50 protein-coding genes and 1 pseudogene (2 of these 51 cut by a window edge) are annotated in these 57,671 nt (G+C 57.1%); 23 read left to right on the plus strand and 28 right to left on the minus strand.

The window, feature by feature from the left end:
* The 6 genes from ACJTMZ_RS20700 to rhaB form a co-directional block, all read right to left on the minus strand.
* A protein-coding gene (locus tag ACJTMZ_RS20700) for an ABC transporter permease (protein WP_252011142.1) crosses the window boundary here: on the minus strand, positions 1–906 show its 5' portion. 99 nt of this gene lie to the left of the window's left edge; the window shows 906 of its 1,005 coding nt (coding positions 1–906); it begins with the start codon at positions 904–906; its stop codon lies beyond the left edge, outside the window.
* Positions 907–2,409 (minus strand): ATP-binding cassette domain-containing protein, encoded by a 1,503-nt coding sequence (locus ACJTMZ_RS20705; protein WP_252011140.1) that lies wholly within the window; start codon positions 2,407–2,409, stop codon positions 907–909.
* A gap of 99 nt (positions 2,410–2,508) precedes the next feature.
* Entirely contained in the window at positions 2,509–3,495 is a 987-nt protein-coding gene (gene rhaS, locus ACJTMZ_RS20710; RefSeq protein ID WP_252011138.1) for a rhamnose ABC transporter substrate-binding protein, read from the minus strand.
* 82 nt (positions 3,496–3,577) lie between these two features.
* Positions 3,578–4,408 carry a rhamnulose-1-phosphate aldolase gene (rhaD, locus tag ACJTMZ_RS20715; RefSeq protein WP_252011136.1) on the minus strand — a complete coding sequence of 277 codons (831 nt, stop codon included), beginning with the start codon at positions 4,406–4,408 and terminating at the stop codon, positions 3,578–3,580.
* A gap of 96 nt (positions 4,409–4,504) precedes the next feature.
* Positions 4,505–5,764, minus strand: coding sequence for an L-rhamnose isomerase (rhaA, locus tag ACJTMZ_RS20720; protein WP_126766215.1), 1,260 nt, complete (start codon positions 5,762–5,764; stop codon positions 4,505–4,507).
* Positions 5,761–7,230 (minus strand): rhamnulokinase, encoded by a 1,470-nt coding sequence (rhaB, locus tag ACJTMZ_RS20725; RefSeq protein WP_252011134.1) that lies wholly within the window; start codon positions 7,228–7,230, stop codon positions 5,761–5,763. Before rhaB ends, rhaA begins: the two co-directional genes overlap by 4 nt.
* A 301-nt stretch (positions 7,231–7,531) precedes the next feature.
* Here rhaB and rhaS (ACJTMZ_RS20730) point away from each other — a divergent pair, with 301 nt between their 5' ends.
* Positions 7,532–8,368, plus strand: coding sequence for an HTH-type transcriptional activator RhaS (gene rhaS / locus ACJTMZ_RS20730; RefSeq protein ID WP_015569934.1), 837 nt, complete (start codon positions 7,532–7,534; stop codon positions 8,366–8,368).
* Between the two features lie 73 nt (positions 8,369–8,441).
* The gene (rhaR, locus tag ACJTMZ_RS20735; RefSeq protein WP_017382695.1) at positions 8,442–9,290 is read left to right on the plus strand and encodes an HTH-type transcriptional activator RhaR; all 849 of its coding nucleotides are present in this window, start codon (positions 8,442–8,444) and stop codon (positions 9,288–9,290) included.
* On the opposite strand, the gene rhaT is transcribed toward rhaR, so the two are convergent.
* Entirely contained in the window at positions 9,291–10,325 is a 1,035-nt protein-coding gene (gene rhaT / locus ACJTMZ_RS20740) for an L-rhamnose/proton symporter RhaT (RefSeq protein ID WP_252011132.1), read from the minus strand.
* Between the two features lie 288 nt (positions 10,326–10,613).
* Here rhaT and sodA point away from each other — a divergent pair, with 288 nt between their 5' ends.
* On the plus strand, positions 10,614–11,234 hold the full coding sequence (sodA, locus tag ACJTMZ_RS20745; protein WP_003861999.1) for a superoxide dismutase [Mn]: 621 nt from the start codon (positions 10,614–10,616) through the stop codon (positions 11,232–11,234).
* Positions 11,235–11,300: 66 nt separating this feature from the next.
* Positions 11,301–11,984, plus strand: coding sequence for a 6-hydroxyaminopurine reductase (gene yiiM / locus ACJTMZ_RS20750; protein WP_017382697.1), 684 nt, complete (start codon positions 11,301–11,303; stop codon positions 11,982–11,984).
* A gap of 43 nt (positions 11,985–12,027) precedes the next feature.
* Here the strand turns inward: yiiM and cpxA are convergent, their stop codons facing one another.
* Together cpxA and cpxR are read right to left on the minus strand one after the other, a co-directional pair.
* A complete protein-coding gene (cpxA, locus tag ACJTMZ_RS20755) occupies positions 12,028–13,401 on the minus strand; it encodes an envelope stress sensor histidine kinase CpxA (RefSeq protein WP_015569937.1) in 1,374 nt (457 codons plus the stop codon).
* Positions 13,398–14,096, minus strand: coding sequence for an envelope stress response regulator transcription factor CpxR (gene cpxR, locus ACJTMZ_RS20760; protein ID WP_003862004.1), 699 nt, complete (start codon positions 14,094–14,096; stop codon positions 13,398–13,400). Before cpxR ends, cpxA begins: the two co-directional genes overlap by 4 nt.
* A gap of 150 nt (positions 14,097–14,246) precedes the next feature.
* On the opposite strand from cpxR, the gene cpxP reads away from it, so the two are divergent.
* From cpxP to ACJTMZ_RS20790, 6 genes are all read left to right on the plus strand, one after another.
* Positions 14,247–14,753 carry a cell-envelope stress modulator CpxP gene (cpxP, locus tag ACJTMZ_RS20765; protein WP_003862006.1) on the plus strand — a complete coding sequence of 169 codons (507 nt, stop codon included), beginning with the start codon at positions 14,247–14,249 and terminating at the stop codon, positions 14,751–14,753.
* Between the two features lie 153 nt (positions 14,754–14,906).
* Entirely contained in the window at positions 14,907–15,791 is an 885-nt protein-coding gene (fieF, locus tag ACJTMZ_RS20770; RefSeq protein ID WP_017382698.1) for a CDF family cation-efflux transporter FieF, read from the plus strand.
* 184 nt (positions 15,792–15,975) lie between these two features.
* Entirely contained in the window at positions 15,976–16,938 is a 963-nt protein-coding gene (gene pfkA, locus ACJTMZ_RS20775; RefSeq protein WP_003862009.1) for a 6-phosphofructokinase, read from the plus strand.
* A 232-nt stretch (positions 16,939–17,170) separates the two neighbouring features.
* A complete protein-coding gene (locus ACJTMZ_RS20780; protein ID WP_003862012.1) occupies positions 17,171–18,160 on the plus strand; it encodes a sulfate ABC transporter substrate-binding protein in 990 nt (329 codons plus the stop codon).
* 111 nt (positions 18,161–18,271) lie between these two features.
* Positions 18,272–19,015: a CDP-diacylglycerol diphosphatase gene (locus ACJTMZ_RS20785; RefSeq protein WP_023304637.1), complete on the plus strand. Its 744-nt coding sequence runs from the start codon at positions 18,272–18,274 to the stop codon at positions 19,013–19,015.
* Positions 19,016–19,088: 73 nt separating this feature from the next.
* Positions 19,089–20,393, plus strand: a complete 1,305-nt coding sequence (locus tag ACJTMZ_RS20790; protein ID WP_252011131.1) for an SLC13 family permease — start codon at positions 19,089–19,091, stop codon at positions 20,391–20,393.
* A 36-nt stretch (positions 20,394–20,429) separates the two neighbouring features.
* On the opposite strand, the gene tpiA is transcribed toward ACJTMZ_RS20790, so the two are convergent.
* Both tpiA and ACJTMZ_RS20800 read right to left on the minus strand, forming a co-directional pair.
* The gene (tpiA, locus tag ACJTMZ_RS20795; protein ID WP_003862019.1) at positions 20,430–21,197 is read right to left on the minus strand and encodes a triose-phosphate isomerase; all 768 of its coding nucleotides are present in this window, start codon (positions 21,195–21,197) and stop codon (positions 20,430–20,432) included.
* Positions 21,198–21,308: 111 nt separating this feature from the next.
* Positions 21,309–21,905, minus strand: a complete 597-nt coding sequence (locus tag ACJTMZ_RS20800) for a DUF1454 family protein (protein ID WP_017383094.1) — start codon at positions 21,903–21,905, stop codon at positions 21,309–21,311.
* Between the two features lie 112 nt (positions 21,906–22,017).
* Here ACJTMZ_RS20800 and ACJTMZ_RS20805 point away from each other — a divergent pair, with 112 nt between their 5' ends.
* Positions 22,018–22,437, plus strand: a complete 420-nt coding sequence (locus tag ACJTMZ_RS20805) for a DUF805 domain-containing protein (protein WP_006808672.1) — start codon at positions 22,018–22,020, stop codon at positions 22,435–22,437.
* Here the strand turns inward: ACJTMZ_RS20805 and fpr are convergent, their stop codons facing one another.
* From fpr to ACJTMZ_RS20825, 4 genes are all read right to left on the minus strand, one after another.
* Positions 22,438–23,184 (minus strand): ferredoxin--NADP(+) reductase, encoded by a 747-nt coding sequence (gene fpr / locus ACJTMZ_RS20810; protein ID WP_003862024.1) that lies wholly within the window; start codon positions 23,182–23,184, stop codon positions 22,438–22,440.
* Positions 23,185–23,280: 96 nt separating this feature from the next.
* A complete protein-coding gene (gene glpX, locus ACJTMZ_RS20815) occupies positions 23,281–24,291 on the minus strand; it encodes a class II fructose-bisphosphatase (RefSeq protein ID WP_015569942.1) in 1,011 nt (336 codons plus the stop codon).
* 122 nt (positions 24,292–24,413) lie between these two features.
* The gene (gene glpK, locus ACJTMZ_RS20820) at positions 24,414–25,922 is read right to left on the minus strand and encodes a glycerol kinase GlpK (protein WP_006808669.1); all 1,509 of its coding nucleotides are present in this window, start codon (positions 25,920–25,922) and stop codon (positions 24,414–24,416) included.
* Between the two features lie 21 nt (positions 25,923–25,943).
* Complete coding sequence (locus ACJTMZ_RS20825) at positions 25,944–26,789, minus strand: MIP/aquaporin family protein (protein WP_015569943.1); 846 nt, start codon at positions 26,787–26,789, stop codon at positions 25,944–25,946.
* 399 nt (positions 26,790–27,188) lie between these two features.
* Between ACJTMZ_RS20825 and zapB the strand changes: the two genes are divergently transcribed.
* Positions 27,189–27,428 (plus strand): septal ring assembly protein ZapB, encoded by a 240-nt coding sequence (zapB, locus tag ACJTMZ_RS20830; RefSeq protein WP_003862031.1) that lies wholly within the window; start codon positions 27,189–27,191, stop codon positions 27,426–27,428.
* A gap of 585 nt (positions 27,429–28,013) precedes the next feature.
* On the opposite strand, the gene rraA is transcribed toward zapB, so the two are convergent.
* From rraA to priA, 7 genes are all read right to left on the minus strand, one after another.
* Complete coding sequence (gene rraA / locus ACJTMZ_RS20835) at positions 28,014–28,499, minus strand: ribonuclease E activity regulator RraA (RefSeq protein WP_015569946.1); 486 nt, start codon at positions 28,497–28,499, stop codon at positions 28,014–28,016.
* A gap of 92 nt (positions 28,500–28,591) precedes the next feature.
* Positions 28,592–29,518, minus strand: coding sequence for a 1,4-dihydroxy-2-naphthoate polyprenyltransferase (gene menA, locus ACJTMZ_RS20840; RefSeq protein ID WP_087924327.1), 927 nt, complete (start codon positions 29,516–29,518; stop codon positions 28,592–28,594).
* Positions 29,519–29,580: 62 nt separating this feature from the next.
* Positions 29,581–30,912, minus strand: coding sequence for an HslU--HslV peptidase ATPase subunit (hslU, locus tag ACJTMZ_RS20845; RefSeq protein WP_015569947.1), 1,332 nt, complete (start codon positions 30,910–30,912; stop codon positions 29,581–29,583).
* 9 nt (positions 30,913–30,921) lie between these two features.
* Positions 30,922–31,452, minus strand: coding sequence for an ATP-dependent protease subunit HslV (hslV, locus tag ACJTMZ_RS20850; protein ID WP_003862036.1), 531 nt, complete (start codon positions 31,450–31,452; stop codon positions 30,922–30,924).
* 94 nt (positions 31,453–31,546) lie between these two features.
* A complete protein-coding gene (ftsN, locus tag ACJTMZ_RS20855) occupies positions 31,547–32,515 on the minus strand; it encodes a cell division protein FtsN (RefSeq protein ID WP_047055747.1) in 969 nt (322 codons plus the stop codon).
* A gap of 92 nt (positions 32,516–32,607) precedes the next feature.
* The gene (gene cytR / locus ACJTMZ_RS20860; protein ID WP_032651968.1) at positions 32,608–33,633 is read right to left on the minus strand and encodes a DNA-binding transcriptional regulator CytR; all 1,026 of its coding nucleotides are present in this window, start codon (positions 33,631–33,633) and stop codon (positions 32,608–32,610) included.
* Between the two features lie 119 nt (positions 33,634–33,752).
* A complete protein-coding gene (gene priA, locus ACJTMZ_RS20865) occupies positions 33,753–35,948 on the minus strand; it encodes a primosomal protein N' (protein WP_015569950.1) in 2,196 nt (731 codons plus the stop codon).
* Between the two features lie 200 nt (positions 35,949–36,148).
* On the opposite strand from priA, the gene rpmE reads away from it, so the two are divergent.
* Positions 36,149–36,361: a 50S ribosomal protein L31 gene (gene rpmE / locus ACJTMZ_RS20870; protein WP_003862040.1), complete on the plus strand. Its 213-nt coding sequence runs from the start codon at positions 36,149–36,151 to the stop codon at positions 36,359–36,361.
* A gap of 48 nt (positions 36,362–36,409) precedes the next feature.
* Here rpmE and metJ read toward each other — a convergent pair whose 3' ends face one another.
* Positions 36,410–36,727, minus strand: a complete 318-nt coding sequence (metJ, locus tag ACJTMZ_RS20875) for a met regulon transcriptional regulator MetJ (RefSeq protein WP_006179183.1) — start codon at positions 36,725–36,727, stop codon at positions 36,410–36,412.
* A gap of 275 nt (positions 36,728–37,002) precedes the next feature.
* Here metJ and metB point away from each other — a divergent pair, with 275 nt between their 5' ends.
* The 4 genes from metB (at position 37,003) to katG (ending at position 44,040) form a co-directional block, all read left to right on the plus strand.
* A complete protein-coding gene (metB, locus tag ACJTMZ_RS20880; RefSeq protein WP_015569951.1) occupies positions 37,003–38,163 on the plus strand; it encodes a cystathionine gamma-synthase in 1,161 nt (386 codons plus the stop codon).
* 2 nt (positions 38,164–38,165) lie between these two features.
* Positions 38,166–40,598 carry a bifunctional aspartate kinase/homoserine dehydrogenase II gene (locus ACJTMZ_RS20885; RefSeq protein WP_017383103.1) on the plus strand — a complete coding sequence of 811 codons (2,433 nt, stop codon included), beginning with the start codon at positions 38,166–38,168 and terminating at the stop codon, positions 40,596–40,598.
* A gap of 226 nt (positions 40,599–40,824) precedes the next feature.
* Entirely contained in the window at positions 40,825–41,715 is an 891-nt protein-coding gene (gene metF, locus ACJTMZ_RS20890; protein ID WP_003862045.1) for a methylenetetrahydrofolate reductase, read from the plus strand.
* 144 nt (positions 41,716–41,859) lie between these two features.
* Positions 41,860–44,040, plus strand: a complete 2,181-nt coding sequence (katG, locus tag ACJTMZ_RS20895) for a catalase/peroxidase HPI (RefSeq protein ID WP_015569953.1) — start codon at positions 41,860–41,862, stop codon at positions 44,038–44,040.
* Between the two features lie 191 nt (positions 44,041–44,231).
* Here katG and ACJTMZ_RS20900 read toward each other — a convergent pair.
* The 3 genes and pseudogenes from ACJTMZ_RS20900 to argE form a co-directional block, all read right to left on the minus strand.
* Positions 44,232–45,332, minus strand: a pseudogene (locus ACJTMZ_RS20900) (glycerol dehydrogenase); the annotation flags it as partial.
* A 206-nt stretch (positions 45,333–45,538) separates the two neighbouring features.
* The gene (ppc, locus tag ACJTMZ_RS20905; protein WP_032672225.1) at positions 45,539–48,190 is read right to left on the minus strand and encodes a phosphoenolpyruvate carboxylase; all 2,652 of its coding nucleotides are present in this window, start codon (positions 48,188–48,190) and stop codon (positions 45,539–45,541) included.
* 271 nt (positions 48,191–48,461) lie between these two features.
* Positions 48,462–49,613 (minus strand): acetylornithine deacetylase, encoded by a 1,152-nt coding sequence (gene argE, locus ACJTMZ_RS20910; RefSeq protein WP_015569956.1) that lies wholly within the window; start codon positions 49,611–49,613, stop codon positions 48,462–48,464.
* A gap of 88 nt (positions 49,614–49,701) precedes the next feature.
* Between argE and argC the strand changes: the two genes are divergently transcribed.
* From argC to oxyR, 4 genes are all read left to right on the plus strand, one after another.
* Positions 49,702–50,706: an N-acetyl-gamma-glutamyl-phosphate reductase gene (gene argC, locus ACJTMZ_RS20915; RefSeq protein ID WP_015569957.1), complete on the plus strand. Its 1,005-nt coding sequence runs from the start codon at positions 49,702–49,704 to the stop codon at positions 50,704–50,706.
* Positions 50,707–50,712: 6 nt separating this feature from the next.
* The gene (gene argB / locus ACJTMZ_RS20920) at positions 50,713–51,489 is read left to right on the plus strand and encodes an acetylglutamate kinase (RefSeq protein ID WP_015569958.1); all 777 of its coding nucleotides are present in this window, start codon (positions 50,713–50,715) and stop codon (positions 51,487–51,489) included.
* Positions 51,490–51,594: 105 nt separating this feature from the next.
* Positions 51,595–52,968 carry an argininosuccinate lyase gene (gene argH / locus ACJTMZ_RS20925; RefSeq protein WP_015569959.1) on the plus strand — a complete coding sequence of 458 codons (1,374 nt, stop codon included), beginning with the start codon at positions 51,595–51,597 and terminating at the stop codon, positions 52,966–52,968.
* 315 nt (positions 52,969–53,283) lie between these two features.
* Complete coding sequence (gene oxyR, locus ACJTMZ_RS20930) at positions 53,284–54,201, plus strand: DNA-binding transcriptional regulator OxyR (protein WP_003862055.1); 918 nt, start codon at positions 53,284–53,286, stop codon at positions 54,199–54,201.
* Here oxyR and sthA read toward each other — a convergent pair.
* A complete protein-coding gene (gene sthA, locus ACJTMZ_RS20935; protein ID WP_003862057.1) occupies positions 54,184–55,584 on the minus strand; it encodes a Si-specific NAD(P)(+) transhydrogenase in 1,401 nt (466 codons plus the stop codon). The genes oxyR and sthA overlap by 18 nt on opposite strands.
* A 196-nt stretch (positions 55,585–55,780) precedes the next feature.
* On the opposite strand from sthA, the gene fabR reads away from it, so the two are divergent.
* Entirely contained in the window at positions 55,781–56,419 is a 639-nt protein-coding gene (gene fabR, locus ACJTMZ_RS20940; RefSeq protein WP_003862059.1) for an HTH-type transcriptional repressor FabR, read from the plus strand.
* Between the two features lie 9 nt (positions 56,420–56,428).
* The gene (locus tag ACJTMZ_RS20945; RefSeq protein ID WP_015569961.1) at positions 56,429–56,788 is read left to right on the plus strand and encodes a YijD family membrane protein; all 360 of its coding nucleotides are present in this window, start codon (positions 56,429–56,431) and stop codon (positions 56,786–56,788) included.
* A gap of 80 nt (positions 56,789–56,868) precedes the next feature.
* On the opposite strand, the gene trmA is transcribed toward ACJTMZ_RS20945, so the two are convergent.
* Positions 56,869–57,671, minus strand: the 3' portion of a protein-coding gene (trmA, locus tag ACJTMZ_RS20950) for a tRNA (uridine(54)-C5)-methyltransferase TrmA (protein WP_003862063.1). The gene runs 298 nt beyond the window's last position; only the last 803 of its 1,101 coding nucleotides appear in the window; its start codon lies beyond the right edge, outside the window; it ends in the stop codon at positions 56,869–56,871.

A 57,671-nucleotide genomic window follows, 5' to 3' on the forward strand; every position in this document is an offset into this window, starting at 1 on the left:
GACAATGACCGAGCCGGAAATCGCCATCTGCCAGAACGGGGAGACGCCGATCACCGGCAGGGCGTTGTTGATGACGCCGAGAAACAGCGCGCCGAACAGGCAGCCGAGCACGCGCCCGGTGCCGCCCATGGTGCTGATCCCGCCAATCACGCAGGCGGCGACCACCTGCAACTCAAAGCCGTTCGCCACGTCGACATAGGCCACCGCAAAGCGCGAAATCCACAGATACCCGCAGAACCCGGCCAGCAGCCCGGAGAGGCAGAAGCTGACAAACTGCATTTTCCCGGCGTTGATCCCGGTGTAGTACGCCGCCGTGGCGTTCCCGCCTGCGGTGTAGAGCGCCCGTCCGGTGCGGCTGTAGCGCAGGAAGTAGCCCACCAGCAACAGTACGGCGATGGCGCACCAGCTCAGCACCGGCAGGCCCAGCACTGACGCACGCGGCAGGCCGAGGAAGTCTGCACCCATCTGGTTGGAGTTCACCCAGCCGCCGCCGGAGAGCAAAAAGATCATTCCGCGGTAGATGCTCATGGTGCCGAGCGTGACCACAATCGCCGGAATGCCCAGCTTCCACACCAGCAGGCCGTTTATTGCGCCCATCAGCAGCCCAAGCGCGCTGGCGAGGATCAGCAGCGCCCAGACGGGCACGTCCGGGTAATGGAAATTAATCAGGGCGACAATCATCCCGGTCAGGGCCAGATTAGCCGCCATCGACAGGTCGATGCCTTTAGTGAGCAGCACCATCATCTGCCCGAGCGCGAGGACGATCAGAATGGCGGTGTCGTTAAACATCTCCACCAGGTTGCCCGGTGCGATAAACGATGGCACGCGGCTGCCAATGGCGACGACCATCAGGACAATCACCGCGCCAAGCAGGGCTTCGCGGTGTTTTAAGAGTGAGCTAAACATTTATGCCGCCTCCTGTTTTGCACCGCTGGCGGCGCTGACGATGGTTTCCGCCGTCGCGTCTCCCGCCTGGTATTCGGCCACCATCAGCCCCTCGTGCATGACGATAATGCGATCCGCCATGCCCATCACTTCCGGCAGTTCGGACGAGACCATAATCACCGCCAGCCCCTGACTGACCAGTTCGGACATAAAGTGATGAACGGCTGCCTTTGAGCCGATATCGATGCCTTTTGTCGGCTCATCGAGGATGATCACGTCAGGATGCGTTGCCAGCCACTTAGCGATAACCACCTTTTGCTGGTTGCCGCCAGAGAGGGTCTCCACCGCCTGCTTCCAGCTAAAGGCTTTTACCTGCAGGCGGCTGGCGTAGTCGTCCGCCAGCCGCCACTCGCGGTCGTCGTGCAGCACGCCGTTTGGGTTGAGCTTGCCGAGCTGCGGCAGGCTGATGTTCTGGGCAATCGGCAGCTCGATAATCGCGCCCTGCTTCTGCCGCTCTTCCGGCACGCAGACGATACCGGCTTTGATCGCATCCGCAGGCTGGCGAAAGCGCTGAGGCTGGCCGTTGAGGATAATTTCGCCCGACGACGGCCGCGTGACGCCTGAAAGCGCCTGCATCAATTCGGTACGCCCGGCACCCACCAGCCCGTAAAAGCCGAGGATTTCCCCTTTACGCAGGGAGAACGAGATATGCGCAAACTCGGTCGGATGGCAGAGGTTTTTCACCTCCAGCACCGTCTCGCCTTTTTCGCAGTCGATTTTCGGGAAGGTTTGGGTAATGGCGCGCCCGACCATCATCGACACCATCCGCTCCTCGGTTATCGCACTCATCGCGCCTTCTCCGACGAACGCGCCGTCGCGCAGGATGGTGTAGTGGTCTGCAAGCTCGAAGATCTCGTCGAACTTGTGGGAGATAAACAGGATGGCTTTGCCCTCCTGCTTTAAGCGCTCCACAATCTGGTAAAACTCGAGGATTTCATGCTGTGACAGCGCCGCCGTGGGTTCATCGAGGATCACCACCTGCGCCTCAAACGACAGCGCGCGGGCAATCGCCACCATGTGACGCTGGGCGATGCTCAGGGTTTTCAGCGTTGCGCGCGGGTCGATTTGCACCTCAAGGCGGGCGAGAATAGCCTGCGCCCGGCGGTGCATTTCCGGCCAGTCGAGCTTTTTCAGGAAGCCTTTGTGAAGGTACTGACCGACAAAGATATTTTCGGTGACCGAGAGTTCATCGAACAGGACGGTTTCCTGGTGAATGGCGGTGATGCCCATTTTATGCGCCGACTCCGGCGTCGGAAGGTGAACGGGGATCGCCTTGTAGAGAATTTCGCCCTCGTCGGGCTGGTATATGCCGGTCATCACTTTGACCAGCGTTGACTTGCCCGCGCCGTTTTCGCCTATCAGGGCGGTCACTTTGCCGGGCCACAGCGCAAGCTGCACGTTCTCAAGAGCACGCACGCCGGGGAACACCTTGGTGATGCCAGAAAGCTGTAGCAATGGGGTCATGATAGTTCTCCTGGACAGGGGAATTTGTAGGGCGGGTAAGCGGCAGCGCCACCCGCCTTTTGCCGGATGGCGCTACGCTTATCCGGCCTACAAATCGCATCAAAAGATTTTTGAGAACTTATCAATATTGCTGGCATCGTAAACGAACGGCTCGGCCATCGCGCCGTTGCCGTCGGCATCCAGCTTCACTTTGCCCAGTTTACCCATGCTGGCTTCGTCTTTGGTGGCGGTGCCTTTTACCAGGTCATCCGCCAGGTAGGTTGCGGCATAGCCCAGGTCAATCGGGTTCCAGATGGCAAAGCTCTTGCTTGCGCCGGACTTCACCGCGCCCGCCATCTCAGACGGCAGGCCTAAACCGGTGACGTACACTTTGCCAATCTTGCCCTGGTCCTTCACCGCCTGCGCGGCAGCCACAATGCCCACGGAAGAAGGCGAAACAATCACTTTCAGGTCCGGGTAGGTTTTCAGCAGGCCGACCGCTTCGCGGTAGCTCTTGTCAGAGAGATCGTCCCCGTAGGCCACGGTTACCAGATTGACGGACGGGTACTTCGGCAGCACCTTTTTCATCTCCGCAATCCAGGTGTTCTGGTTGGTGGAGGTTGGCGTGGCGCTCAGCACCGCCACATCGCCTTTCTCCACGTTCAGCGCTTTCAGGGCATCGGCGGCGAGCTTGACGTTAGTTTCGCCAATCAGGGCGTTATTGGACGGGTTGAGGTGGATCTGACGCCCGGCTTTCGCCACGCCGGAATCCCACGACACTACCTTGATGCCGCGCTGCATCGCTTTTTTCAGCACCGGCACTAAGGCGTCCGGATCGTTCGCGGAAATCGCGATCGCATCCACGCCCTGGGCGATCAGCCCGTTCAGCACCTCGATCTGCGCTTCCGCCGTGGTGGTGGTCGGGCCGGTATAAATCACTTTTACATCGCCTAACTCTTTGGCCGCCTCCTGCGCGCCGACGTTCGCTGCTTCGAAGAATCCATTCCCTAAGGACTTCGCCACCAGGGCGATTTTCACTTCTGCTAAAGCGGAACCGGACAACGCCAGAGCGGCAACGGTGAGGATCAAGCTTGCTTTTATTTTCATTGCTTTTACTCCACTGACTTGAGTTAGTTGTAGGGATTGCAGGTGGTTTTCGCCCCGTCTCGGTGAGCGGGGCGCGATGTTGTTATTGGTACAAATCTAACGCCGACTGCATGGGGGTGACGCCAAAGCGTTTACCCAGGGCGATCAGTTCTTCCCGGGTGATGGTCTGCTTCATGCCGCCCATGGAATAGACCTTCACCAGCACTTCCGCGGATTTCTCGGCGGTGTCGATCAGGCCGAAGGTTTCATCCAGCGTCGGGCCGCTGCCGAAGACGCCGTGGAACGGCCACAGCACCAGTGAATGTTTCTGCATGTCCGTCGCGGTTGCCTGGCCGATTTCGTCGGTGCCCGGCACCATCCACGGCAGAATGCCGACGCCGTCCGGGAACACCACCAGACACTCGGTGCTGCCTTCCCACAGTTTGCGGGTGAAGAAATCAGAATTATTTTCCAGCACGTAGGTCAGGGCGATCAGGTTGGTGGCGTGGCAGTGCATGATCACGCGGTCCTTGCCATTGGTCGCCTTGATGCGCTCGCAGTGGGAGAGGAAGTGCGCCGGCAGTTCTGAGGTGGGCACCGCCTCATCCGTCAGCCCCCACAGAATGTGGTAGCCCGCGCCGTCGCTATCCACTTTCACTACGCCGAGGTTGGCCTGCGGGTCGAGCTGAACGTTGCGGAAGAACTTCCCGGAACCGGTGACGATAAACGGCGTGTTGGCGAGCAGCGGCGTCGGCTGGCTCAGGGCGATATAGCGCGGCTTCTGGTGGAAATCGGCTGCGAAGGGTTCGATATCCGCATCGTCCAGGCGCAGCGTCAGGTTGCCGCCGTTGCGCTCGTCCCAGCCCTTCAGCCAGGCGTCGGAGGTGGCTTTGATCATGCCCTGGACGAACCAGGAGGTGGTGATGGTCTGCATACTGTGTTTCCTTTGAAAATGCCGGGTGGCGCTACGCTTACCCGGCCTACTTTTACCTGTAGGCCCGGCAAGCAACGCGCCGCCGGGCAATGTTTTTTACTGACGAGCGGCAAGAACGTCTTTCTCATATGCCCGCACGTTGTCCAGCCACTGGCTGCCCGCAGGCGCATCGTGACGCTGGCAGTACATCTCCCACACCGCCTGCCACGGCAGGGATTTCTGCTCTTCCAGCAGCGCCAGGCGCGCGGTGTAGTCGCCGTTTTCTTCCAGCTGTTTCAGGGCGGCGACAGGCTCCAGCAGCGCGCGCAGCAGGGCTTTCTTCATGTTGCGGGTGCCGATAACCCACGCCGCGATGCGGTTGATGGAGGCGTCGAAAAAGTCGAGGCCAATGTGTACGCGGTCAAAGAGGTTGTGGCGGATGATTTCGCTGGCAATGGCCTGGGTTTCGTCATCCAGCAGCACCACGTGGTCGCTGTCCCAGCGCACCGGACGGCTGACGTGCAGCAGCAGGCGTGGCACGTAGAGCATGGCGGCGGAGATCTTGTCGGAGATCACCTCGGTTGGGTGGAAGTGGCCGGCATCCAGGCACAGCGCGGTCTGGCGGCTGGTGGCGTACCCCATGTAGAACTCGTTTGAGCCCACGGTGTAGCTCTCTGCGCCAATGCCGAACAGCTTGCTCTCGACGGCGTCGATGTGGTGCGCCGGGTCCAGCTTCTCGCTGATGACCTCATCCAGCGCGGCCAGCAGGCGCTGACGCGGGGCCAGGCGGTCGACGGTGATGTCTTTCATGCCGTCCGGGATCCAGATGTTCATCACCGACGGCGTGCCGAGCTGCTCGCCAAAGTACGCAGAAACGCGGCGGCTGGCTTTGACATGGTCGATCCAGAACTGGCGGATTTCGTCGTTGGCGTGCGCAAGGGTAAACCCGTCCGCGCTCAGCGGGTGCGAGAAGCAGGAGGGGTTAAAGTCCAGGCCCAGCTTGTTGGCTTTCGCCCACGCCACCCAGTTCGTAAAGTGCTCCGGTTTGATTTCATTACGCGCCACCGGCTCGTCGGATTCGAGATAAATGGCGTGCAGATTCAGGCGCTTTGGCCCGGGGATCAGGCTCAGCGCCAGCTCCAGATCCGCACGCAGTTCGGTGGCGTTGCGCGCTTTGCCCGGATAGTTACCCGTGGCCTGAATACCCCCCGTCAGGGAACCGCCCGGGTTTTCGAAGCCAGCAACGTCATCACCCTGCCAGCAGTGCATGGAGACGGGCAGACGGTCGAGCTGGCGCAGCGCCTCTTCGACATCCACGCCGACGGCGGCGAAACGCTGTTTAGCCAGGTCCCAGGCTTGTTCTAGTTGAGTGGTCATGCGCAAAGCTCCTTAGTCAGTCGTTTTTGCTGAAACTGCGCCCGGTAGCGGGCAATTTCATGGCAGGGATGGGGGGTGAAGGTGGTCAGGCTGTTATTCGCCGTCACCACCGAACGGAAATCGTCAACGTTGGACAGTTCGTCCAGGGTCATCAGCTGAATGCCGATATTGCCGAGCGTGGAGGCTTCAATCGGACCTGCCACCACGGTAATGCCGCAGGCATCCGCGCAGAGCTGGTTCAGCAGCTGGTTCTGGCAGCCGCCGCCCACGATATGCAGCTGCGTGAACGGTTTGCCGCGAAGGTCAGCCAGCTCGCTCAGGATGTCGGCATAGAGCAGGGCGAGACTGTCAAAAATGCAGCGCGCCAGCTCGGCGGGGCGGGAAGGTACCGGCTGCCCCGCTTCAAAACAGGCGGCCTGGATTTCAGCGCTCATGTGCGCCGGGTTGATAAAGCGGTCGTCGTTCGGGTTAATCAGGAAGGTGCAGGCCTTCAGCGTTTCGGTTTCCGCGATAAGCGCGGGCAGGTCGGTGATGTTCTGCTCTTTCAGCACCCGCTGGAGCAGCCACAGGCCCATGATGTTCTTCAGCACCCGGTAGCGCCCTTCGGCGCCACCTTCGTTAGTGATGTTCGCCGCCAGTGCGGCATCGCTGGTGTAGGGTGTTTTGCTCTCAAAGCCCATCAGCGACCAGGTGCCGGAAGAGAGGTACGCCGCGTCTTTGCCGGCGAGCGGCGAGGCAATGACCGCGCTCGCGGTGTCGTGACTGGCGACGGCGACAACAGGGATTTCATTCCCCTGCGGGCAAAGCCAGTGGCCGATCACATTGCCCGGATGGGTTGGCGTACCGAACCAGGAAGGCGATGCCCCCGTCCACGCCAGCAGGTTTTCGTCCCAGTTATCGGTGTTGATGTTGACCAGCTGCGTGGTGGTGGCGTTGGTGTATTCCCAGTTCATGTTGCCGGTCAGACGGTAGCTTAAGTAGTCCGGGATCAGCAGCGCATGCGCCACCTTTTCGACCAGCTCTGGCTGTTGCTCAACCAGCGCGCGCAGCTGATACAGCGTGTTAAACGGCAGAAACTGAATGCCGCTGCGACCATAGATGTTCTCCTTGCCAAGCTGGGCGATGGCGTGCGCCATTAGTCCATCGGTGCGGCTGTCGCGGTAGGAGACGGGCAGGCCGACGCGTTCGCCGTGACTGTCCAGCAGTACGTAATCCACACCCCAGGTATCAATGCCGATACTGTCGATGCGAATACCGTCTTCGCAGACGTTGTGAAGTCCGGTGCGGATCTCTGCTTCCAGGGCGTCGATATCCCAGGTAACAAAACCGTCCTGTTTTTGCAGACAATTGGCGAAACGGTGCATTTCGCGAAGCGTAAGGGTGTGCAGGTCGCAGTCCCAGGTGGCGAGCATTACACGGCCGCTGGATGCGCCTAAATCGACAGCCACACAATGGCGAAAAGTCATGGTCGGGTCCTTTCTTAAGTCATTAGCGAGGAGTGTAAGAAAGGGAAGAAATAGCCACCTTCTCGCCACTGACAGCCCAAATCTCGCGCTGGCAAGAAAGCAAAGATGAACGTGAGGGAGTTCACAGTTTCCAGTAATGGCGGGGTTTGCAGGCAGTGTGACGCTGACCGCATTTCCTGATCTTTCCGTCCGTTTCTTGAAAAACCGACAGCTTTTGCGCGGTTTGCTGTCAAAAATTTAAGGTGAGCGTGGAAGGCCTTAATTACTATTTTGAGAACTTTTCTCATTGGTGGGGGCCGTTATGACCGTACTGCACAGCGTCGATTTTTTTCCTTCGGGGGCTTCGCCGGTCGCGATTGAGCCACGGCTGCCTCAGGCTGCGTTCCCGGAGCATCATCATGATTTTCATGAAATTGTGATTGTTGAGCACGGAACGGGCATCCACGTGTTTAACGGTCAGCCGTATACCATCAGCGGCGGTACGGTGTGCTTCGTGCGCGATCACGACAGGCACCTGTATGAACATACCGACAACCTTTGCCTGACCAATGTGCTCTATCGTTCTCCGGATGCGTTCCAGTTTCTCTCCGGGCTGAATCAGCTGTTGCCGCAGGAGAAGGACGGTCACTACCCCTCGCACTGGCGGGTGAATCAGTCCACGTTGCAGCAGGTGCGTCAGCTGGTGAGCCAGATGGAGCAGAGCGAGGATGGACAGGAGACGCACGCCATTGCTACCCGCGAGCTGCTGTTTATGCAGCTGCTGGTGCTGCTGCGGCGCAGCAGCCTGGTGGAAGGGCTGGAAAATAACGACGCGCGTCTGAATCAGCTGATGGCCTGGCTGGAAGATCATTTTGCCGAAGATGTCTGCTGGGAAACGCTGGCGGATGACTTTTCGCTCTCGCTGCGCACGCTGCATCGTCAGCTCAAGCAGCATACCGGGCTGACGCCGCAGCGCTACCTCAACCGTCTGCGCCTGATCAAAGCGCGTCACCTTTTACGTCATACCGACGAAAGCGTCACCGATATCGCCTATCGCTGCGGATTCGGCGACAGTAACCACTTTTCGACGCTTTTTCGCCGGGAGTTTAACTGGTCGCCGCGCGATATTCGTCAGGGGAAAGACGCGTTGCTTCAGTAACGCGAGGGCAGTCACCGTTTTTTTGCTGCAAAAAGGCTAATAATGTCCGGTTATTCGCCGTAGAGGTTGTGGTGTGGCTGCTCAGCTCATTCTTCGCAAAGATGATTTTTTTGCCTCCGCGAGTCAGGCCGTCGCGGTGGCCGACCGCTACCCGCAAAACGTCTTTGCCGAGCACACCCACGAGTTTTGCGAGCTGGTGCTGGTATGGCGGGGCAACGGCCTGCACGTCCTCAACGACCGCCCCTACCGCATCACGCGCGGAGACCTGTTCTACATCCGCGCTGAAGACAAACACTCCTACGCCTCGGTTAACGATCTGGTGTTGCAGAACGTCATCTACTGCCCCGACAGACTTAAACTGAATGTCGACTGGGCGGGCAATATCCCCGGTTTTCATGATGCCAGAGGCGAACCGCACTGGCGCTTAAGCAGCAACGGCATGGCTCAGGTGCGCCAGACGATTTCCCAGCTGGAGCAGGAGAGCCAGAAGAGCGATCCGGTGGCAAACCAGATGTCGGAGCTGCTTTTTGCCCAGCTGGTGATGACCCTGAAGCGGCATCGTTACGCTACGGATAATCCCTCTGCTACCACACAGGAAGCGCTGCTGGATAAGCTCATCACCCGGCTTGCGGGCAGTCTGAACAAGAGTTTCGTGCTGGAAAAATTCTGCGAGCAGGAGCAGTGCAGCGAGCGCGCGCTGCGCCAGCAGTTCCGCACCCAGACGGGGATGACGGTCAACCATTATCTGCGCCAGTTGCGCATCTGCCACGCCCAGTACCTGTTACAGCATACGGAGCTGATGGTGAGTGAAGTGGCGATGCGCTGCGGCTTTGAGGACAGTAACTACTTTTCGGTGGTGTTTAACCGTGAGGTGGGGATGACGCCGGTTCAGTGGCGTCATCGCAGTCGAAAGGCAGCGTAATCAGTTCGCCATGCCGAGGCCGACGATATTGGCCGCAATGATAATCACCACACAGCCCAGGCTCAGCACGCCAACCGGACGACGCCCGGCGTTGTTCCACTCTTTCAGCACCAGCCCAACCAGCCCGCCGCACAGCACGTAGAAGCTCATGTGCAGCATCCAGCTCATGTAGTCATACTGCGCCGGAATACTGGCGTGACCCCAGGCGTAGAAGAAGAATTGCAGATACCACATCAGACCGCCGAGGGCGGAGAGCAGGACGTTGGTGACGATCAGTGGTTTTGCCAGCGAGAAGTCGGCTTTTACTGACAGGTTCTTCACTTTTGCCAGACGAATGAAGCAGAAGCCGAGGTTTACCAGCGCGCCGCCGCCCATGATCACCACGTAGCTTGGCAGGGCAGCGTACAGCGGATCGACGCCCAGCGCCGCAGCGGCGTCGTGCATCGGTTTGGCGGCGTTCATGGCGAACGACATGCCCGCCGAGAAGACGCCGCACATCACCGCCAGCAGCAGCCCTTTCTTCAGGTTGAACTCTTCGGCTTTGATGCCCATCTTGCGTTCTTTCAGCTGGCCTGCGCGGGTGACGATGCCCACGCCGATCACCGCCACCAGCACGCCCAGCAGCGTCATTCGCCCGCCCTGGGTGTTGATCAGCACGTCGAAGTGGCCGTTGAGGATTGGCGTCATCAGGGTGCCAACAATCAGCGTAATGCCAATCGCGATGCCAATCCCCATCGACATGCCTAGGTAGCGCATGGTGAGGCCGTAGTTGATATTACCGATGCCCCACATCGCGCCGAACAGGAATACCGGCAGCAGGGTGGAGGCGTTGAAGGAGGAGAAATAGCCCCAGAAATCCGGCAGCAGCATGACGCTGATTGTCCACGGCAAAATCAGCCAGGACACGGTACCGCCAACGGACCACATGGTTTCCCATGACCAGCCTTTCACCTTTTTAAACGGGGCATAGAAACAGGCTGCACTGGCCGCGCCTATCAAATGCCAGAAAATACCCATCGTAATCGCATGATTCATTTTTACATCCTCATCGTTTTTATAGCCGGAGGCTTCCCGCCGACTTGATGAGTGTAAAAATGAGGCGGTTTGGGAACCTTCAGAAGGTTGCCGCACTTTTGTTCAGGATGGCAATCAGCACGTTAAGCACGTGAGCAGACTCACAATTTTGTCATTTATCAAAAATCTAATAACCTTATAAAAACTACGGCATTGATAATCATTTTCAATATCATTTAATTAACTATAATGAACCAACTGCTTACGCGGCATTAACAGCTGTGCCGCCCGACAATAATGGAGAGGATTATGAGTTATACACTGCCATCCCTGCCGTATGCCTACGACGCACTGGAACCGCATTTCGACAAGCAGACGATGGAAATCCATCACACTAAACACCACCAGACCTATGTGAACAACGCGAATGCTGCGCTGGAAAGCCTGCCAGAGTTCGCCAATCTGCCTGTTGAAGAGCTGATCACCAAACTGGACCAGCTGCCGGCAGACAAGAAAACCGTGCTGCGCAACAACGCGGGCGGTCACGCTAACCACAGCCTGTTCTGGAAAGGCCTGAAAACCGGCACCACCCTTCAGGGCGACCTGAAAGCGGCTATCGAGCGTGACTTCGGTTCCGTTGACAACTTCAAAGCGGAATTCGAAAAAGCCGCTGCAACCCGTTTCGGCTCTGGCTGGGCGTGGCTGGTCCTGAAAGGTGACAAACTGGCGGTCGTTTCTACCGCTAACCAGGACTCCCCGCTGATGGGTGAAGCTATCTCTGGCGCATCCGGCTTCCCAATTCTGGGTCTGGACGTGTGGGAACACGCTTACTACCTGAAGTTCCAGAACCGTCGCCCTGACTACATCAAAGCCTTCTGGGATGTAGTGAACTGGGACGAAGCAGCAGCGCGTTTCGCCGCTAAAAAATAAGGTTGCATTGACGCCTGTGAGAAGCGAGTCTGATGACTCGCTTTTTTTGTATCTGAAGGAGTGGAGATGCATTACCCGGTGAATGTGTTTACAGGCAAGGTAAGGGAGTACGAAGGCAGCCGCCCGAGCGCCATCGCCAAAGTGCAGGTCGACGGTGAGCTGACGTTGACCGATCTCGGGCTTGCGGGTGACCAGCAGGCTGAAAAGAAAATCCACGGCGGGCCCGATCGCGCGCTGTGCCACTATCCGCGCGAGCACTATCAGCACTGGAAAGCCGAATTTCCTGAACAGGCGGACCTCTTCGTTGCCCCCGCGTTTGGCGAAAATCTCTCAACGGAGGGGCTGACGGAGAAGAACGTCTTTATCGGCGATATTTACCGCTGGGGCGATGCTTTGATTCAGGTCACCCAGCCGCGCTCACCGTGCTTTAAGCTTAATTACCATTTCGGCATTCAGGATATGTCGGCCCAGCTGCAAAACGCGGGTAAAACCGGCTGGCTGTATCGCGTTGTGCAGGCGGGACAGGTTTCGGCGGATGCGCCGCTTGAGCTGGCTTCGCGCTTGAGTGAGGTGTCGGTATACGAGGCCTGCGCAATTGCCTGGCATATGCCGTTTGATGACGAGCAGTATCACCGCCTGCTGTCAGCGGCGGGATTATCCACCAGCTGGACCAGAACGATGCAGAAGCGGCGGTTAAGCGGCAAGATCGAGAGCAGTTCGCGGAGATTGTGGGGGAAAGAGGTTCCGTAGAAAGTAGGCCGGGTAAGGCGAAGCCGCCACCCGGCACATACGGTTACGAACGCTTATACAGCGGCAGCCATAGCGTTAACCTCAGCCCGCCCAGCGGGCTGTCATCGGCTTTCACCCAGCCACGGTGCTGTTGCATGGCGGTTTCAACAATCGCCAGACCTAGCCCCGTACCACCAGATTCACGGTCGCGCGCCTCGTCGGTGCGGTAGAACGGACGGAAAATCTGCTCGCGATCTTCCGGGCTGACGCCAGGACCATCGTCATCGACAATGACGGTAATCCCGTCTTTATCCACCGAAAACGCCACTTCAATCTTCGTGTGCGAATAGCGCAGGGCGTTACGCACGATATTCTCCAGCGCGCTTTCCAGCGTGTTGGGGTTACCGTAGAGCGGCCACGGGCCCGGCGGGAAGTTGACGGTGAACGATTTGCCCATCTGCTCCGCTTCGAACGCCGCGTTGTCCAGCACCTCATGCCAGAGGTGATTGGCTTTCACCGTTTCGCTCACCAGCGCGTTTTTCTGCTGATTGCGAGACATCACCAGCAGATCGTTGATCATGCTGTCCAGGCGATGCGCTTCCGTCTCAATACGCTCCAGCTCTTTACTCTCACCGCTGCGGCGGCGCAGCAGGGCGGTACCCAGCTGTAAGCGCGTGAGCGGCGTCCGCAGCTCGTGGGAGATATCCGACAGCAGGCGTTGCTGCGCGGTCATCATGCGGTCAAGAGCAGAGACCATCTGGTTAAAACTGGTTCCGGCGGCCAGGAACTCCTGCGGCCCGGATTCCAGCTCCGGATGCTGCCTCAGGTTGCCCTGCGCCACTTCGTCCGCCGCATTTTTCAGCTTACGCGCCGGTTTCGCCAGGCTCCACGCCAGCCATAACAGCAGCGGGGAACTGACCAGCATCGTGACAATCAACAGCAAAAGCGGACGGTCAAACAGCAGGTTGATAAAGTCGGACTGGGAACTGCTCGCAGGGCGAATCAGATAGAGCTGGTAATTGTCTTCCCCATCCCGCACCGAGAAAGGACCGACCATCTCTACCCGACCATATTTCTTTTTCTGTGGGTGATCGGCATTATCCGCCTGGCCAATAAAGTTGCGGATAATCTGCATTTCATTGCGATCGGCCCCAATCACGCGGCCTTCACTGGTGACCAGTAAAAGACGTTGTCCGGGGGGCGCCCACTTGTCGATAGCGCGAAACAGCCTGCGCCACCACATTAAATCGTTCGGCGGATCGTTTGCCAGCTCCGCTTCCACGTGCTGCTCGATCATCACGCCCTGACGTTGCTCGCTGTCGAGTAGCTCCGTCATCTGGCGTGAGTCGAGTTTTGGCAACATCAAAACGAGCATTAAAACCAGTGCCAGCGTCAGCCAGAAGATGGCGAAGATGCGGGCGGTTAAGCTGCCTATCATGAAGCGGAAACCATCAGATAACCACGACCACGCAGGGTTTTGAACCAGGGATGACCGTCTTTACGCTCCGGCAGCTTACGGCGCAGGTTCGAGATATGCATGTCGATGGCGCGGTCAAACGGGGTGAGGCGTTTGCCCAGCACTTCCTGGCTTAAGTGTTCACGCGACACCACCTGGCCGAGATGCTGCGCCAGCAGATACAGCAGGGTGAACTCGGTGCCGGTTAGCTCCAGCGTTTCACCGTCGAAGCTCGCTTCCTGGCGGCCCGGGTTCAGGCTCAGGGAGTCTACTTCCAGCGTAGGCGAGCTGTTGTCGGTATTCTGCTGCTGCTCGCTCCAGTGAGAGCGGCGCAGGATCGCGCGAATACGGGCCACCAGTTCACGGTCGTTGAACGGCTTAGGTAAATAGTCATCCGCACCCAGCTCAAGGCCGAGTACGCGGTCAAGCTCGCTGCCGCGTGCGGTCAGCATAATGACGGGGGTCTGGTGTGTCTGGCGAAGCTCTTTCAACGTATCAATACCGTTTTTCTTCGGCATCATGACGTCGAGCAAAAGTAAATCGATGCTGTCGTCAAGGAGACTCAGCGCCTGTTCCCCATCATGGGCAACCAGGACGTTGAAACCTTCCATGTCGAGCAACTCCTTTAAAAGAGATGTGAGCTCTCGGTCATCATCAACTAACAGGATTTTATTCATTGTTTAAATACCTCCGAGGCAGAAATTACGACATCAAGGCTATCTAATCCATGACTTTACGTTGTTTTACACCCCCTGACGCATGTTTGCAGCCTGAATCGTAGACTGTCTCTCGTTGAATCGCGACACGAAAGATTTTGGGAGCAAGTGATGCGCAAAGTTACCGCTGCCGTCATGGCCTCAACGCTGGCCTTCAGTGCGTTTAGCCAGGCTGCTGTAGCTATCATCAGCGATAACGGTTCCTCAGCAGAGGGCGCAACGCAGCACAGCAGCCAAAGCCATATGTTTGACGGCATAAGTTTAACCGAACATCAGCGTCAACAGATGCGAGATCTGATGCAGAGGGCAAGACACGACCAGCCCCCTGTTAATGTTAGCGAAATGGAGACAATGCATCGCCTTGTCACCGCAGAAAATTTCGACGAAAGCGCTGTACGCGCTCAGGCCGAAAAAATGGCGCAGGAACAGGTTGCCCGCCAGGTAGAGATGGCGAAGGTTCGCAACCAGATGTTCCACCTGCTAACGCCCGAGCAGCAAGCGGTTTTGAATACCAAACATCAGCAACGTATGAATCAGTTGCGTGAGGTTGCACGGATGCAGCGAAGCTCAGATATGACGCTTTTCAGTAGCAATAGCAGTACCCGTAGTAACCAGTAAACCCTGTTTTCCTTGCCATAGACACCATCCCTGTCTTCCCCCACATGATGTGGGGGTTTTTTTTGCCCATTGTTCAGGTTTGTTAACGCTTTATTCATCCTTTCACTCCACCACCATCCGTTATACTAGCGCCATGGCATGACAGGAGTGTTTATGAATCAATCCTATGGACGGCTGGTAAGCCGGGCCGCAATAGCCGCGACGGTGATGGCGTCGTGTTTGCTGATCATTAAAATTTTCGCGTGGTGGTACACCGGGTCGGTCAGTATTCTGGCGGCACTGGTGGATTCACTGGTGGATATTGCCGCCTCGCTGACCAACCTGCTGGTGGTGCGCTACTCGCTGCAACCGGCGGATGAAGAGCATACGTTTGGCCACGGCAAAGCGGAATCGCTGGCCGCGCTGGCACAAAGCATGTTTATTTCGGGCTCTGCGCTTTTCCTGTTTTTGACCGGTATTCAGCATCTTATTTCGCCTTCTCCGATGAACGATCCGGGCGTTGGCGTGGTCGTAACGGTAGTTGCACTTATAAGCACACTTGTTCTTGTAACGTTCCAGCGCTGGGTTGTACGCAAAACACAAAGCCAGGCTGTACGGGCCGATATGCTTCATTATCAGTCTGATGTTATGATGAATGGGGCTATTCTTATTGCGCTTGGTCTGGCCTGGTATGGCTGGCATCGGGCCGATGCTTTGTTTGCGTTAGGGATAGGGATCTATATTTTATACAGCGCCTTGCGGATGGGGTATGAAGCGGTACAGTCGCTTCTTGACCGTGCGCTTCCGGATGCAGAACGTGATGAAATTTATGCCATCGTGACCAACTGGCCTGGCGTCAGTGGTGCTCACGATCTTCGTACGCGGCAGTCAGGGCCGACCCGCTTTATTCAGATTCATTTGGAAATGGAAGACAACCTGCCACTGGTTCAGGCGCATATGGTCGCTGAACAGGTGGAGCAGGCGATTTTGCAGCGTTTCCCTGGGTCAGACGTCATTATTCATCAGGATCCGTGCTCTGTCGTACCCAGGGCGTTTTGAGCTTTCGTAATTCGTTGTAAAAAAGTGAGCCAGAGCAGCATTTTGTGGATAAATTACCACCATATGGCCTGACCTGAATCAATTCAGCTGGAAGGGATTGATATACTATTTGCAGTATTCGACGGTTGAACAGTTTCTTCCGGCAGCAGATTTCAATTTTGCATTCCTAAGTTCAGAGGTAGTCATGATTAAGAAAATCGGTGTGTTGACAAGCGGCGGTGATGCGCCGGGCATGAACGCGGCAATCCGTGGGGTTGTCCGTGCAGCGCTGACGGAAGGTCTGGAAGTTTTTGGTATCTATGACGGTTACCTGGGTCTGTATGAAGACCGCATGGTTCAGCTCGACCGCTACAGCGTGTCTGACATGATCAACCGTGGCGGTACTTTCCTCGGTTCTGCGCGCTTCCCGGAATTCCGTGACGAACACATCCGTGAAGTGGCTATCGAAAACATGAAAAAACGGGGTCTGGATGCGCTGGTGGTTATCGGCGGCGACGGCTCGTACATGGGTGCAAAACGTCTGACTGAAATGGGCTTCCCGTGCATCGGCCTGCCTGGCACCATCGACAACGACATCAAAGGCACCGACTACACCATCGGTTACTTCACCGCGCTGGGTACCGTTGTGGAAGCGATTGACCGCCTGCGTGACACCTCTTCCTCACACCAGCGTATTTCTATTGTTGAAGTGATGGGCCGTTACTGCGGTGACCTGACTCTGGCGGCGGCAATTGCCGGTGGCTGTGAGTTCGTGGTGGTGCCGGAAGTGGAATTCAGCCGTGAAGATCTGGTCGCTGAAATCAAAGCCGGTATCGCGAAAGGTAAGAAACACGCCATTGTTGCTATCACCGAGCACATCTGTGACGTTGACGAGCTGGCGAAGTACATCGAAACCGAAACCAAACGCGAAACCCGCGCGACCGTTCTGGGTCACATTCAGCGTGGTGGTTCCCCAGGCCCGTACGACCGTATCCTGGCGTCCCGCATGGGCGCGTACGCGATCGAGCTACTGCTTCAGGGACACGGCGGCCGCTGCGTCGGTATCCAGAACGAGAAACTGGTTCACCATGACATCATCGATGCCATTGAAAACATGAAGCGTCCGTTCAAAGGTGACTGGCTGGACTGCGCGAAAAAACTGTACTGATTGGCTCTGTTGCCCGGTGGCGGCAAGGTAAATGCAAAACGGTAACCCTTGGGTTACCGTTTTTTATGGTTGCTCCCTCTCCCGTGGGAGAGGGTTGGGGTGAGGGCATCAGGCCGCTCATTCGCTTTTTTTTATTCCTGCACGTTATAGCCAATCTTTTTTTATTCTTTAATCATCGGTTAGCTTTCTGGCACGCTGCATTCATCAAAACACTACACAAGAGAACTGGGCGATGAATAAATGGGGCGTGGGGTTAACATTATTGCTGGCATCGACCAGCGTTCTGGCAAAGGACATTCAGTTACTGAACGTGTCGTACGATCCGACGCGTGAACTGTACGACCAGTACAACAAAGCTTTCGCGGCGCACTGGAAACAGGAAACCGGCGATAACGTGGTGGTTCGCCAGTCTCACGGCGGTTCCGGTAAGCAGGCGACATCGGTGATCAACGGTATTGAAGCCGATGTGGTTACCCTGGCGCTGGCTTATGACGTGGACGCGATCGCGGAGCGTGGCCGTATCGACAAAAACTGGATCAAGCGCCTGCCGGACAACTCTGCGCCATACACCTCGACCATTGTCTTCCTGGTGCGTAAAGGCAACCCGAAACAGATTAAGGACTGGAACGACCTGATTAAGCCGGGCGTGTCTGTCATCACCCCGAATCCAAAAAGCTCCGGCGGCGCACGCTGGAACTATCTGGCAGCCTGGGGCTACGCGCTGCACCACAACAACGGCGATCAGGCCAAAGCACAGGACTTCGTCAAAGCACTGTTTAAAAACGTCGAAGTGCTGGACTCCGGCGCGCGCGGCGCAACCAACACCTTCGTCGAACGCGGCATTGGCGACGTGCTGATCGCCTGGGAAAACGAAGCCCTGCTGGCGACCAACGAGCTGGGTAAAGACAAGTTCGAGATCGTCACCCCGAGCGAATCCATCCTCGCTGAGCCGACCGTCTCCGTCGTCGATAAGGTTGTTGATAAGAAGGGCACCAAAGCGGTGGCGGAAGCCTATCTGAAGTACCTCTACTCACCTGAAGGGCAGGAAATTGCGGCGAAAAACTTCTACCGCCCACGCGATGAGGCCGTCGCGAAGAAATACGAAAACGCCTTCCCGAAACTGAAGCTGTTCACTATTGATGATGTGTTTGGCGGCTGGACCAAAGCGCAGAAAGAGCACTTCTCTAACGGCGGCACCTTCGACCAGATCAGCAAGCGCTAAGCGTTTTACAAAGAACGACACGGTAACCCGGTGTGAGAAATCCGCCGGGTTTTTTATTTGGTCATCATTTTGCGTTACTCTTTTGCCTCTATTGAAAACAGGGAACGCGTTGTGAAAAAAATTATCTTACTGATTCTGATCGTTATCGCCCTTGCCGCAGGCGGCGTGTACTGGATGAAAGCGGGTAATCCGAATGCGTTGCGTCATATCGTTCTCGACCAGTGTGTGCCCAACCAGCTGCATAACCGTAACCCGGCACCGTGTGCGCAGGTGAAGCCAGATGCGGGCTACGTGGTGTTCAAGGACCGCAACGGGCCGCTGCAATACCTGCTGATGCCCACGTACCGTATCAACGGCACCGAAAGCCCGCTGCTGACTGAGCCGCAGACACCGAATTTCTTCTGGCTGGCATGGCAGTCTCGCCATTTTATGAATATGAAACGGGGGGCCGACGTGCCTGACAGCGCCGTTTCGCTGACCATCAACTCCCCGACCGGGCGCACGCAAAACCATTTTCATATCCACATCTCCTGTCTGCGCCCAGACGTGCGCGAGAAGCTGAACGCGTCGCAGGGGCAAATCAGCACCCAGTGGTTACCGCTTCCGGGCGGGCTGGAAGGGCATGAATACCTTGCCCGTCGGGTGACGGAGAACGAACTGGTGCAGCGCAGCCCGTTTATGATGCTGGCGGAAGAGCTGCCGGAAGCCCGCGATCATATGGGACGCTTCGCGCTGGCGATGGCGCAGCAGTCGGACGGCTCGTTTGTATTGCTGGCGACAGAGCGTAACCTGCTTACCTTTAACCGCGCGTCGGCTGAGGAATTGCAGGATCATCAATGCGATATCCTGAAGTGACCCCACCATAAATAGCGTTTACTCGCCCTGCCTGTCGCCGTAGACTTGCTGAAAAATTCTACAGGAGACAGGTATGTCGCTCTGGTTAACGCATCCTCTGCTGCTTCCCTCGCTGATCGTCGGCGTCACCATCGTGCTGTGGGCGACGTCGCTGTTGCCGGAATTTATCACCGCGCTGCTGTTTTTCACGGCGGCGATGACCGCCAGAATCGCCCCGCCGGAAGTGATCTTCGGCGGCTTCGCCTCGTCTGCCTTCTGGCTGGTGTTCAGCGGCTTTGTGCTGGGCGTGGCGATTCGGAAAACCGGCCTGGCGGACAGGGCCGCCCGGGCGCTGTCGGCAAAGCTTACCGACTCCTGGGTGCTGATGGTGGCGAGCGTTGTGCTGCTGAGCTATGCCCTGGCATTCGTGATGCCGTCGAACATGGGACGTATTGCGCTGCTGATGCCGATTGTCGCCGCGATGGCGAAGCGGGCCGGCATTCCTGATGGCTCGCGGGCCTGGTTTGGCCTGGCGCTGGCGGTCGGGTTTGGCACCTTCCAGCTCTCGGCCACTATTTTGCCCGCCAACGTGCCCAACCTGGTGATGAACGGCGCGGCGGAAGGCTCATACGGTATCCACCTCAACTATGTCCCGTATCTGCTGCTGCACACTCCGGTGCTGGGTATTCTCAAAGGCCTGATTCTGATTGGCCTGATCTGCTGGCTGTTCCCCGGCAACCCGAAACCGGCGAAGGATCTCACGCCATCGGAACCGATGGGGCGTGACGAAAAACGACTCGCCTGGCTGCTGGCGGTGGTGTTGACGATGTGGGTGACGGAGAGCTGGCACGGCGTTGGGCCAGCGTGGACGGGGCTGGCGGCCTCGGTCATCGTTATGCTGCCGCGCATCGGTTTTATCACCGGGGAGGAGTTCTCGGCGGGGGTGAATATGCGCACCTGTATTTACGTCGCGGGTATACTCGGGCTGGCCATTACGGTGACGCAGACCGGTATCGGTGCGGCCGTAGGCGAGGCGTTGCTCCATATCATGCCGCTGGATGCAGACCGCCCGTTTACCAGCTTCCTGGCGCTGACGGGGATCACCACGGCGCTCAACTTCATTATGACCGCCAACGGCGTTCCTGCGCTGTACACCACGCTGGCGCAGAGCTTCTCGGACGCGACCGGCTTCCCGCTGCTGTCGGTGATCATGATTCAGGTGCTGGGGTATTCCACGCCGCTGTTGCCGTATCAGGCGTCGCCGATTGTAGTGGCGATGGGCTTAGGGAAAGTGCCTGCGAAGGCGGGGATGCTGCTTTGTCTGGCGCTGGCGATTGCGACGTATCTGGTGCTGCTGCCGCTGGATTATTTGTGGTTTAGCGTGTTAGGTCGTTTGTAGGGCGGGTTAGCGAAGCGCCACCCGCCACAAAGGCAATTACGCCTGCTTAGCCGCTTCTGCCGCTTTAACGATCACCGCGAAAGCGTCTGCTTTCAGGGATGCGCCGCCAACCAGTGCGCCATCGATGTCTGGCTGGGTGAACAGCTCAGCTGCGTTTGATGCGTTAACGGAACCGCCGTACTGGATGATGACCTGCTCAGCCACTTTCGCGTCTGCTTTTGCAATGTGGTCACGGATGAACTTGTGCACCGCCTGTGCCTGCGCTGGAGTTGCAGATTTGCCGGTACCGATCGCCCAGACTGGCTCGTAAGCGATAACCGCGCCTTCGAACGCTGCCGCGCCCTGGGTTTTCAGCACAGCGTCGATCTGACGTGCGCACACTTCTTCGGTTTTGCCTGCTTCGTTTTCTGCTTCGGTTTCACCGATGCACAGAACCGGGATCAGACCCTGCTCTTTCAGCACAGCGAATTTCTTCGCGATGAACTCATCGGATTCTTTGTGATAGGTGCGACGCTCGGAGTGGCCGATGATGATGTATTTCGCGCCGATATCTTTCAGCATTTCAGCGGAGGTTTCACCGGTGAACGCGCCAGACAGGTTAACGTCAACGTTCTGCGCGCCCAGAATGATGTGGCTGCCGTCAGCGGCACGTTTAGCCAGATCCAGGTACATATCCGGCGGAGCGATAGCAACCGCGCAGCCGGTCACGCCAGCCAGCTCTTTACGCAGGTTAGCAACCAGTTCGTTTACCATGTGGCGGCTGCCGTTCAGTTTCCAGTTACCCATCACTAAAGGATGTCGCATTTCAATTCTCCACGCTCAATAAGCGAATTAAGGAATATGGCCGCCCTGTCGGGCAGCATGGTCTGTGAATCAGTATAGAGATTTTCCCTCGAAAGGCTTTGCTTTTTGTCATTAATTCGCCCCCTCGAGTGCGTCTGATAGGGCCAGCTTAATCGGTTCAACCGCGAAGGTCAGCCCCTTTTCGCCGTTATCTGCGACGACATAGCGAACGGCACCTTCCGTATCGGCGTAATAGCGTTTGTTTTTCCCGGCGGTAAGCAGTTTTTGCAGCTTTTGCTGGCTTTGCGCTTTCGTGAAGGTGGGGGTAAAGGCGCGCAGAATAGCGCTCATGTACTCCAGCGCTTTCGCTTTCGCCGCTTTCTGCTCTGGCCCCTGAATCGGCAGCCAGGTGATCTGCATACTTTTGATTTTTAACGTTCCGCGCTCAAGGGCGGTAGAGGCATACAGATTCTCGTTAATTTTGCTGGCCGCGCGGGTCAGGGTCGGCGTATCGCGGGCGCTGTCAATCGCACGGAACTCTCCCAGCGGAAGTGAGGGGTTTTCTTTGTTGAAGGCTTCGCGGAACTGGCTGATAGATTGATCGAAAGAGGGGGCGCCCGCCAGAAGATAGGGGGCGGTGACCGGGGAAGCCGTTTCCGCGGCATACAGGGAAAAACTGGCGCTCAGCATCGCTAAACACAAATAAAGAGAGTGTGCCGAACTTTTCATCAACATTGCCCCTGGCCGTCATTGCCCATGATTAAAACGATATCTGGTCGGCTTGTCAAAAGGTCACAACTCCAGGGTAAAATGCGGGCTAAACAATAATAAGGAACCTTACATGACCATACAGCAGTGGCTGTTTTCATTCAAAGGGCGTATTGGACGCCGTGACTTCTGGATCTGGATTGCAACGTGGGTTGTCGCCATGCTGCTTCTGTTTTTTGTTGCCTACAACGCATGGCTGAGCACGCAAACGGCGGCATTTGCGCTGGTCTGTTTACTGTGGCCAACCGCCGCCGTAGTGGTGAAACGTCTGCACGATCGTGGCCGCTCCGGCGCATGGGCTTTCCTGATTATTCTGGCGTGGATGCTGGTGGCGGGGAACTGGTCAATGCTGCCCTCAATCCTCCCATGGGTGGTGGGCAGACTGCTGCCGACGGTTATCTTTGTAATGATGGTTGTCGAACTGGGCGCGTTTATCGGCACCCAGAGCGAGAACAAATATGGAAAAGATACCCTTGAGGTGAAGTACCGCTGATCACCAGTAGTGTTCGGCGGTCATGTGGCCCGGCCGGCGGCGAAGGTGCTTCGTCATCTGCCGGGTATCCTTCAGCAACTGCTGCGTATCGCGTACCATCTGCGGATTACCGCACAGCATCACATGGCTGGTTTCGGTATTCATCGGTAAACCCACCGCTTCTTCCAGCGCGCCGCTTTCAATCAACGCCGGAACGCGACCGGTTAACGAGCCGGCTGCGGTTTCGCGGCTGACCACCGTCTGAATTTTTAACTTCCCGCCATATCGCTGTTCCAGCGCCTGCATCTGCGGCAAATAGCTCAGGTCTGCGGCGTAGCGCGCGGCGTGAACCAGCACGATATTTTTAAAGCGCTCCAGATCTTTGCCGTATTGCAGAATGGAAAGATACGGGCCAATGGCCGTGCCGGTCGCCAGCATCCAGAGCGTGTCACAGTCGGGGATTTCATCCAGCACGAAGAACCCCGCCGCGTCGGAGACAATCTGCACTTCATCGCCCGGTTTCAGCGCGGCGAGGCGCGGGCTGAGCTTACCGTCCGGGACGGTGACCAGATAGAACTCAAGGTCCGGGTTATCAGGCGCATTAACGTAAGAGTAGGCGCGCTGTACGCGTTCACCGTCGATATCCAACCCGAGCTTGGCAAACTGCCCGGCAGTAAACGGATGAACGGGAGCGTGCAGCGTGAGGCTAAATAGCGCATCGGTCCAGAACTGTACCTTTGTGACTTTACCTGTTACCCAGTCCGCCATGATCTTCTCCTGTGCTGTTTCTCTCTTCTATCTTCCGTACTTGCGGGAAACATTTCCAGCCCATTCGGGCCGGAAAGCTCTATCGATCAAACGGTTTTACAGAATGTGCGTCTGTACGTCCGGATCTTTACGATCGAGATAATGAATGGACTTAATGCGACGAATGGTGCGGGATTTACCACGGATCAGCAGGGTTTCAGTGGTGGCCATGTTGCCCTTGCGGGTGATGCCGTCCAGCAGATCGCCTTTGGTGATGCCGGTTGCGGAGAAGACCACGTTATCGCTGCGGGCCATCTCGTTCAGCGCGAGCACTTTATTGGCCTCGATGCCCATCGCCGCGCAGCGCGCCAGTTCGTCTGCACCAATGCGAAGGTTCTCGTCGCTGTCGCCTTTGACCTCATGGCGTGGCAGCAAACGCGCCTGCATATCGCCGTCCAGCGCGCGGATCACTGCCGCAGAGACCACACCCTCCGGCGCGCCGCCGATGCCGTAAAGCACGTCGACTTCGCTGTCAGGCATGCAGGTCAGAATAGAGGCGGCAACGTCGCCATCCGGAATAGCAAACACGCGTACGCCGAGCGCTTGCAGGTACGCAATGGTGGCGTCGTGGCGCGGTTTCGCCAGAATGGTCACGGTGAGTTCGCTGAGCGCTTTACCCAGCGCCGCAGCGATATTGCGCAGGTTGGCGTCCAGCGGCAGGCTAAGGTCGATAGCGCCTTTAGCGCCAGGACCGACGATCAGTTTTTCCATATACATATCGGGGGCGTTGAGGAAGCAGCCCTTATCGCCCACCGCCAGTACCGCCAGCGCGTTGGCCTGGCCCATCGCCGTCATACGCGTGCCTTCGATCGGGTCGACCGCGATATCCACCGCATCACCTTTGCCCGTCCCGACTTTTTCACCGATGTAGAGCATCGGGGCTTCGTCGATTTCGCCTTCGCCAATGACGATAGTGCCATCGATATTGACCTGATTAAGCACAATGCGCATGGCGTGGACGGCAGCGCCGTCTGCGGTATTTTTGTCGCCACGGCCCAGCCACTTGTAGCCTGCGAGGGCGGCAGCTTCGGTGACGCGGGAAAACTCGATAGCAAGTTCACGTTTCATGAGGTACTCGTACAATCAAAAGGAATTGCACGAAGTTTATCACAGAGTGGGGAGGGGCGAAGGGACCGGTGCGGTCGGAGCCCCTCACCCTAACCCTCTCCCAGGGGAGAGGGAATATAGGTTTACTCGTCGTGCTCTTCCCACGCCAGGGCACGTTTCACCGCTTTCTTCCAGCCGCTATAGCGGTAGTTGCGCTCGGTGGTTTCGATGCCAGGACGGAATTCGCGTTCGATAACCGCTTTTTCCTGAAGCTCGTCGAGGTTTTGCCAGAAGCCAACCGCCAGACCTGCCAGATACGCCGCGCCCAGCGCCGTCACTTCTCGCACCTCAGGACGTTCAACGCGGGTGCCCAGAATGTCGGACTGGAACTGCATCAGGAAGTTGTTGGCTACCGCACCGCCGTCCACGCGCAGGGCGTGCAGACGAATGCCGGAGTCAGCCTGCATCGCTTCCAGCACGTCGCGCGTCTGGTAGGCGATGGATTCCAGCGTCGCGCGAATGATGTGGTTTGAGTTCACGCCGCGCGTCAGGCCGAAAATCGCGCCGCGGGCATACGGATCCCAGTACGGTGCGCCCAGACCGGTGAACGCTGGCACCACGTACACGCCGTTGGTGTCTTTCACTTTGGTCGCGAAGTATTCGGAGTCAAACGCATCGCTGATCAGCTTCATCTCGTCGCGCAGCCACTGAATGGAGGCACCCGCCATGAATACCGCGCCTTCCAGGGCATAGTTCACTTCGCCGCGCGGGCCGCAGGCGATGGTGGTCAGCAGACCGTTTTCTGATTTCACCGCTTTCTCGCCGGTGTTCATCAGCATAAAACAACCGGTGCCGTAGGTGTTCTTCGCCATCCCTTCCTTGACGCACAGCTGGCCGAACAGGGCCGCCTGCTGGTCACCGGCGATACCGGCGATAGGAATACGGGTGCCACCTTTACCGCCAATGTTGGTCTGGCCATACACTTCTGAAGACTTACGGACTTCTGGCAGCATCGCGCGCGGAATGTCCAGCGCGTCCAGCATCTTGTCATCCCACTCAAGGGTGTTGATGTTGAACAGCATGGTGCGCGAGGCGTTGGTGTAGTCGGTAACGTGAACGCGTCCCTGAGTCATCTTCCAGATAAGCCAGGTATCGACGGTGCCGAACAGTAGCTCGCCACGTCGTGCGCGCTCGCGTGAACCTTCCACGTGGTCGAGGATCCACTTCACTTTGGTGCCGGAGAAATAGGGGTCAACCACCAGGCCGGTGGCGCTGCGCACGTACTCTTCCATTCCTTCGCGCTTCAGCTGTTCGCAGATCTCTGACGTACGACGGCACTGCCAGACAATGGCGTTGTAGATGGGCTTACCGGTTTCTCGCTCCCAGACCACAGTCGTTTCACGCTGGTTGGTGATACCGATAGCGGCAATCTGGTCAGAACTGATGTCGGCTTTCGCCAGCACTTCCACCAGCGTGGAGCTTTGCGACGCCCAGATCTCCATCGGGTCGTGTTCTACCCAGCCTGGACGCGGATAAATTTGCTCAAATTCGCGTTGAGACACGCTGACAATGTTCGCGTCATGATCCATTACGACAGCGCGGGAGCTGGTGGTGCCCTGGTCGAGCGCAACGATATATTTTTTTTCGGTCATGGTATGTGTCCCGTAGTCAGATTACAGCGAAGCTTTTTGTTGTGTGGTGGAAGCCGTCTCTTTCTCCTCTTCCACACAGGTGTCGCACGGTAAGTGGCGACCAATTAATTTGCGATAGCCGAATGCGCCCAGCGCCGCCCCTACGATTGGCCCGAACAGCGGAACCAGGAAGTAAGGAATGTCTTTGCCGCCCGTGAAGGCGACATCGCCCCATCCCGCAAAGAAGGCGAAGGTTTTTGGACCCAGGTCACGCGCCGGATTCATCGCAAAGCCGGTCAGCGGACCCATGGATGCGCCAATTACCGCAATCAGAAGGCCAATCAAAAGTGGCGCCAGCGGGCCGCGCGGAATGCCGTTTCCATCGTCGCCCAGCGCCATGATGACGCCCATCAGAATAGCGGTAATCACCATCTCAACCGCGAACGCCTGCACAAAATTGATATGCGGATTCGGATACGTTGAGAAAATGCCTGCCAGATCCAGACTTTCGACACTGCCACGCACCATATGATGCGTCTGTTCGAAGTCGATGAAAAGATTGTAATAAAGCCCGTAAACTAACGCCGCTGCGCAAAAGGCGCCGGCAAATTGCGAAATGATAAAAGGAACAACTTTGCGTCCGTCAAAACACGCGAATAGCCACAACGCGATGGTCACCGCCGGGTTAAGATGTGCACCGGAAACCCCTGCGGTCAGGTAGATGGCCATCGCCACGCCCAGACCCCAGATAATACTGATTTCCCACTGACCAAAACTGGCACCCGCCACTTTCAGTGCTGCGACACAGCCTACTCCGAAGAATATCAACAACCCGGTACCCAGGAACTCGGCAATACACTGGCCTTTTAAGGTTGATGTCTGACTCATAATCGGAATCCTGCAAAAGAGTAATGTTTATTGTTTGCGTGACCGCCCGTGACAGTCACGATGCCCTGTAGACATAGTGTTAATTTATCGTTAACGAGCACAAACGAGAAATATCGAAATCTAAATGTGTGGTCTGCGTCAATAAAATGAGCGTTTTCGCGCCATAAAGCGCGTTTTTGCATCAGATAATGATTATGGGCTGAATCATTTCTTTAACTTATGGGTTAACAACTTAGGGGTATATGCGGCGAACGCACCAGGACGAGGCCGAAAAGTGTTGCAAACCGCGATCTGCGTGGCATGCCGCTGGACAGGGGCGACGGCGCTCCATACAATCGGAACATATGTTGTGCGCGTTTACGTTAAAGCGTCGCCTTGCAATTCAGGAGAGGTAGGATCATGTCTTTAGAAGTGTTTGAGAAACTGGAATCGAAAGTACAGCAGGCGATTGACACCATCACGCTGCTGCAAATGGAAATTGAAGAGCTGAAAGAGAAGAACAACTCCCTGTCACAGGAAGTTCAGAATGCTCAACACAGCCGTGAAGAACTGGAGCGCGAAAACAACCAGCTGCGCGAACAGCAGAACGGCTGGCAGGAACGCTTGCAGGCGCTGCTGGGACGTATGGAAGAAGTTTGATTTCCTTAGGGAATGCATTGAACAGGCCGGGTAAGGCGAAGCCGCCACCCGGCTTTTTTATGGTTTCCGCTAACCGATATCAAACCATAAAAAAGGCCGCCCTGGGCGGCCTTAACGCTACTTGTCCTGCGCTGTCGTAGCAAAAGCAACAAACCCAACAGGTTCATCGCTCTTTACAACGAGTACGCTGGCGACAATGAACGCGATACATAAATAGCGTTTCATTATGCGGTCCCTGCTGCTTACCGCTCCACCGTTCACCATCGGTGATAAGTCGGTGGACACAAGCCCGGTTAAAGGTTGCTTTACGGTTGTGAATACACCTTCCCCTGGACCGATGCCCATTTGCGAGATGGCGGAAAGGGACACAGCATCATAATGAGCAACAGCTGCGGAGTTAAGGTTTCCACACATAATTAGGAATTTATAAAGGGTCGACAGGGGTTACCTGAGGAATGAACCAGGGTAAGATAAAAATCCTGGTTAAAGGTTGCAATATCACCCAACGGACCGCGAATCCCGAGGGACAAAAAAACCGCCACATTGCTGTTGGCGGTTTTTTTATGCATCTCGCTTACCGATTAACTACTCAATATCCAGCGCATCCTCAGAAAGGATAATGCCGGTATTGTCAGCATAAAGGTGGTCACCCGAGAAGAAAGTCACGCCGCCGAAATTGACGCGCACGTCGCTTTCGCCGATGCCGTCGCCCGCTGCGCCTACCGGTATGGCCGCGATGGCCTGAATCCCGATATCCAGGTCTTCGAGATCGTCCACCTGACGCACGGAACCGTACACCACAATGCCTTCCCACTCGTTCTGGACGGCAATTCCCGCCAGTTCAGCATCAATCAATGCACGGCGCACGGAACCGCCGCCGTCGACCACCAGAACGCGGCCACGGCCGTTCTCTTCGAGCAGATCGTACAGCAACCCGTTGTCCTCGAAACATTTCACCGTGATGATTTGTCCGCCAAACGACGACCGTCCACCAAAGTTGGAGAACAGGGGTTCAACGACGTTGACATCTTCCTGGTAGATGTCACAAAGCTCGGAGGTATCGTATTTCATAGGTTTAACGCTCTGTTGCTGCGAATGTGTTCAGTATATCGTGCGAAATGCGTTGTTGGCAAAATCATCAATTGTTAATTGATATTTGTCAGCTAACTCAGCGTCTGGCTTAAGACAATCCCGATGACGAACAGCAGGTTAGTCAACAGCGCGCCTTTTACCGTACGTTCCAGCATCGGTGGCATGGCGGCCGGGCTGAGTTCACGCATAACGTAGCGGGCCTGCTTAATCAGCAGCGGTGCGGCGAGCACAAACAGCCAGCCCCAGAGGCTGTGCAGCGAAATCAGATTGAACAGCGCCAGGCAGACCAGCGCGCCGATGAGCAGGCAGGCGTGATAGCGGCGTGCATTCACCGGACCCAGACGCACGGCCAGCGTGTTTTTACCGTTCTCGCGGTCGCTATCGATGTCGCGCAGATTATTGATATTCAGCACCGCCGTCGCCAGCAGACCACAGGCGGTCGCCGGCAGGAACAGGGCAGGGATCACCGTGTGCGCCTGTAAGTACCAGCTTCCCATCACGCTCAGCCAGCCGAAGAACACCAGCACGGAGATGTCGCCCAGACCAATATACCCGTAAGGACGCGTCCCGACGGTATAGGTAATGGCTGCAATAATGGCGAGCAAGCCCAGCACCAGGAAGCCAATGAAATCACTGGTGGTTTTCGAGGCGACCGTCACCAGCGCCAGCCCGGACAGGCAAATCAACACCACGGTGATAATCAGCGCCCGCTTCATCTGTGCCTGGGTAATCACCCCTTTTTGCATGCCGCGCAGCGGCCCGATGCGGTCAGGCTTGTCGCTGCCTTTTACCGCATCGCCGTAATCATTGGCGAGATTAGAGAGGATTTGCAGCAGCCCGGCGGTGACAAGCGCCAGACCTGCTACCAGCGGATCGAAATGACCCTGCCACCAGGCAAGCGTGGTACCGACGATAATGGCGGCAAAAGCCAGAGGAAGCGTTTTAGGACGCAGACTTTCGAGCCACGCCTGTGTACGGCTGATATCAGTCATAGTTATTTAGCCAATAAAAATGGGGGCCATAGCCCCCATCAACAGTGATGAAAATGCATTGAACGCGATTATAGAATAAAACGGCTCAGATCTTCATCTGCCACTAACGCATCCAGGTGTTTGCCCACATAGTCTGCGTCAATGGTAATGCTTTGACCGTTAAGGTCGCTCGCATCATAAGAGATGTCTTCCATCAGGCGTTCCAGCACGGTGTGCAGACGACGCGCACCGATGTTTTCGGTGGTTTCGTTGACCTGCCACGCGGCCTGGGCGATGCGCTTGATACCGTCATCGGTAAATTCAATGTTCACGCCTTCGGTCGCCATCAGCGCTTTGTACTGTACGGTCACAGAAGCGTTTGGCTCAGTCAGGATACGTTCGAAATCTTCGGTGGTCAGCGCCTGTAACTCGACGCGGATTGGCAGACGTCCCTGAAGTTCCGGGATCAGGTCAGACGGGCTGGCAATCTGGAACGCACCGGAGGCGATAAACAGAATGTGGTCAGTTTTAACCATGCCGTGCTTGGTGGAGACGGTGCAACCTTCCACCAGCGGCAGCAGGTCGCGCTGAACGCCTTCGCGTGAGACATCCGGGCCGGACGCGTTGCCGCGCTTACAGATCTTGTCGATTTCGTCGATAAACACGATACCGTGCTGCTCAACCGCGTCGATAGCATCCTGTTTCAGCTCTTCCGGGTTAACCAGCTTCGCGGCTTCTTCTTCAATCAGCAGCTTCATCGCGTCTTTGATTTTCAGCTTACGCGCTTTCTGCTTCTGCCCGCCCAGGTTCTGGAACATGGACTGCAACTGGCTGGTCATCTCTTCCATGCCCGGAGGTGCCATAATTTCCACGCCCATTGGCGCGGCAGCGAGATCGATCTCAATCTCTTTGTCGTCCAGCTCGCCTTCGCGCAGTTTTTTGCGGAATGCCTGACGCGCAGCAGAAGGTTCAGGCTGCTGTTCAGCCTGTCCCCAGTTGTTTTTTGCCGGTGGGATCAGCACGTCGAGAATACGCTCTTCGGCCATCTCTTCGGCGCGATAGCGGTTTTTCTCAATTGCCTGGACACGCACCATCTTAATCGCCGAGTCGGTCAGGTCGCGGATGATGGAGTCCACTTCTTTACCCACATAGCCCACTTCGGTGAACTTGGTGGCTTCAACTTTGATGAACGGCGCGTTAGCCAGTTTGGCCAGACGACGGGCGATTTCGGTTTTACCCACACCGGTCGGGCCGATCATCAGAATATTTTTGGGTGTCACTTCGTGGCGAAGCTCTTCGTCGAGCTGCATGCGACGCCAGCGGTTACGCAGTGCGATAGCCACGGAGCGCTTGGCGTCGTCCTGGCCGATAATGTGCTTGTTCAGTTCGCTGACAATTTCGCGTGGGGTCATTTCAGACATGGGCGATCCTTACGCTTTAGACGGTAATTCTTCGATGGTGTGATTGTGGTTGGTATAGATGCAGATATCACCTGCAATATCCAACGCTTTCACCGCGATATCGCGCGCGTTCATGTCGGTATTTTCCAACAGCGCACGGGCTGCGGCCTGGGCGTACGGGCCGCCAGAGCCGATGGCAATCAGGTCGTTTTCAGGCTGAACCACGTCGCCGTTACCGGTGATGATCAGCGAGGCGTTTTCGTCAGCCACGGCCAGCAGCGCTTCGAGCTTGCGCAGCATGCGGTCGGTACGCCAGTCTTTTGCCAGCTCAACGGCGGCTTTCACCAGATGACCCTGATGCATTTCCAGTTTGCGTTCAAACAGTTCAAACAGCGTGAAGGCATCAGCCGTGCCGCCTGCGAAACCGGCGATCACTTTGTCGTTATAAAGACGACGTACTTTCTTCACGTTGCCTTTCATGACGGTATTACCCAGCGTGGCCTGGCCATCACCGGCAATTACCACCTGGCCGTTACGGCGTACACTTACTATTGTTGTCACGAGCAGACCCCCTGGTTACAGATTCGGGAAACAGAAGCCCTGAGCCTGTGCTCAGGGCTGAATTAAATGATAGATGGGGGGGATTTTGGGGGTTTCAACCCCCGGAGGCGAGTCGAATGCAGTTTGTGTGGCCAGCCACTTTCAAACGGGAAATGGTGCCGTCTGCGTTTTCTTTGCCTTTGACCGGTCCAATCACTACGCGATTCCAGCCGTTGTTGGTGGTAATGCGAGAGTCAAATCCTTCAAATGCCAGCTGAGCACGCACCGTTTCTGCCTGTTCGGCGCCTTTAAACGAACCGCACTGAACCATCCAGCGGCGTTCATCTTTTTTCTCAGCCGTCTGCTTCGGTGCCTCGGTCTCTTTGGTGACCGGCGCAGCCTGCTGCGTTTTTGGCTGTTGCGCAGTGGTATGCGCAGGCGTCTGCAACAGATCCTGATACGGCTGTGCCGTTTGCTTCTGCGGCTGCGCCTTCGGTTGCTGCTGGACAGGCTGAGTTTGTACGGTACGCGTCTGCTGCTGCGGTTGTGAACGCGGCTGCTGTACCGGCTGCGTCTGCGTCCACTGCTGCTGTTGCGTTTGCTGCTGAGCCTGACGCTGGCGCTGCAACGTTTGCTGACGCTGCGCCGGGGTTTGTTCGTTCCACGGTACTTCGTTCAGCTGCGTAGGCTGCTGGCGCATGTCCGCCTGCATCTGAGCGAGCAATTGACGCTGTTCGTCCGTCAGCTGATCGGCATTCTTTACTTCACCCCCGGCAGAAGGCTCGGTAGGCGCACGTACGCCAGGCTGGCGGCTTTCCAGCTCTTTAATGTAGCGCCAGCGCTCTTCAGGCTTCGGCGGCAGGCCGTTGCCAACGACCTTGTTACCCTGAAGGGCTTCAGACTCTTCTTTTTTATGATGCGTAATGAAGTAGAGGCCGCCAATAAAGGCCACCAGCACAGCCGCAGCAATGGCGACCATAGCTGGGGAGACAGCAGACAGGCTGCGTTGCTTGCTTTTTGAACTACTCTTTTTGCGTCGCGAAGGTGCCGGCTGGCCGCGACGTACATAATCTCGTTGTGCCACTATCGTTTCGCTGTATTTATTCGTTCGTCAGCCCGCCATGTTACTTAAGCGACGGGGCTTTGACCAGATAAGGGTGTCGAAAGGTATTTACTTTAAGTTAATGCCTGGGTAGAGCCGCGCACAATCAGCTCACAATCCAGTAGTCGTGACCCACTGCTAACTGATTGACCGTGCAGCTGATCCAGCAAAAGCAGCATCGCTTCACGGCCGATGTCATACCGCGGCTGTGCAACGGTCGAAAGCGGCGGATCGCAAAACTCCGAAAGTGAAATATTATCAAAACCGATTATCGACAGGTCCTGCGGCACGCGCAGGCCGTGACGTTTGGCGTAGGATAACGCCCCCAGCGCCATCACGTCGCTGTGGCAGAAGACCGCGGTGGGCGGTTCTGGCAAGGACAGCAATTTTTCCAGCGCCTGCCCGCCCGCTTCAAAGGTGAAATCACCGCGCGCAATGTAGTGCGGATCGACGATAGCCCCGGTACGGCGCAGCGCCTGAACGTAGCCCTGCAAGCGGTAATGACACAGCGGCATCTCTTCTGGTCCGGCGATACAGCCGATACGCTTATGCCCCAGTTCCTGAAGATAGTTCACGGCGTTGAATGCGGCGGTGAGGTTATCGATATGAACGGTTGGCAGCTCCAGCTCCGGCGCGAATTCGTTCGCCATGACCATCGGCGGTAAATTGCGCTGTTCTTCAATGCTGGCATCAAACGGCAGGCGTGAGCCAAGCAGCAGCATGCCATCAATCTGCTTGGTGATGATCAGGTCGATGAACGTTTTTTCCTGCTGGTTCTGGTGAGCACAATCGCCAATCAGCACCAGATAGCCTTGGGCGGCGGCCGTGACCTCAATGCCGCGGATGATTTCGCTGAAGAAGGGATCGCAGATATCCGGCACGATCACCAGGATGGTGCGGGATTCGTTGCGTTTAACGTTGCGCCCCATGGCTTGCGGGAAATAACCGACCTCAAGCGCCGCCTTTTCAACCCGGTTTCGGGTCGCCTGGGAGACTTTGTCAGGGTTCATCAATGCGCGGGACACGGTTGCTGTTGAGACTTGTGCTTTCTCGGCAACGTCTTTCATGGTCGCCGAGGCAACCTCTTTCCTGGACTTCAACGTCTTCTCCTCGCCTGAACACCGAACTGCGGACAGCACCATTTTTACAGATAGTTAATGGAATCGGTTACAGAATTTTCATAAAAAGTGTGAGGCGCATTAAATTTTTCGATCCGTCTTCAGCCTTCAATCGGATCGACGTCAAGAACCCACTTCACTTTTCGCGCTTCCGGTAGGGTATTGATCAGCGCCAGCGTGCCGCTGACGATCTGCTGTAAACGGATACGCGAGGGGTGCTGAAGTAACAGTTGCCAGCGGAAACGGCCGCCGCGTTTCGGGGCGAGCGCGGGTACCGGGCCTAAAATCCACAGCTGATTATCCACCAGCGGGCTGGCTTGCAGGAGGTTTCTCAGCTGTTGCAGGAACAGCGGAGCCTGCTGGTTATTATGATCTTCCGCACGGATGATAACGTGGCTGGTCCATGGGGGAAGCTGCATCGTCTGACGTTCGGCCAGCGCCTGGTCCGCGAAGGCGTCATAGCCTTTGTGCAGCAGAGTTTGCAGCAGCGGATGTTCAGGGTGGTGCGTTTGCAGCACCACCTCGCCCTGCTTACCCGCTCGACCAGCGCGACCGGCAACCTGGGTATAAAGCTGGGCGAAACGCTCGGCGGAGCGAAAATCCGCGGAGAACAGCGCGCCGTCGACGTCCAGCAGGGCGACCAGCGTCACGTCCGGGAAGTGGTGCCCTTTCGCCAGCATCTGAGTACCAATCAGGATGCGCGCGCCGCCGCGATGCACTTCCGCCAGTTGCTGCTCCAGCGCCCCTTTACGGCTGGTGGTATCCCTGTCGATACGGGAGATGGGTACGTCCGGGAAGAAGGGCGCGAGCGCCTGTTCAAGCTGTTCCGTTCCCAGACCGACCGGCACGATGTGCGTTGAGCCGCAGGACGGGCATTGACGGGGGACCGGACGCTGGCTGTCGCAGTGGTGGCAGCGTAAATGGCGCTGAGCCTGGTGGAAGGTGTAGTAGTGATCGCAGCGCGGGCACTCCGCGATCCAGCCGCAGTCGTGGCACAGCAGCGCAGGCGCGAAGCCGCGGCGGTTCAGGAACAGGATCACCTGGTTGCCCGCCTGCAAATGCTGGCGCATGCGGCTAATCAGCGCAGGCGCTAACCCGGCCTGCACCTGCTGGCCTTTCAAATCCAGCACATGCTGAATGGCCGGGCGGGCATTCCCCGCACGGCGCGTCAGGCGCAGCATGTGGTATTTACGCTGGCGAACGTTGTGCAGCGTTTCAAGCGCGGGGGTGGCGGACCCGAGAATAATGGGGATTTGCTCGCTGTGGGCGCGGTACACGGCTAAGTCGCGGGCGTGATAGCGCCAGCCTTCCTGCTGTTTATAGGAGCTGTCATGCTCTTCATCGATTACGATAACGCCGAGATTTTTAAAGGGCGTAAACAGCGATGAACGGGTGCCGATCACAATTGCTGCTTCGCCGTTTTTCGCTTTCAGCCAGGCGCTGAGGCGCTCGCTGTCGTTCAGGCCGGAGTGCAGAACCTCAACGGGCGCATTAAAGCGTTCACGGAAACGCGCGATGGTTTGCGGCGTCAGGCCGATTTCCGGCACCATCACCAGCGCCTGTTTGCCCTGCGCGAGCACGTTTTCCAGCACGCTCAGATATACTTCGGTTTTACCGGAGCCGGTGACGCCCGCCAGCAGCCAGGCGGAAAAACGATCGGCGGCGCTGTGAATCGCGCCCACGGCGGTGGCCTGCTCGGTATTCAGACGCAGGCGATCGCCCGAGACGGAAAAGCCGTCGCGCCAGTCGTGAAGGGCAGGTGCTTCACTGGCCAGCTCGCTCAGCCCTTTCTTCCTTAATGCCTGCAACGCGGTTTCGCTTACCTCAAGCTCGTCGACCTGATGGCGCCAGATTTTTCCCTGGCGCAGCGCGGCCAGCGCCTGCTGCTGTTTCTGCGAGCGCTTCAGGCTGTTAATGTCCACCGCCTGGCCCTGCTCGGTGGCAAACCAGTACCACATTGGCGCGTGGCTGGCGCTCTTGCCCTGGCGCAGCATAATGGGCAGGGCATGGAACAGCACGTCGCCAATCGGATGATGATAATAATCTGCCGCCCACAGCAGCAGTCGCCAGGTGCTGGTGGAGTAAACCGGCTCGCTGTCCAGCACCTCAACAACCGATTTCAGCTCGTTAAGCGGCAGTTCGCTGTGTTCGCTGACGGACACCACGATCCCCACGCGCTGCTGTTTGCCAAACGGCACGGTCACGCGACAGCCCGCTTTGGCGCTCATGCTGTCGGGCAGCAGGTAGTCAAAGGTGCGGGGAAGCGGAACGGGCAGGGCAACGTGAGCGACGGGCATCGAATCTTCCTGACTTGAAAAGTGGCGCGTTAGTATACACATTAGTGAAAGCGGCGTGCGGATCAGTTTGCATACGTTGGTCAAATTCTGTATGATTCGCCGCCTTTGGTGTATTTTACGCCAAAGAACTTACATTCAACATCGCGTGGTGTCTGGCGTTAGGGCTGGAAGAGCGACGCGGCCTTAACTGAGGTTCTCCCATGAAAAAAGATATTCACCCGAAATACGAAATGATTACTGCAAACTGCTCTTGCGGTAACTCTATCCAGATCCGCTCTACCGTGGGTCACGATCTGAACCTGGACGTGTGCGGCAAATGCCACCCGTTCTACACTGGTAAGCAGCGTGATGTTGCAACCGGTGGCCGTGTTGACCGCTTCAACAAGCGTTTCAGCATCCCGGGCGCTAAATAAGTTTCCCGAAAAAAAGGCACCGCAAGGTGCCTTTTTTGTATCCGCTTATCAGTATTCCCACGTATCCGGGTCGATACCCAGTTCACGCATGATCACCTTCGCCTCTTCTGGAATTTCGTCACTGCGCTCTTTGCGCAGATCGTCATCGTTCGGCAACGGTTGGCCGGTAAACGCATGCAGGAACGCTTCGCACAGCAGTTCGCTGTTGGTGGCGTGACGCAGGTTGTTCACCTGACGACGCGTACGTTCATCGGTGAGGATCTTCAACACCTTCAGAGGAATGGACACCGTGATTTTCTTGACTTGCTCACTCTTCTTACCGTGCTCAGCGTATGGGCTGATATATTCGCCGCTCCATTCAGCCATGAGATACCTTTAATCCTCTCAGTCATTAATCTAAAGGTGCAAAACCGGTAACCATCAGTTTTGAACCGTAATCTTGCGTAGTTTACCGTAGAGACGATACCGAGGCACGGATATTGCCGCTGTAGCGTGTCCTAAAGCATATAATTTTAACGGCTATTTGCACATTGCTCAATCTATACGCAAAGAAGTTTAGATGTCCAGATGTATTGACGTCCATACTTTCAATGTTTACTCTGGTGCCTGACTTTTCACCTCATTCGCCAGGAAGCCTCACCATGACGCGTAAACAGGCCACCATCGCAGTGCGTAGCGGATTGAATGATGACGAGCAGTACGGCTGCGTTGTCCCGCCAATTCATCTCTCCAGCACCTATAATTTCACCGGATTTAATGAACCCCGCGCGCATGACTACTCGCGTCGCGGCAATCCTACGCGTGACGTCACGCAGCGCGCGCTGGCGGAACTGGAAGGCGGCGCGGGTGCGGTATTAACCAATACCGGCATGTCTGCCATTCACCTGGTGACTACGGTGTTCCTGAAACCTGGCGATCTGCTGGTGGCGCCGCACGACTGTTATGGCGGCAGCTATCGTCTGTTTGATAGCCTGGCGAAACGTGGCTGCTACCGTGTGCTGTTTGTCGATCAAAACGACGAACAGGCGCTGAAACAGGCGCTTGCCGAGCAGCCGAAGCTGGTGCTGGTGGAAAGTCCAAGCAATCCATTGTTGCGCGTAGTCGATATTGCGAAAATTTGTCAGCTCGCAAGGGATGCGGGAGCGATAAGTGTAGTGGATAATACGTTCCTCAGTCCGGCCCTTCAGAACCCACTGGCACTGGGTGCCGATCTGGTGTTGCATTCATGCACTAAATATCTGAACGGCCATTCTGACGTAGTAGCAGGTGTGGTGATTGCCAAAGATCCTGAGGTAGTCACCGAACTGGCATGGTGGGCCAATAACATTGGCGTCACCGCGGGCGCGTTCGACAGCTATTTGCTGTTGCGCGGCATCCGTACGCTGTCGCCGCGTATGGACGTGGCGCAGCGTAATGCCCAGGCGATCGTGGATTTCCTGAAAACCCAGCCGCTGGTGAAGAAGCTTTATCACCCGTCGCTGCCGGAAAATCAGGGGCACGAGATTGCCGCGCGCCAACAGAAAGGATTTGGCGCGATGTTAAGTTTTGAACTGGACGGTGACGAGCAAACGCTGCGTCGCTTCCTGAGCGGGTTGTCATTGTTTACGCTGGCGGAATCCTTAGGGGGAGTAGAAAGCTTGATCTCCCACGCCGCAACCATGACGCACGCAGGTATGGCACCCGAAGCACGTGCCGCCGCCGGGATTTCCGAGACGCTGCTGCGTATCTCGACCGGTATTGAAGATTCTGAAGATTTAATTGCCGATCTGGAAAATGGCTTCCGGGTTGCAGCCAAGGGGTAATCATGAGTGTGATAGCGCAGGCAGGGACGAAGGGTCGTCAGCTGCACAAGTTTGGTGGTAGTAGTCTTGCTGATGTGAAATGTTACCTGCGTGTCGCAGGGATCATGACCGAGTATTCACAGCCGGGGGACATGATGGTTGTCTCTGCGGCGGGCAGCACCACCAACCAGTTGATTAGCTGGCTGAAACTGAGCCAGACCGATCGCCTCTCTGCGCATCAGGTGCAACAGTCCTTACGTCGTTACCAGAGTGAACTGATTGCCGGTTTGCTGCCTGCGGACGTGGCGGACGGGCTGATTAGCGCTTTTACGCACGACCTTGAGCGTCTGGCCGCTCTGCTGGACAGCGGCATTACCGATGCAGTGTATGCGGAAGTGGTTGGCCACGGTGAAGTGTGGTCTGCGCGCCTGATGGCCGCCGTGCTGCAACATCTTGGTGTGGAAGCCGCCTGGCTCGACGCGCGTGATTTCCTGCGTGCCGAACGTGCCGCACAGCCGCAGGTGGACGAAGGGTTGTCTTACCCGCTGCTGCAACAGCTGCTGGTGCAACATCCTGGTAAACGTATTGTCGTCACCGGTTTTATCAGCCGCAGCAATGCTGGCGAAACCGTTCTGCTGGGCCGCAACGGCTCTGACTACTCGGCAACGCAGATTGGCGCCCTGGCGGGCGTGTCCCGCGTCACCATCTGGAGCGACGTGGCCGGTGTCTACAGCGCGGACCCGCGCAAAGTAAAAGATGCCTGCCTGCTGCCGCTGCTGCGTCTCGACGAAGCGAGCGAACTGGCGCGTCTGGCGGCCCCGGTGCTGCACGCGCGCACGCTACAGCCGGTTTCCGGCAGCGATATCGACCTGCAACTACGCTGTAGCTACACGCCGGATCAGGGTTCCACCCGCATTGAACGCGTGCTGGCATCCGGTACGGGCGCGCGCATTGTCACCAGCCATGATGACATCTGCCTGATTGAGTTCCAGGTGCCTGCGGGCCAGGATTTCAAACTGGCACACAAAGATATCGACACCATCCTGAAACGTGCCCAGGTGCGTCCGCTGGCCGTTGGCGTACATAACGATCGTCAGCTGTTGCAGTTCTGCTATACCGCTGAAGTGGTGGACAGCGCCCTGAAAATTCTGGATGAAGCGGGCCTGCCGGGCGAGCTTCGCCTGCGTCAGGGGCTGGCGCTGGTGGCGATGGTGGGCGCGGGCGTCACCCGTAACCCGCTCCACTGCCACCGCTTCTGGCAGCAACTGAAAGGTCAGCCGGTGGAGTTCACTTGGCAGTCGGAAGAGGGCATCAGTCTGGTTGCCGTGCTGCGTAAAGGGCCAACCGAAAGCCTGATTCAGGGTCTGCACACCTCCCTGTTCCGCGCGGAAAAACGCATCGGCCTGGTACTGTTCGGGAAAGGGAACATCGGTTCCCGCTGGCTGGAACTGTTCGCCCGCGAGCAGGTAACGCTTTCGGCGCGTACCGGGTTTGAATTTATTCTGGCAGGGGTGGTGGACAGCCGCCGCAGCCTGCTGAACTACGAAGGGCTGGACGCCAGCCGGGCGCTGGCCTTCTTTAACGATGAAGCGGTTGAGCAGGATGAAGAGTCGCTGTTCCTGTGGATGCGCGCGCACCCGTACGACGATCTGGTGGTGCTGGATGTGACCGCCAGCGAACAGCTGGCCGATCAGTATCTGGATTTCGCCAGCCACGGTTTCCACGTCATCAGCGCCAACAAACTGGCGGGCGCGAGCAGCACTGATAAATACCGTCAGATCCATGACGCATTCGAAAAAACGGGCCGTCACTGGCTGTATAACGCCACCGTTGGCGCGGGCCTGCCAGTGAACCATACCGTGCGCGACCTGATTGAAAGCGGCGACAGCATTCTGGCGCTGAGCGGGATCTTCTCCGGCACGCTCTCCTGGCTGTTTTTGCAGTTTGATGGCACCGTTCCGTTCACCGACCTGGTGGATCAGGCGTGGCAGCAGGGCTTAACCGAGCCGGATCCCCGCGTTGACCTTGCCGGTAAAGATGTGATGCGTAAGCTGGTGATCCTGGCGCGTGAAGCCGGCTACGACATTGAGCCGGGTCAGGTACGCGTTGAGTCGCTGGTGCCTGCGGGCTGCGAGGAAGGGTCCGTCGATCACTTCTTCGAGAACGGCGACGAGCTGAACGAGCAGATGGTGCAACGTCTGGAAGCGGCTAACGAGATGGGCCTGGTGCTGCGTTACGTGGCGCGCTTCGAGGCGAACGGTAAAGCGCGCGTGGGCGTGGAGGCGGTGCGTCCTGAACATCCGCTGGCGGCGCTCCTGCCGTGCGATAACGTCTTCGCCATCGAAAGCCGCTGGTATCGCGATAACCCGCTGGTGATCCGTGGCCCGGGCGCGGGACGCGATGTCACCGCCGGAGCCATTCAGTCTGACATTAATCGTCTGGCTAAGCTGCTGTAATTTCGCTTGTTCCCTCTCCCCGTGGGAGAGGGTTAGGGTGAGGGCAGCAGACCGCACTCACCCCCATCATGAACGCCCTTCATCTTGCCTGAACAAACCTCACCGTTATTGTTGATTATTTCTGTTGACGTCATCCCGCTTTTCCGTCATTTTTACATCTGGACGTCTAAACGTATAGAAGTTCACAACACAACAAACATCGACACGCGAAAGATAGAGGTAAGGTATGAGCTTTTTTCACGCCAACCAGCGGGAAGCACTGAATCAGAGCCTGGCCGAAGTAAACGGCCAGATTAACGTCTCTTTTGAATTTTTCCCGCCGCGCACCAGTGAAATGGAGCAAACCCTGTGGAGCTCTATCGATCGCCTGAGCAGCCTGAAGCCGAAGTTCGTCTCCGTGACCTACGGCGCCAACTCCGGTGAGCGTGACCGCACGCACAGCATCATTAAGGGCATTAAAGACCGAACCGGTCTGGAAGCGGCGCCGCACCTGACCTGTATCGACGCCACCCGTGATGAACTGCGCGCCATTGCCCAGGACTACTGGAATAACGGCATTCGCCACATTGTGGCCCTGCGCGGCGACCTCCCGCCAGGCAGCGGCAAGCCGGAGATGTTTGCCGCCGATCTGGTCGGGCTGCTGAAAGACGTTGCCGACTTTGATATCTCCGTGGCCGCCTACCCTGAAGTTCACCCGGAAGCCAAAAGCGCCCAGGCGGATCTGCTCAACCTCAAGCGTAAAGTGGAGGCCGGTGCTAACCGCGCGATTACGCAGTTTTTCTTTGACGTGGAAAGCTACCTGCGCTTTCGCGACCGCTGCGTCTCGGCGGGTATTGATGTCGAAATCATCCCTGGCATTCTGCCGGTCTCGAACTTCAAACAGGCGAAGAAATTCGCGGATATGACCAACGTGCGCATTCCGCTGTGGATGTCCAAAATGTACGAAGGACTGGACGACGACCCGGAAACCCGCAAGCTGGTGGGGGCCAATATCGCGATGGATATGGTGAAGATTTTAAGTCGCGAAGGGGTGAAAGATTTCCATTTCTACACCCTGAACCGCGCGGAAATGAGCTATGCCATTTGCCATACGCTCGGTGTTCGCCCGGCGCTGTAAAGTAAAAAGCCCTCATAAAACGAGGGCTTTTTAATCGAACAGAGAGTTAAAAGGTATTAGCTATCGAATCTGTGGATTAATTCAACTATCTCTTATCGCTAGTGGTGTATATCGTAACGGTAACACTGTAAAGGGAGCATAGCGATGAGCACGTCAGACGAGACCAATAACGCGGCATCCGCCGGCAAATGTCCGTTCCACCAGGGCGGCGTCGATCACAGCGCGGGTGCAGGTACCGGCAGCAAAGAGTGGTGGCCTAAACAACTTCGCATCGATCTTCTAAACCAACATTCCAACCGTTCGAACCCGCTGGGTGAAGACTTCGACTACCGCAAAGAATTCAGCAAGCTCGACTATTCTGCCCTTAAGGGCGATCTCAAAGCCCTGTTAACCGACTCACAACCGTGGTGGCCTGCCGACTGGGGCAGCTATGCGGGCCTGTTTATCCGTATGGCCTGGCACGGCGCGGGTACCTATCGCTCCGTTGACGGTCGCGGCGGCGCCGGACGCGGTCAGCAACGCTTTGCACCGCTGAACTCCTGGCCGGATAACGTCAGCCTGGATAAGGCTCGCCGCCTGCTGTGGCCAATTAAGCAAAAATACGGACAAAAAATCTCCTGGGCTGACCTCTTTATCCTCGCGGGTAACGTGGCGCTGGAGAACTCCGGCTTCCGCACCTTTGGTTTCGGTGCCGGGCGTGAAGACGTCTGGGAACCGGATCTGGACGTGAACTGGGGCGATGAAAAAGCCTGGCTGACCCACCGTGACCCGGAAGCGCTGGCGAAGCGCCCGCTGGCGGCCACCGAAATGGGTCTGATTTATGTGAACCCGGAAGGGCCGAACGCCAGCGGTGAACCGCTGTCTGCGGCGGCGGCGATCCGCGCTACCTTTGGCAACATGGGCATGAATGACGAAGAGACCGTCGCGCTGATTGCGGGCGGCCATACGCTCGGTAAAACGCACGGCGCAGGTGAAGCCACGCACGTGGGCACTGACCCGGAAGCGTCGCCGATTGAAGCGCAGGGCCTGGGCTGGGCCAGCACGCACGGCACCGGTATTGGCGCTGACGCCATCACCTCCGGGCTGGAAGTTATCTGGTCTCAAACCCCGACCCAGTGGAGCAATTACTTCTTCGAGAACCTGTTCAAATACGAATGGGTGCAGACGCGTAGCCCGGCGGGCGCCATTCAGTTCGAAGCCGTGGATGCGCCGGAAATTATGCCTGACCCGTTCGACCCGTCGAAAAAACGCAAGCCAACCATGCTGGTCACCGATCTGACGCTGCGTTTTGATCCGGAATTCGAGAAAATTTCCCGTCGCTTCCTGAACGATCCGCAGGCCTTCAACGAAGCCTTTGCGCGTGCCTGGTTCAAGCTGACCCACCGCGATATGGGGCCAAAAGCGCGGTACATCGGCCCGGAAGTACCGAAAGAAGATCTGATTTGGCAGGATCCGCTGCCGCAGGCGGTGTTCAATCCGTCGAAAGAAGACATTGAAAGCCTGAAAGCGGAAATTGTGGCATCCGGTCTGTCCGTGAGCGAACTGGTTTCGGTTGCCTGGGCGTCGGCTTCAACCTTCCGAGGTGGCGATAAGCGCGGCGGTGCCAACGGCGCGCGTCTGGCACTGGCGCCTCAGCGCGACTGGGATGTGAACGCCGCAGCGGTTCGCGCGTTACCGGCTCTGGAAGCCATCCAGCGCACCACTAATAAAGCCTCACTGGCCGATATCATCGTGCTGGCGGGTGTTGTGGGCGTTGAGCAGGCGGCGAAAGCCGCGGGCGTTTACGTCAACGTACCGTTCACCCCGGGCCGCGTGGATGCGCGTCAGGACCAGACGGACATCGAGATGTTTAACCTGCTCGAACCGGTTGCTGACGGTTTCCGCAACTACCGTGCGCAGGTGGATGTGTCCACTACGGAGTCGCTGCTGATCGACAAAGCCCAGCAGCTGACCCTGACTGCGCCGGAACTGACGGTGCTGATCGGCGGTCTGCGCGTACTGGGTGCAAACTTCGATGGCAGCAAGAATGGCGTGTTTACCAACCGCGAGGGCGTGCTGAGCAACGACTTCTTCGTTAATCTGCTGGATATGAACACCCAGTGGAAAGCGACCGACGACTCAAACGAGCTGTTTGCCGGTAGCGATCGCGCCAGCGGGGAAGTGAAATACACCGCGACCCGCGCCGATCTGGTCTTCGGTTCAAACGCCGTCCTGCGTGCGCTGGCCGAAGTTTACGCCAGCAGTGATGCACACGAGAAGTTCGTTCGTGATTTTGTTGCCGCATGGGCGCGAGTGATGGATTTGGACCGGTTTGATGTGAAGTAACCATTGTGCCGGGTGGCGGCTACGCCTTACCCGGCCTACAAATTAAAGTGCCATGTAGGCCGGGTAAGCGCAGCGCCACCCGGCTTTTTTCGTTACTCCCACTCCTGCAAGAATCGCTGTCCGTACTGGTCCGCCACCAGCAGTGCCGCATAGACCTGATCCGGCGTTACGCCGCCAGGCATGTTGTGAANCTCCCACTCCTGCAAGAATCGCTGTCCGTACTGGTCCGCCACCAGCAGTGCCGCATAGACCTGATCCGGCGTTACGCCGCCAGGCATGTTGTGAATGGTTTCCCCTTCGGCACAGGACGCCTCCGCGATCAGCCGCATTTTGGCCGGAATATCCTCTTTGATATTCAGCTGCGCCAGCGTGATCGGCAGTCCAACACTGTGGCAAAGCGCGGCGACGGTCTCAATTTCTTCAACCGGCGCGTTCTCCAGTACCAGTTGCGTCAGCGTGCCGAACGCGACCTTTTCACCATGGTAGAAATGATGCGCATCCGGCACCGCCGTCATGCCGTTGTGAATGGCATGCGCCGCCGCCAGCCCGCCGCTTTCAAAGCCCACGCCGCTGAGATAGGTGTTGGCTTCGATAATGCGTTCCAGCGCCGGTGTGACCACGTGCTGTTCCGCCGCCAGCATCGCTTTCTCGCCCTCTTCAACCAGCGTGTTGTAGCACAGCTCTGCCAGCGCTAACGCTGCCTGCGTGCACTTGCCGCCCGCCATGGTCGTCGCGCCGCTACGTGAGCAGGCACGCGCTTCAAACCAGGTTGCCAGGGCATCGCCAATCCCGGCGGCCAGCAGGCGTGCAGGTGCGCCCGCCACCACTTTGGTATCGACAATCACCATGTTCGGGTTGTGCGGCAGCATCAGGTAGCGATCGAACTCGCCGCTGTCGGTATAAATCACGGAAAGGGCGCTGCACGGCGCATCGGTGGAGGCAATGGTCGGGGCAATGGCCACCGGCACGTCCATAAAGTGGGCCAGCGCTTTGGCAGTATCCAGCGTTTTTCCGCCGCCGATACCCAGCACCGCCAGACAGTCAGTGCTGTCGGCCAGCTTTTTCAGGCGATCGATTTCATTTTGCGAACATTCGCCACCAAATGGTGCAATTTCGGCATGGAGTCCGGCTTTTTTAAAACTCTGGCGCAGGGTTTCTTCAGCAAAACCCAGCACAAATTTATCGCCCACCACCAGCCAGCGATTTGCCAGCGGCTTCAGGTAGTCGCCGAGGCGAGTGAGAACATCTGCGCCCTGGATGTATTTTCCCGGGGATTGAATGACACGGTCCATAACATTACTCCCTTAGTGTTTGAGGTAAATTCTGTCCTGTTCGAACTGCACTAAGAGTGACTCTACTCCCGGCGTGCCGGTCATTTGTTGCGCTACGTCTAAGGGAAACGTGATTGCCTTACCGGTGGCAAAGATTGAGGGGGAGATCAGGGAAGGGGGAAGATCGAGAAGTGCCCGGCAAGCGTAGCGCTGCCGGGCACTGAGCATTAACCGGTGTTGCGCATACCTGCCGCAACGCCTGCTATCGTTACCATCAGCGCCTGTTCAACGCGCGGATCCGGCTCTTTACCTTCCTCCTCCGCCAGACGCGAACGGTGTAGCAGTTCAGCCTGTAAAACGTTCAGCGGGTCGGTGTAGATGTTACGCAGCTGGATAGACTCGGCGATCCACGGCAGGTCTTCCATCAGGTGGGAGTCATTAGCGATATCCAGCACCACTTTAATATCGCCTTCAAGCAGCTCGCGCAGCTCTTTACCCAGCGCCCACAGCTCTGGTTTCACCAGACGCTGATCGTAGTATTCCGCCAGCCACAGGTCGGCTTTCGAGAAGACCATCTCCAGCATGCCCAGACGGGTAGAGAAGAACGGCCAGTCGCGGCACATGGTTTCCAGTTCGCTCTGCTTTCCGTCTTCCACCACTTTTTGCAGCGCCGCACCGGCACCCAGCCAGGCCGGCAGCATCAGACGGTTTTGCGTCCAGGCGAAGATCCACGGAATGGCGCGCAGGGATTCAACGCCGCCGGTCGGGCGACGCTTGGCCGGGCGCGAACCCAGCGGCAGTTTACCCAGCTCCTGCTCAGGCGTGGCTGAGCGGAAGTAAGGCACAAAGTCTTTGTTTTCACGCACGTAGCCGCGATAGAGGTCGCAGGAGATGTCAGACAGCTCGTCCATAATCCGGCACCAGGACTCTTTTGGCTCCGGCGGCGGCAGCAGGTTGGCTTCCAGGATCGCACTGGTATAGAGCGACAGGCTGCTGATGGTCACTTCCGGCAGGCCGTACTTGAAGCGGATCATCTCGCCCTGCTCGGTCACGCGCAGGCCGCCTTTCAGGCTTCCTGGTGGTTGAGAGAGCAGCGCTGCGTGTGCAGGCGCACCGCCACGACCAATGGAGCCGCCGCGTCCGTGGAACAGGGTCAGTTCAATACCGGCTTTTTCGCAGGTTTTGATTAGCGCATCCTGCGCCTGATACTGCGCCCAGGAGGCTGCCATCACGCCCGCATCTTTCGCGGAGTCGGAATAGCCAATCATCACCATCTGTTTGCCCTGAATAAAGCCGCGATACCAGTCGATGTTCAGCAACTGGGTCATCACGTCGTTAGCGTTGTTCAGGTCGTCGAGGGTCTCAAACAGCGGGGCCACTGGCAGGGCATAGTCAATGCCCGCTTCTTTCAGCAGAAGGTGAACGCCCAGCACGTCGGACGGGGTCTTCGCCATGGAGATCACATAGGCGGCCACCGATCCTTTCGGCGCATCCACGATCGCTTTACAGGTGTTGAGCACTTCGCGGGTGTCGTTGCTTGGCTCCCAGTTGCGCGGCAGCAGCGGGCGCTTGGAGTTCAGCTCGCGGATCAGGAACGCCTGTTTGTCGGCTTCTGACCAGCTTTCATAGTCGCCGATGCCGAGGTAGCGGGTCAGCTCGCCCAGTGCTTCGGTATGACGGGTACTTTCCTGACGAACGTCGATACGCACCAGCGGCACGCCGAAACACTTCACGCGGCGCAGGGTGTCGAGCAGTTCGCCGTTGGCAATGATGCCCATCCCACAGGCCTGGAGCGATTTATAGCAGGCGTACAGCGGCTCCCAAAGCTGTTCGTTCTGGCTCAGCAGACCTTCCGGCTTCGGCAGGCGCTGGCCTTTCAGGCGCGCTTCCAGCCAGACCTGAGTGGCCATCAGCTGACCGCGCAGTTTTTTCATCAGGAAACGGTACGGTTCGCTGGCGCCTTCTTCACCGGCCAGCGCGCGCAGTTCCGGCGTGGCTTCCACCATCGACAGCTCGGAGATCAGCACCTGAATATCTTTCAGGAACAGGTCGGTCGCTTTCCAGCGGCTCAGCAGCAGGACGTGGCGGGTGATTTCCGCCGTCACGTTCGGGTTGCCGTCGCGGTCGCCGCCCATCCAGGAGGTGAAGCGCACCGGAACAAAATCAACCGGCAGGCGGTAGCCCAGGTTCTCTTCCAGCTGTTCGTTCAGCTCGCGCAGGTAGTTGGGGACCCCTTCCCACAGGCTGTTTTCCACCACCGCAAAGCCCCATTTGGCTTCGTCGACCGGGCTTGGGCGATGCTTACGAATTTCATCCGTGTGCCAGGACTGGGCAATCAGCTGGCGCAGACGGCGCATAAGCTGGTTACGTTCGTAGTCGGCAATGTCTTTGTTATCCAGTTGCTTCAGACAGTTGTTCACTTCCACCATTTTGTGGATCAGCGTACGACGGGTGATTTCGGTTGGGTGTGCGGTCAGCACCAGCTCCAGCGAAAGGGATTCCACCGCTTTTTTGATGGTCGCTTCGTTGAGGTCGGGCTGGTCTTTGAGTTTACGAAGGGTGCGGGCAATGACTTCCGGGTTGCTGGCCGCTTCGCCTTTTGGCGAAATGCTGTGGTATTGCTCAGCGGTGTTTGCCAGGTTCAGAAACTGGCTGAAGGCGCGGGCAACGGGCAGCAGCTCATCGTTGGAGAGGTTCTGCAAGGTGGTGAGCAGCTCCTGACGATTGGCCTCGTTACCGGCGCGGGAAGATTTGGACAGCTTGCGGATGGTTTCAACGCGGTCGAGGATGTTCTCCCCCAGTGCGTCTTTGATGGTATCTCCAAGCACTTTGCCGAGCATACTGACATTACTACGCAACGCGGAATATTGTTCGTTCATAAAAACCCAGTCACCCCATCATTTTTGTTTATGCCCATGCGAAAATCTTCTGGACATTATTTTGTCATCTCCCTTTATAAAGCCACGTAAAACCCCCGTCGTCAATTGCTGCGAAAACGGTTCAGCAAACGAATAAATGTGGGCAATTTACGAAATTTAATTCGTATTGCGTCAGATAAGAGATGCTTATGGGAATGTGACGAAGATCATGCGATTTGTTGCCCTCACCCTAACCCTCTCCCACAGGGAGAGGGGACTGTTCGGTGCGTTTTTAATGCCAGCAGAAGTGATGCACAACCTGGGTAATGAGTTCGCGAGTGGGCTTGATGAAGCGGGTTTCGAGATATTCGTCCGGCTGGTGGGCCTGGTTGATGGAGCCAGGGCCCAGAACCAGCGTCGGGCACAGCGTCTGAATAAACGGCGCTTCGGTGCAATAGTTCACCACGTCGGTTTTCTCGCCGAGCAGTTTTTCCACCACCTGAACCAGCTGATGGTCAGGCGGACATTCGTAGCCTGGAATCGGCGGATGCAGTTCGGAGACCGTCAGACGGCCCGGCCAGCGCTCGCTGACCGGTGCCAGCGCTTCGTTCAGTAAGCCATCCAGATCGCTCAGCGTCATGCCCGGCAGAGGACGGATATCCATATGCAGTTCGCAGCAGGCGCAGATACGGTTGGACGCATCACCGCCGTGCAGGCTGCCGAGGTTTAGCGTCGGATACGGCACGGTGAACGCCTCGTAGTGATAGCGCTCTTTCAGATCGTCGCGCAGGGTCATGATGCGGCCAATCGCGTCATGCATCAGCTCGATGGCGTTCACGCCGCGCGCCGGATCGCTGGAGTGGCCGGACTGTCCGAGCACGCGCACCGCGGTAGAAATATGGCCTTTGTGCGCCCGAATCGGTTGCAGAGAGGTCGGTTCGCCGATGATCGCGCAGTCAGGACGAATCGATGTGTTTTCAGAGAAATAACGTGCGCCCGCCATGCTGGTCTCTTCATCGGCGGTCGCCAGAATGTAGAGCGGCTTTTTCAGGGTTGTCACGTCCACGTCACGCAGCGCGTCGAGGATAAAGGCGAAAAAGCCTTTCATGTCGGCGGTGCCCAAACCGTAGAGTTTGTTGTCATGTTCGGTCAGCGTGAACGGATCGCGCGTCCAGCGGCCATCATCAAACGGCACGGTGTCAGTGTGGCCAGCCAGCAGCAGGCCGCCCGCGCCATGTCCGGTACTGGCGAGCAGGTTAAATTTGTGGCGTGTTCCGGGGACGGGCTGAACCTCAACGTTAAACCCAAGATCGCTAAACCAACCCGCCAGCAGATTGATTAAAGACTCATTGCTCTGATCCAGGGCTTCTTCCGTCGCGCTGATGGAGGGTGTGGCAATCAGGGCGCGGTAAATCTCGATAAATGGCGGTAAGTTCATTTTCATTGTTAACACACCTTAGGTCGTGATAGTATCAATATTCATGCAATAAATGTGAATAAAAATACATTATCGTTGAGCATAAAGGAACCCGATGTTGAATACGCTGATTGTAGGCGCTAGCGGTTATGCGGGCGCAGAGCTTGTAAGCTACGTAAATCGCCACCCTCATATGACCATAACCGCTTTGACCGTGTCAGCGCAAAGCAATGATGCCGGAAAGTTAATTTCCGATTTGCATCCACAGCTTAAGGGCGTGGTTGATTTGCCTTTGCAGCCCATGTCTGACATCAGCGAGTTCACCGACGGCGTTGACGTTGTGTTTTTAGCCACGGCGCATGAAGTTAGCCACGACCTGGCACCGCAATTTTTAGCGGCCGGCTGCGTGGTCTTTGATCTCTCCGGCGCGTTTCGCGTTAACGACAGCGCGTTCTACGAAAAATATTACGGTTTCACCCATCAGCACCCGGATCTGCTCGAAAAAGCGGTGTACGGCCTGGCGGAGTGGAGCGCTGACAAACTGAAAGAAGCGGATCTGATTGCCGTGCCGGGCTGCTACCCGACGGCGGCGCAGCTTTCCCTGAAGCCGCTGATCGACGCCGGTCTGCTGGATCTGCATCAGTGGCCGGTGATCAACGCCACCAGTGGCGTGAGCGGCGCCGGGCGCAAAGCGGCGATCTCCAACAGCTTCTGCGAAGTGAGCCTTCAGCCGTATGGCGTGTTTAATCACCGCCATCACCCTGAAATCACCACCCATCTGGGCGCGGACGTGATTTTCACCCCGCACCTCGGCAGCTTCCCGCGTGGGATCCTCGAAACCATTACCTGCCGCCTGAAACCGGGTGTGACCAAAGAACAGGTGAGCGAGGTCTTCACGCAGGCGTATGCGGATAAACCGCTGGTGCGCCTGTATGACAAAGGCGTGCCGGCGTTGAAAAACGTGGTTGGCCTGCCGTTCTGCGACATCGGCTTTGCCGTGCAGGGCGAGCATCTGATTGTGGTCGCCGCAGAAGATAACTTACTCAAAGGCGCTGCCGCACAGGCAATGCAGTGTGCAAATATTCGTTTCGGCTTCCCTGAAACGCAGGCTCTTATTTAAGGTGTGATGATGAATCCATTAATTATCAAACTCGGTGGTGTACTGCTGGACAGCGAAGAAGCGCTGGAGCGCCTGTTTACCGCACTGGTGAACTATCGCGAATCACACCAACGTCCGCTGGTGATTGTGCACGGCGGCGGCTGCGTGGTGGATGAGCTGATGAAAGGGCTCAACCTGCCGGTGAAAAAGAAAAATGGCCTGCGCGTGACGCCAGCGGATCAGATTGACATCATTACCGGCGCGCTGGCGGGAACGGCGAACAAAACGCTGCTGGCGTGGGCGAAGAAACACCATATCGCCTCCGTTGGCCTCTGTCTGGGCGATGGAGATAGCGTAAAAGTGACCCAGCTCGACGAAGAGCTTGGCCATGTTGGACTGGCGCAGCCAGGTTCGCCTGAGCTGATTAACACCCTGCTGGAAGGCGGTTTCCTGCCGGTGGTGAGCTCAATCGGCGTGACCGAAGAGGGCGAACTGATGAACGTCAATGCGGACCAGGCGGCGACGGCGCTGGCGGCAACGCTGGGCGCAGACCTGATCCTGCTCTCCGACGTGAGCGGCATTCTGGACGGCAAAGGCCAGCGCATTGCGGAAATGACCGCCGCAAAAGCCGAGCAGCTGATCGATCAGGGCATTATCACCGACGGCATGATCGTTAAAGTGAACGCCGCGCTGGATGCGGCCCGCACGCTGGGCCGCCCGGTGGATATCGCCTCCTGGCGTCACGCGGAGCAACTCCCGGCGTTGTTTAACGGCACGCCGATTGGCACGCGTATTCTGGCTTAAGATTCTGTGCCGGATGGCGCTTCGCTTATCCGGCCTACGTGAATTTTGTAGGCCCGGTAAGCGCAGCGCCACCGGGCAAAAATATCATCATTAAGGAAATTCGTTATGGCACTTTGGGGTGGGCGTTTTACACAGGCAGCGGATCAGCGGTTCAAACAGTTCAACGACTCTTTGCGCTTCGACTACCGCCTGGCCGAACAGGATATTGTCGGCTCTGTGGCCTGGTCCAAAGCGCTGGTGACCGTTGGCGTGCTGACCGCAGACGAACAGCAGCAGTTGGAAGAGGCGCTGAACAACCTGCTGGAAGAGGTGCGTCTGGATCCGGAGCAAATCCTCCAGAGCGATGCCGAAGATATTCACAGCTGGGTGGAAGGCAAACTGATCGATAAAGTCGGCCAGTTGGGTAAAAAGCTCCATACCGGGCGTAGCCGTAATGACCAGGTGGCGACCGACCTGAAGCTGTGGTGCAAAGAGACCATCGGCGAACTGCTGGCGGCGAATCGTCAGTTGCAGAGCGCACTGGTGGACACCGCGCAGAGCAATCAGGATGCGGTGATGCCGGGTTATACCCACCTGCAACGCGCGCAGCCGGTGACGTTCGCGCACTGGTGTCTGGCCTACGTTGAGATGCTGGCGCGTGATGAGAGCCGTTTACAGGATACCTTAAAGCGTCTGGACGTCAGCCCGCTGGGCAGCGGCGCGCTGGCCGGTACGGCGTATGAAATCGACCGTGAGCAGCTGGCAGGCTGGCTGGGCTTTGCCTCCGCCACCCGCAACAGCCTGGACAGCGTCTCTGACCGTGACCACGTGCTGGAGCTGCTCTCGAATGCCTCTATCGGGATGGTGCACCTGTCGCGCTTTGCCGAAGACCTGATCTTCTTTAACTCTGGCGAAGCCGGGTTTGTAGAGCTGTCCGACCGCGTGACGTCCGGCTCCTCCCTGATGCCGCAGAAGAAAAACCCGGATGCGCTGGAGCTGATCCGCGGTAAGTGTGGCCGTGTGCAGGGCGCGCTGACCGGTATGATGATGACCCTGAAAGGGCTGCCGCTGGCATACAACAAAGACATGCAGGAAGACAAAGAGGGGCTGTTCGACGCGCTCGACACCTGGCTGGACTGTCTGCATATGGGCGCGCTGGTGCTGGACGGCATTCAGGTGAAACGTCCGCGCTGCCAGGAAGCGGCGCAGCAGGGGTATGCTAACTCTACCGAGCTGGCGGACTACCTGGTGGCGAAAGGCGTACCGTTCCGCGAGGCGCACCATATTGTGGGTGAAGCGGTGGTGGAAGCGATTCGTCAGGGTAAAGCCCTTGAAGAGCTGGCGCTTGCCGACCTGCAAAAATTCAGCGCGGTTATCGGGGATGATGTCTACCCGATTCTGGCCCTGCAATCCTGCCTGGATAAGCGTGCAGCGAAAGGTGGCGTGTCGCCGAAGCAGGTAGCGCAGGCGATTGCGGATGCGAAAAACCGGTTGGTTTGAATTGGTTTGAATAGTGCGGGCTGGTGCCCTCACCTCGGCCCTCTCCCACAGGGAGAGGGAGAAAAACGGAGCCTGGCTTAGTGCTGGGCTTTTTTTTACGCAAAAAAAAGCGGACCACGGGGTCCGCAAAAGTTCACGTTGGCTTTAGTTTTTCGAGTTTTGAGAGAAACTCGCTGACGGTGCGGGGACGTCAAGGGTCAAAAACGTGCCGCCTCGTCTATGTGATGTATTATTCAACAGAATGCTTGATAGGGATAATCGTTCGTTGCTATGCTATCTATCGCCATGAACTATCGTGGCGACGGAGGATGAATAATGAATATTCGTGATCTTGAATACCTGGTAGCGTTAGCTGAGCATCGCCATTTTCGCCGCGCGGCAGACTCCTGCCACGTCAGCCAGCCCACGCTGAGCGGTCAGATCCGCAAGCTGGAAGATGAGCTGGGCGTGATGCTGCTGGAGCGCACCAGTCGTAAGGTACTGTTCACGCAGGCAGGTCTGCTGCTGGTGGATCAGGCGCGCACCGTACTGCGCGAGGTCAAAGTGCTCAAGGAAATGGCAAGCCAGCAGGGGGAAGCGATGTCCGGCCCGCTGCATATTGGCCTGATCCCAACCGTTGGCCCGTACCTGTTGCCGCAAATCATTCCGATGCTGCACCAGACGTTCCCGAAACTCGAAATGTACCTGCATGAAGCGCAAACCCATCAGCTGCTGGCGCAGTTAGACAGCGGCAAGCTCGACTGCGCGATCCTGGCGCTGGTCAAAGAGAGTGAAGCGTTTATTGAAGTACCGCTGTTCGATGAGCCGATGATGCTGGCGATCTATGAAGATCACCCGTGGGCGAACCGCGATCGCGTGCCGATGGCCGATCTGGCCGGTGAGAAACTGCTGATGCTGGAAGACGGCCACTGTCTGCGCGATCAGGCGATGGGCTTCTGCTTCGAAGCGGGTGCCGATGAAGATACCCATTTCCGCGCAACCAGCCTGGAAACGCTGCGTAATATGGTGGCGGCGGGAAGCGGTATTACGCTGCTGCCGGCGCTGGCGGTGCCGCACGAGCGTAAACGTGATGGCGTGGTCTATCTGCCGTGTATTAAGCCGGAGCCGCGTCGCACCATTGGTCTGGTTTATCGTCCGGGGTCACCGCTGCGCAGCCGCTATGAGCAGCTGGCAGAGGCCATCCGGGGTGCGATGGATGGCCATTTCGACAGCGCGTTAAAACAGGCGGTTTAAGCCGTTTAGCGCAGCTACCCGATAGGCTTCCGCCATGGTCGGGTAGTTAAAGGTGGTGTTAACGAAGTACTCAATGGTGTTGCCACCACCTTTTTGCTCCATGATCGCCTGGCCGATATGAATGATTTCCGCCGCGCGTTCACCGAAGCAGTGAATACCGAGGATCTCTTTCGTCTCGCGATGGAACAGGATCTTAAGCGTACCTACGCTCATCCCCACGATTTGCGCCCGCGCCAGATGTTTAAACTGGGCACGACCCACCTCGTAAGGCACCTTCATGGCCGTCAGCTGCTGCTCGGTTTTGCCGACAGAACTGATTTCCGGAATGGTGTAGATGCCCGTCGGGATATCTTCAATCAGATGCGCCGTCGCTTCACCTTTCACCAGCGCCTGCGCGGCGATGCGGCCCTGATCGTAAGCGGCGGAGGCCAGGCTTGGGTAACCAATCACGTCGCCCACCGCGTAAACGTGCGGCAGCGCAGTCTGGTACATGCTGTTGACCTTGAGCTGACCGCGGCTGTCGGTTTCAAGCCCGATATTCTCCAGCTGCAATGAATCCGTGTTGCCGGTACGGCCGTTGGCGTACAGCAGGCAGTCCGCCTTCAGCTTCTTACCAGATTTCAGGTGCATGATCACACCGTCGTCGCAGCCTTCGATTTTCTCGTACTCTTCGTTGTGGCGAATCACCACGCCGCTGTTCCAGAAGTGGTAGGAGAGGGAATCTGACATCTCCTGATCGAGGAACGCCAGCAGCCGGTCGCGGGTGTTGATCAGATCAACTTTGACCTCCATTCCCCGGAAAATCGACGCATATTCGCAGCCAATCACGCCCGCGCCGTAGATGATCACATGGCGTGGCTCGTGGTGCAGGCTGAGGATGGAGTCGCTGTCGTAAATGCGCGGGTGCGAGAAATCCACGTCTGCCGGATGGTAAGGACGGGAGCCGCAGGCGATCACAAATTTTTCAGCGGTGAGCGTCTCAACCGAACCGTCGTGGCACTCCAGCGCCAGGGTGTGTTCATCCACAAAATGCGCGTTCCCTTGCAGAATTTCACAGTGGTTGCGCTCATAGAAACCCTGACGCATGCGCGTCTGCTGGTTAATGACCGTGTCTGCGTGATTCAGGATATCGGCAAAGGAGGAGCGAAGAAGTCGGGAGTGGTCGCTGTAAAGAGGGTTCTGGTTAAATTCGATAATGCGGCTAACGGCGTGGCGGAGGGCTTTCGAAGGGATGGTGCCCCAGTGGGTGCAACCGCCGCCGACATTATGGTAGCGCTCAATAACCGCTACTCTGGCTCCCTGTTTTACCAGACCCATAGCAGCACCTTCGCCGCCGGGGCCGGAACCAATAACTATTGCGTCGTAATCGTAGGAATGTGGCATGGCAAGGCTTACCTGTTCTTATACATAAAAGCAACAGAATCATAACATCATTGCCTGGGTAACCCAATTATCGTTGTGCTTTTTTCGGGCAGTGGAGCACAAACCGCCCGTAAACAATCATTCACAAAGCCAGGTAAACAGATTAATTTTATTCTCTGGTATAGTGCCAACGGGCCTTTGGAAGGATTCAACTATCGTGATGGGCGTAAGAGCACAACAAAAAGAGAAAACCCGGCGTTCGCTGGTGGAAGCCGCATTCAGTCAACTGAGTGCTGAGCGGAGTTTTGCCAGTTTGAGCCTGCGTGAAGTGGCGCGCGAGGCCGGGATTGCGCCAACGTCCTTCTATCGTCATTTCCGTGATGTGGATGAACTGGGCCTGACCATGGTCGACGAGAGCGGTTTAATGCTGCGCCAGCTTATGCGTCAGGCGCGTCAGCGTATCGCCAAGGGCGGCAGCGTGATCCGCACCTCTGTGTCGACATTTATGGAATTTATCGGCAATAACCCTAACGCGTTTCGCCTGCTGTTGCGTGAACGTTCCGGGACGTCAGCCGCGTTTCGTGCCGCCGTCGCGCGTGAAATTCAGCATTTCATCGCGGAACTTGCCGACTATCTTGAACTCGAAAACCATATGCCGCGTGCGTTTACTGAAGCACAGGCCGAGGCGATGGTGACGATTGTTTTCAGCGCGGGTGCCGAAGCGCTGGATGTCAGCATTGAACAACGTAAGCAACTCGAAGAGCGGCTGGTATTGCAGCTGCGGATGATTTCTAAAGGTGCGTACTACTGGTATCGCCGTGAACAAGAGAAGTTGGCACATCAAAACGATGAGTGAAGGTGAGTAATGAAACAGTCAGGTCAGGATAAAGGAACGCTGTTGCTGGCATTGATCGCTGGCTTATCCATTAATGGTACGTTTGCGGCGATTTTCAGCTCAATTGTACCGTTCTCGATTTTCCCGATTATCGCGCTGGTGCTGACGGTGTACTGCCTGCATCAACGTTATCTGAACCGCACCATGCCTGTCGGATTACCGGGGCTGGCCGCAGCCTGCTTTATTCTGGGTGTACTGTTGTACAGCACCGTGGTGCGCGCGGAGTATCCGGATATTGGCTCTAACTTCCTGCCTGCGGTACTGTCTGTGGCGCTGGTGTTCTGGATTGGCTCTCGCATGCGTAGCCGCAAGAGCCAGTTGCCGGAGTAATGAATTATTTGTAGGGCAGGTAAGCGTAGCGCCACCTGCCAAAAAATGCCGGATGGCGCTACGCTTATCCGGCCTACAGATCACCGTGCGGTAAGTAAAACGCCGCACTCCATATGGTGTGTATACGGGAACTGATCGAACAGCGCCAGACGTTCAACCTTGTGCGTCTGGCTTAATGTTTCCAGATTCTTGCACAGCGTCTCCGGGTTACAGGAGATGTACAAAATACGCGGGTACGCCTGCACCATCTTCTCGGTTTCGCTGTCCAGGCCACTGCGCGGCGGATCGACAAAAATTGTCTCACACTGGTAGCTCTTCAAATCAATCCCTTGCAGGCGGTTAAACTCGCGTACGCCGTTCATCGCCTGGGTAAATTCTTCTGCCGCCATACGAATAATTTGTACGTTATCAATATGGTTAGCGGCGATGTTGTACTGCGCGGCGGCCACCGACGGTTTGGCGATTTCCGTCGCCAGCACGCGCTCGAAATTACGCGCCAGCGCCAGCGAGAAGTTGCCGTTACCGCAGTAGAGCTCCAGCAGATCGCCCTTAGACCCTTCTGTCGCCTTCAGCGCCCACTCCAGCATCTGCACGTTCATGGCGGCGTTCGGCTGGGTGAAGCTGTTCTCTACCTGACGGTAAACCATCTCTTTACCTGCTACCGGCAGACGCTCGTCGATGTAATCCTGGTCCAGCATGATTTTGGTTTTGGTCGCGCGGCCAATCAGGTGCACGTTGATGTTCTGTGCGCGCAGCGCATCGCGCAGGGCTTCTGCCTGCTCGCGCCACTCGTCGGTCAGCGCTTTGTGATAGAGCAGAGAAACAATGGCCTGATTGCTTTGAGTGGTCAGGTAGTCAATCTGGAACAGCTTGTTGCGCAGCA

It is taken from the genome of Enterobacter sp. DN (genome assembly GCF_046054285.1).
Lineage (GTDB): Bacteria > Pseudomonadota > Gammaproteobacteria > Enterobacterales > Enterobacteriaceae > Enterobacter > Enterobacter hormaechei_C.

Coding starts and splice junctions, on each gene's coding strand:
- ACJTMZ_RS20705 (WP_252011140.1), bottom strand. CDS start 2,409: ATGACCCCATTGCTACAGCTTTCTGGCATCACCAAGGTGTTCCCCGGC.
- rhaS (WP_252011138.1), bottom strand. CDS start 3,495: ATGAAAATAAAAGCAAGCTTGATCCTCACCGTTGCCGCTCTGGCGTTG.
- rhaD (WP_252011136.1), bottom strand. CDS start 4,408: ATGCAGACCATCACCACCTCCTGGTTCGTCCAGGGCATGATCAAAGCC.
- rhaA (WP_126766215.1), bottom strand. CDS start 5,764: ATGACCACTCAACTAGAACAAGCCTGGGACCTGGCTAAACAGCGTTTC.
- rhaB (WP_252011134.1), bottom strand. CDS start 7,230: ATGACTTTTCGCCATTGTGTGGCTGTCGATTTAGGCGCATCCAGCGGC.
- rhaS (WP_015569934.1), top strand. CDS start 7,532: ATGACCGTACTGCACAGCGTCGATTTTTTTCCTTCGGGGGCTTCGCCG.
- rhaT (WP_252011132.1), bottom strand. CDS start 10,325: ATGAATCATGCGATTACGATGGGTATTTTCTGGCATTTGATAGGCGCG.
- sodA (WP_003861999.1), top strand. CDS start 10,614: ATGAGTTATACACTGCCATCCCTGCCGTATGCCTACGACGCACTGGAA.
- yiiM (WP_017382697.1), top strand. CDS start 11,301: ATGCATTACCCGGTGAATGTGTTTACAGGCAAGGTAAGGGAGTACGAA.
- cpxA (WP_015569937.1), bottom strand. CDS start 13,401: ATGATAGGCAGCTTAACCGCCCGCATCTTCGCCATCTTCTGGCTGACG.
- cpxR (WP_003862004.1), bottom strand. CDS start 14,096: ATGAATAAAATCCTGTTAGTTGATGATGACCGAGAGCTCACATCTCTT.
- cpxP (WP_003862006.1), top strand. CDS start 14,247: ATGCGCAAAGTTACCGCTGCCGTCATGGCCTCAACGCTGGCCTTCAGT.
- fieF (WP_017382698.1), top strand. CDS start 14,907: ATGAATCAATCCTATGGACGGCTGGTAAGCCGGGCCGCAATAGCCGCG.
- pfkA (WP_003862009.1), top strand. CDS start 15,976: ATGATTAAGAAAATCGGTGTGTTGACAAGCGGCGGTGATGCGCCGGGC.
- ACJTMZ_RS20780 (WP_003862012.1), top strand. CDS start 17,171: ATGAATAAATGGGGCGTGGGGTTAACATTATTGCTGGCATCGACCAGC.
- ACJTMZ_RS20790 (WP_252011131.1), top strand. CDS start 19,089: ATGTCGCTCTGGTTAACGCATCCTCTGCTGCTTCCCTCGCTGATCGTC.
- tpiA (WP_003862019.1), bottom strand. CDS start 21,197: ATGCGACATCCTTTAGTGATGGGTAACTGGAAACTGAACGGCAGCCGC.
- ACJTMZ_RS20800 (WP_017383094.1), bottom strand. CDS start 21,905: ATGAAAAGTTCGGCACACTCTCTTTATTTGTGTTTAGCGATGCTGAGC.
- ACJTMZ_RS20805 (WP_006808672.1), top strand. CDS start 22,018: ATGACCATACAGCAGTGGCTGTTTTCATTCAAAGGGCGTATTGGACGC.
- fpr (WP_003862024.1), bottom strand. CDS start 23,184: ATGGCGGACTGGGTAACAGGTAAAGTCACAAAGGTACAGTTCTGGACC.
- glpX (WP_015569942.1), bottom strand. CDS start 24,291: ATGAAACGTGAACTTGCTATCGAGTTTTCCCGCGTCACCGAAGCTGCC.
- glpK (WP_006808669.1), bottom strand. CDS start 25,922: ATGACCGAAAAAAAATATATCGTTGCGCTCGACCAGGGCACCACCAGC.
- ACJTMZ_RS20825 (WP_015569943.1), bottom strand. CDS start 26,789: ATGAGTCAGACATCAACCTTAAAAGGCCAGTGTATTGCCGAGTTCCTG.
- zapB (WP_003862031.1), top strand. CDS start 27,189: ATGTCTTTAGAAGTGTTTGAGAAACTGGAATCGAAAGTACAGCAGGCG.
- rraA (WP_015569946.1), bottom strand. CDS start 28,499: ATGAAATACGATACCTCCGAGCTTTGTGACATCTACCAGGAAGATGTC.
- hslU (WP_015569947.1), bottom strand. CDS start 30,912: ATGTCTGAAATGACCCCACGCGAAATTGTCAGCGAACTGAACAAGCAC.
- priA (WP_015569950.1), bottom strand. CDS start 35,948: ATGCCCGTCGCTCACGTTGCCCTGCCCGTTCCGCTTCCCCGCACCTTT.
- rpmE (WP_003862040.1), top strand. CDS start 36,149: ATGAAAAAAGATATTCACCCGAAATACGAAATGATTACTGCAAACTGC.
- metJ (WP_006179183.1), bottom strand. CDS start 36,727: ATGGCTGAATGGAGCGGCGAATATATCAGCCCATACGCTGAGCACGGT.
- metB (WP_015569951.1), top strand. CDS start 37,003: ATGACGCGTAAACAGGCCACCATCGCAGTGCGTAGCGGATTGAATGAT.
- ACJTMZ_RS20885 (WP_017383103.1), top strand. CDS start 38,166: ATGAGTGTGATAGCGCAGGCAGGGACGAAGGGTCGTCAGCTGCACAAG.
- metF (WP_003862045.1), top strand. CDS start 40,825: ATGAGCTTTTTTCACGCCAACCAGCGGGAAGCACTGAATCAGAGCCTG.
- katG (WP_015569953.1), top strand. CDS start 41,860: ATGAGCACGTCAGACGAGACCAATAACGCGGCATCCGCCGGCAAATGT.
- ppc (WP_032672225.1), bottom strand. CDS start 48,190: ATGAACGAACAATATTCCGCGTTGCGTAGTAATGTCAGTATGCTCGGC.
- argE (WP_015569956.1), bottom strand. CDS start 49,613: ATGAAAATGAACTTACCGCCATTTATCGAGATTTACCGCGCCCTGATT.
- argC (WP_015569957.1), top strand. CDS start 49,702: ATGTTGAATACGCTGATTGTAGGCGCTAGCGGTTATGCGGGCGCAGAG.
- argB (WP_015569958.1), top strand. CDS start 50,713: ATGATGAATCCATTAATTATCAAACTCGGTGGTGTACTGCTGGACAGC.
- argH (WP_015569959.1), top strand. CDS start 51,595: ATGGCACTTTGGGGTGGGCGTTTTACACAGGCAGCGGATCAGCGGTTC.
- oxyR (WP_003862055.1), top strand. CDS start 53,284: ATGAATATTCGTGATCTTGAATACCTGGTAGCGTTAGCTGAGCATCGC.
- sthA (WP_003862057.1), bottom strand. CDS start 55,584: ATGCCACATTCCTACGATTACGACGCAATAGTTATTGGTTCCGGCCCC.
- ACJTMZ_RS20945 (WP_015569961.1), top strand. CDS start 56,429: ATGAAACAGTCAGGTCAGGATAAAGGAACGCTGTTGCTGGCATTGATC.